Here is a 57,671-nt window from a genome sequence, read left to right on the forward strand (position 1 = left end):
TTGTGCTTCGCTCCTCGCAATGACGACTCAGTATCCACGCAACAATGCCACGTGGGAATGACATAGAGCATTAGGCGTAAACTAATGATATTTTATTGCCAGCGTGACGTATTGCTTTGCCGGCGAGTTCTAATTCTAATATTACCGTATATATAATAGGAAGCGGTAATTCCGTTTCTTTTTGTAAATATTCAAAATCTATAGGTACTGCCGATAATAATTCCAATATAGTAGTACGCTCCTTTTGTGACGGTTCTTTAACATATCTAGTATTTACTGTTCCTAGCTCAACAAAATCCTTAAATAATCCATCATCTTTTTTCATAAATTCTTCATATTGCGGTAAATTAGCTACAATATCGTCCACTGATTCCACTAAATATGCTCCCTCTCTAATCAATTTATTTGTACCTTGACATCTTGGATCTAAAGGAAAGCCGGGAACGGCAAATATTTCCCTATTTTGTTCAAGTGCAAATTTTGCAGTTATTAATGAACCGGATTTTAAGCTTGCTTCTACTATCACTACTCCTAAGGCTAGCCCCGATATTATCCTATTACGCTGTGGAAAATGTTTTCCAAGCGGGGTAGAGCCGATAGGTAACTCAGCTAATATTAAACCTTCTTCTGCTAAATTTTCAAATAGTTTTTTATTTTCCGGTGGATATATATGATCAATACCGCCTGCAATAACTCCGATAGTTTGAGAAATTGCAGCTTGATGTACGCTGCTATCTATCCCCCTTGCTAATCCTGAAATAGTTATATACCCTTCTTTTACTAAATCATTTGCAATTTTATGAGCAAAGCTTCTTCCGTTTGCAGAAGCGTTTCTTGCACCTACTATTGCAACGCATTTATTATGATTTAATAACTCTATATTACCTTTATAGCTTAATATTGGAGGTGGATCATAAATTTCAAGTAATAATTTTGAATATTCCGGAGATTTATATGTGATAATCTTAGCATTGTCTTTTTCAAGAAGCTCTAACTCTTTTTCAGCATCGCTTTTACTGAAAATTTTAATTGGTTTTGACTTTCCGCCTCGCAATGAAAAATCCGGAGCGTTATCTATGGCAGTTGCTGCATCACCGAATAATTTAATTAAACTAAAGAAAGTTTTAGGACCGATATTTTCACTCCTAATAAGACGTAAAATATTAATTGTTTCAATATCATAAGATATTTTAGGAGCAGAAAATAATTCTTTTAGCATTATTTAGGGTTATTTGATATGGGTTTTGGTTTAATTGTTAACGTCATTGCGAGGAAAATTACGAAGTAATTGACGAAGCAATCTCAGGAGTATTATTTACATGAGATTGCCACGCAGCCTATGGCTGCTCGCAATGACGATTAGGTCGACGCCAATTTTTCAAATTAAACGAGTACTACAGCTTCTCGGCATGTGAGCTTAAATAATGTGCTATACCTTCATGTGACGGGGTAATTGCTTCCTCACCTTTATGCCAGCCGGCAGGACAAACTTCGCCATGTTTTTGATGATGAGTTAAAGCATCGATTACTTTTAATGTATAATTAATATCACGACCGATAGGTAAGTCGTTAACTAGCATATGACGTACTATGAAATCCTTATCAATTAAAAAAGTTCCACGCAAAGCAACACCGTCTTCATTAAGTACGTTATATTTTGAAGAAATATCCTTTTTTATATCGGAAACCATTGGAAATTGTACTTGTCCAAGCCCGCCTTTATTATGCGGAGTATTTTTCCAAGCTAAATGGCTAAAATGAGAATCAACGCTAACAGCTACTACTTTAGTACGTCTTTCGGTAAATTCACCAAGCTTATTGTGAAATGCTATAATTTCCGATGGACAAACAAAAGTAAAATCTAGGGGATAAAAAAATAACACTATATTATCCCCTGCAGCATAATCGCTAAGTTTAAACTTTTCGTCTATATTATTATTAGGCATAATAGCTTTAGCTGTAAAATCCGGAGCAGTTTTGCCGACAAATACTGACATATTCATAACCTTTTATTAATTAATAATTTGATATGATATATAAAACTAATTATTATTACAATAATAAATCTTTATAAATTGCTACTTATCTATTTTCTTTTCTGAAGAAGCTTTTAGTTGGTTAAATATAGTTAACGCTCCGGTTACAAAACTACTAGGTTCTGAAAGGTTTGCGGGTAAAATTACGGTGTTGGTATCTTTAGCCAAATTACCGAATGCACTAATATACTGCTCAGCTATTTTAAGAGCTACTGCATCGCTTCCTCCTGTTTTTTGTACGGCAGCTGCGACAATCTCAATACTATTTGCCGTAGCGGTAGCGACTAAGCCTATTGCTTCAGCTTCACCTTTTGCTCTGTTAACTTGATCTGTATAAGAAGCTTCTGAATTCAGTACGATTTGTGCTTTTTCACCTTCTGCATGGTTAATTTTTGCTTGTCTATTACCTTCCGACTCTAGAATTTGAGCTCTTTTTTGACGCTCTGCAGCTACCTGCAATTCCATAGCTTTAAGTATAGTTTGCGGAGGTTGAATATCTTTAATTTCATAACGCATACATTGTATGCCCCAATTTATAGCAGCCTGATTAATAGCTGCTACAATTGCTACGTTTAAAGTTTCGCGCTCTTCAAAAGTTCTATCTAAAGGGAGTTTACCGATTTCCGAACGCATAGTAGTTTGAGCAAGCTGCGTTATAGCATAGTAAGGATTATTAACACCGTAAGATGCTGCCATCGGATCAATGATTTTAACATATAAAACACCGTCGATAGATAATGTTACGTTATCGTTTGAAATAGCTGTTTGAGCGGTAACGTCTATAGCTTCTTCTTTTAAAGTATGTTTGTATGCTACTCTCTGAATGACAGGGATTAGTAAATTTAAACCAGGTTGTAGTACTTTGTCAAACTTCCCCAATTTCTCTACTACCCATGCTTGTTGTTGAGGTACAACTTTAACCATTTGTATTATAACTAAAATCGCTATAATGCTGAAAATTAATAATGCATATTCCATAATTCAATACCTTTTTTTATTTCCACTCTATATTATTTTTAATTATAAAAAAAGGATTTAAATTAAACGGTACTTAATTATATATTTTTTTATCTATGAAATAAGTTTTAATTAATTTGAGTAAGGGAAGAATATTTGAATATTCTTCAAGTTGTTCATTTATATTTTTTATCTCATTTAAAGCACTATTAAAATCTTTCTGTAACAAATAAGTTTCAGCGGCTTTATTTTGTTCTAGTGTTTTAAGTAAAATACTTTGTAAAATCTATAATAATAGTCGTCTAGTTTAGGTATATCAGACATAATAATAAATCATATAATTATTGAGATTTTAATTTATATATAAATTTTTTAATAATTCAATAATTTTTAACTAGATTTACATATACTTAAGTCTTTATCTATCATGTCGGAATCTATATTTAAACAGTCAAGGATTGAATGAAATACATAATCATGGCTAATTTCGGTATTAGCATAATTTTTAATTGAGTCTACCGATTCAGGATATTTTTCTCTAAAATCATCTGATACCCAAACTATAAGTGGCACTGTTATTTGTTCTGTAAGTAGTGGACCACCGTGACCGTAATAACCATTTTCTCCTAACGATTCGCCATGATCGGATACATATAGTAAAAAGGCATTTTTATCTTTAAGCAAATCTATTAAATTAGATAAAAAAAAATCGGTGTATAAAATTGAATTATCATAACTGTTAACTAACTCAAGCTTATCGCAATCACTCGCATCTCCTTTAACTTTAATAGGGCAGGTAGGAGTGAAATGTTCAAATTCTTTAGGATACCTTGCGTTATAGTTCCAGTGACTTCCTGAGGTATGAACTACTAAAAATTGTTTCTCTGAATTTGTTATTATTTCTTTTATAAAAGGTAACATTTTTTCATCATGAGCATTTAGAGAGAATAGAGCAGAGCCGCCCGGTACTATAGTAAAATTAATGTCATTATATATATTACTGAGGTCAAAATTTAGCAAAACTCCTCATTAAAGTTTGGGTACCAATCCAAGTAGTATGAAAGCCAAGATTTGTTAAAATTGATAAAAAGCTGCTTTCTTGTCTAGCATTTTCAATTTGACTTGCGGGGTAACGTGAAAGTAAAGACGGTACGGAAATATAGGTAAGATTGGAAGAAGATTTGGCTTTGAAAGAAGTGAGATTTGGGATGGTTTTTAAGTAAGGGTTGTATCTCTTTCATAACCGTTAATACCGAAATGATCAAATCTTGCCGATTCTCCTATAACTAAAACCCCAATAATATCTTTATCTGACTTATCTATAAAATTATACTGCTTGCTAATATCTGCATAATTTTTATCACCGAAATTTCCAGCAAAATTAAGATAGCTATTATGTAAATACTGAATGGGAAAATAATTTTTTAGTATCTTAAATGAAGGAGTAATAATATTATATACAAAAATAAGTAAGCAAGCGGCAGATAATAATTTTGTTACGAATGATTTAGAATTTTCGGCGGCAAAAGATTTGAGAGTATAAAAACAGCTAAAAAGGCAAAAAATTATCCATATTATTAATTTAATGCTGACTAATTCATAAACTTCGTTTAAATCCGTTGAGAAAAAACTACCTATTACTTGTTTAGTAGGATTGATTTTGAAGAAATAAATGTAATAGCTAGCAATAAGCGGATGTTATAAATAAAAACCCTACGCCGATTTTTAACACTAATTTATGTACGCTAAGACCAAAAAATGCTATAAAAGAAAATATATAAATATAACAAAAATCTTTTGATAATTCTAATATCCCTCTAAAAATCGTTGCTTTATAATAATCAAATTTATAAATCATTATTGCGGTATTAAATAACAAACAATAAATAAAGGCTAAAATCGCTGATAATTTAATTAATTTCGTATCTAAATGTTTTTGAATAGTTTTTAGCATATATAATAATTAATAAAGTAATTTTTATAACTACCATGATCATAAAAAATCTTCAAGAATTTTATCCGCTTTTTAATACCAAATGCTCCACTTATTGCTATTGATTACGGAAGCAAAAAATTAGGAATCGCATTATCTAATCAAGAACGTAATATTGCTATGCCCTTAAACACTATAATTGAGATAAATAAAAAAATCGTTATTACTTCCTTACTTAATATTATAGAAAAATATAAAGTTTGCGGTGTTGTAGTAGGTCTACCGATTGATATGAATGGAGCAGTAACGGAGCAAACAAATATAGTAATAAAATTTGCAGAAGAATTAACAAAATCTATAAACTTGCCTATATATTTACAAGATGAAAGACTAACTACAAAAGCTGCGAATAATTTCCTTAAATCATTCGGTGTTAAAAGAAAAAGACCGTAATAACAATGATGATGCAGTAGCTGCTAGTATGATTCTTGAAACCGTGCTTGATTCGATTAAGAGGTTTTAGATTTAAAATCAAAAAATTATTAATTAATCAATTTATTAAATTGATTAATTTCATCAAAAAGAATAAAATATAAAAAAGTTCAAAAAATTAATTTAATTGTTTTTTATGATAGTACAAAAAAGTTATATTGATAATAACGGTAGACTTGCTATTCCTATAAAAGTAAGACAGAAATTAAAACTTAAAATAGGAGACGAGGTAACAATTAAGTATAACGATTCGGAATTAATAATATCGAGTTTTCATTCAAATATAGAAAAAGCAAGAAACATATTGGATAAGTATAAAGATGTTGATTTATATAAAGAATTAAAGCTTATGAGAAAAGAAGATGCTGCAAAAGAATAAAGTATCGGTAAAATCTAAGCAGGCTATATTAGATACTTCTGCAGTTATTGCACTTTTAAAGAGAATCAGGTTATAAACTATTAGAAGATATTATAGCAAGTAGTAGTATATCAAGTGTTAATTTAAGTGAATTTGTTAGTGTACTTACAAGAGCAAATATTCCTGCACATGAAATAGATGAAATAATAACTGATATTATACCGGAAATTATTCCATTTTCTGAAGATATTGCAATTCTAGCAGGAAAATTAATTAGTTATACTAAAGAATATGGCTTATCGCTTGGCGATAGAGCCTGTATTGCTACCGGTATATATTATGATATAACTATATATACTAGTGATAAAATATGGGCAGGACTCAAAATAAAAAACGCTAATATTAAATTAATTCGTTGATAATTATATAATTTCTAGCTTTTCAAAAACCTTATTGTAAAGATATATTATTTATGATAGAAGCTATGCAAAATAAATAAAATATATCATGAAAATATTAATTCTGGGTGTTACCGGTATGCTGGGTAACAGTATGTTTAGATTTTTAAGTCAGGATAGTAAGTTTGACGTTTATGCGACAGCTCGAAATAATTCCGCTCGTTCTTATTTTTCTAAAGATTTATCCGATAAATTAATTACAAATGTAGATGTTGAGAATCATGATTCGTTAGTTGAAGTATTTAATAAAGCAAAACCCGAAATCGTCATAAATTGTATAGGGCTTGTAAAACAACTAGCGGATGCAAACGACCCGTTAAAAGCATTGCCAATAAATAGTTTGTTACCGCATAGGCTAGCTAATTTATGTAAATTAGCTAATTCAAGGTTAATCCATATTAGTACGGATTGCGTGTTTTCAGGAAAAAAAGGTAATTATAAGGAAAGCGATTTTCCGGATTGCTATGATCTTTACGGTCGTTCTAAGTTTCTTGGCGAAGTAGATTATCCTCATGCTATCACACTCCGTACTTCAATTATAGGTCATGAGCTGGCAGGCAATAGAAGCTTAATCAACTGGTTTTTAAGTTCAAAAGAATCGGTAAAAGGTTTTGAAAAAGCTATTTATTCAGGATTTCCGACAGTAGAACTTGCAAGAATAATAAGGGATTTTGTATTACCGAATAAAGAACTGCATGGGCTTTATCATGTTGCATCAAAACCGATTAATAAGCTAGAATTGTTAAAATTAGTAGCGGAAATATATGATAAAAAAATCGATATTATTCCGTCAGATGAGCTTGTGATAGATCGCTCACTAGATTCTACTCGTTTTAACGAGGTAACGGGGTATACTCCGCCTGATTGGCGTGAGCTTGTAAAGCGTATGTGTGAATTTGGGTAAATCGTCATTGCGAGCAGTCGTAGACTGCGTGAATACCGAGTCGTCATTGCGAGAAGAATTACGTAGTAATTCGACGAAGCAATCTCAGGATGTTTTACGAGATTGCCACGTCGCTTCGCTCCTCGCAATGACGATTATGCAACAATTTTTCCTCGCAATGACGGATAAATAATAACAAAAATAGGTACTAAATAAATAATGTTTGTAGATAAAACTTTAATGATTACAGGAGGCACCGGTTCGTTTGGTAATGCGGTGCTTTCTCATTTTCTTAAATCCGATATTATCAATGATATTAAAGAAATTAGAATTTTTAGTAGAGATGAAAAAAAGCAAGAGGATATGCGTATTGCTTTAAATAACTCAAAACTTAAATTCTATATCGGGGATGTACGTAATTATAAAAGTATTGATGAGGCGATGCACGGCGTTGATTATGTATTTCATGCCGCCGCTTTAAAGCAAGTTCCGACTTGTGAGTTTTATCCTATGGAAGCAATCAATACTAATGTCTTAGGTGCTGAAAATGTTTTAAGTGCTGCTATTAATAACAAAGTTACAAAAGTTATTGTACTGAGTACCGATAAGGCTGTATATCCAATTAATGCAATGGGATTATCTAAAGCATTAATGGAAAAGTTAGCAATAGCAAAAGCACGTATGCGTTCTCCAGGTGAGACTGTGCTTTGCGTCACTAGATACGGCAACGTTATGGCATCTCGTGGTTCGGTAATTCCTCTTTTTATCAATCAAATAAAACAAGGTAAGGAATTAACCATTACAGAACCGTCAATGACACGTTTTTTAATGTCGCTTGTAGATTCCGTAGATTTAGTTTTATATGCGTTTGAGCATGGGCGTCAAGGAGATATTTTCGTACAAAAATCTCCGGCAAGTACAATTGAAGTACTTGCAAAAGCGTTACAAGATATATTCGATAGCAAAAATGAAATACGTTTTATCGGTACACGTCACGGCGAAAAACATTACGAATCGCTAGTATCATCTGAAGAAATGGCAAAAGCTGATGATTTAAGGGATTATTATCGTATTCCTATGGACGGGCGTGATCTTAATTATGCAAAATATTTTGTTGAAGGTGAAAAGAAAGTAGCTCTTTTAGAGGATTACACTTCCCATAATACAAAACGTTTAAATTTAGAAGAAGTAAAAGAGTTATTATTGACGCTTGATTACGTACAAGAGGAGCTAAAAAATGCTTAAAGTAATGACGATTGTCGGTACTCGTCCTGAACTTATTAAACTATGCTGCGTGATTTCCGAGTTTGATAAATATACTAATCACCTCCTAGTTCATACCGGTCAAAATTATGCCTATGAGTTAAATCAGGTTTTTTTTGATGATATGGGAATTAGAAAACCTGATTATTTCTTAGAAGTAGCGGCAGATAATACGGCAAAATCTATCGGGCTTATTATCGAAAAAGTAGACGAGGTACTTGAGAAAGAAAAACCCGACGCCGTTTTATTTTACGGCGATACTAATTCATGTCTATCGGCGATTGCCGCTAAACGCCGTAAAATCCCGATTTTTCATATGGAAGCAGGAAATCGTTGTTTTGATCAGCGTGTACCTGAAGAAATAAACCGTAAAATAATCGATCATATCAGTGACGTTAACATTACGTTAACCGAACATGCTAGACGTTATTTAATTGCTGAAGGTTTACCGCCTGAGCTTATCTTTAAATCAGGCTCGCATATGCCTGAAGTTCTTGACCGTTTTATGCCTAAAATATTAAACTCGGATATTTTAGATAAATTATCGTTAAAAGCAAAGGAGTATTTCTTAATTAGCTCACATCGTGAAGAAAATGTCGACGTCAAAAATAATCTGAAAGAGTTATTAAGTAGTTTACAAACGCTTATTAAAGAGTATAATTTCCCCGTAATTTTCTCAACACATCCAAGGACTAAAAAAAGGCTTGAGGATTTAGAAGGGTTTAAAGATTTAGGAGATAAAATAAGGTTTTTGCCCGCTTTTGGTTTTACGGATTACATCAAGCTTCAAATGAATGCGTTTTGTATTTTGTCCGACAGCGGTACTATTACTGAAGAAGCATCAATACTTAATTTACCTGCTTTAAATATTCGAGAAGCACATGAACGTCCTGAAGGTATGGATGCCGGAACGCTTATTATGTCGGGCTTTAAAGCTGAGCGGGTACTACAATCGGTGAAAGCTATTACGGAAGAACACGAGAATAATAAACGCTTGCAAGATATCGTGCCGGATTATGCCGAAGCGGGTCTTGTATCAAAGAAAATATTGCGTATAGTTTTAAGTTATGTGGATTATGTTAATCGTACGGTTTGGTTTAAATGACAGAAAAAGATAAAATAGTTGAAGAATGGTATTCGGCAGATATATTTCATACTAAAATAAAAGAATTTATAAATCCTGTTTCTAGTATTATGGATATTGGATGCGGGATTCATCCGCAACAATATATAGTTCCTGATTTACTTATTTGTGTAGAACCATATCAAGAATATGCTGAAATATTAAAAAAGAATTTATCAGGAACTAATTCAATAATAATTCCTTTAGACGCAAAAGCTACTCTTACTACATTTTCCGATAAATCTATTGACTCAATATTTTTAATTGATGTTATAGAGCATATGCCTAAAGAAATCGGAAAAGAAGTATTAATTGAATGCGAACGGGTAGCTCGCAAACAAATTATAATATTTACCCCTTTGGGTTTTATGCCGCAAGAAGTACATGATACTGACGGCTGGAATTTACATGGAGGAGAATGGCAAGAGCATAAATCCGGATGGCATCCTGAAGATTTTTCCGGATGGAGTATTATAGGATGTAAAGAATTACATACTCATAATGCTAAGAGTGAGCTTCTTACTACTCCTTATGGAGGGTTTTATGCAATAAAAAATATAGTATATACCGAAAATTATTTTAATGACGTATATGGAGAAAAGGTTTTATTTGATGCTACAAATCATTTAGAAAATTTAAAAGCTATATTTCCTGATTTTAAAGAAAAAGTTATAAACAATGAAATTGTAAAAAATAGTTTAAAATGCGGTTTATGGATGTGTCAACGCACAACAGAACTATTAATTGAGAAAGGAGCGACAACCTCTTTAAAAGAAATTCTAGAAATAGTAGAGAGAGAAAAAATAAATTTTGCTATTAATACAGCTCAAGAATATTTATCTAAGATAAATAAATTTGCTTCACAATTTAAAGATATCAATAAGTTATACGAGCAAATAAATAATTTACAAGAATTATTAAAATCTACTACAGACCAACTAACAGAGCAGTTAATCATTAATACTGAAGAATTAGAAATACTTAAGGAACAGTTAGAAGCCAAGGAACAAGAACTAAAAATCAGTAATGAAAACCGCTCTATTTTTATAAAGATTTACGCTAAAATAATAAGAATACTAAATAAGTTGAAAGCGATATGAGTGGGATAATATTATTATTTACAATTTTTTTAGGATATAGCTTCTTTTTTAGAAAACTATTTAAAATAGAATTTTCTCATGCATTAGTATTTTCAACTTCTGGAATTTTATCAATATATTTTATAGCTTCTATATTTTATATATTGGATCCGGTGATTTATGCCTCTTTTGTCTTAGGAGTAGGATTCTTTCTTTATTGTATTTTTGATTCTTTTAGACAAAGTAAAGATATTAGAAATATAGGAGAATTATTTGGAGTTGACGTAATCATATTTATTTTAGGTATGATTGCTTATTATATATTCGTAAAAGACTATCCTAGTTATTATTTTGGGGATGAATATTCTCATTGGGGGCTTACTTTAAAAGAAACAAATATTTATCATGGTTTTAGGCTACCTAACGATCCTACATCAGTTATAAATAAGTTTAACGGTTATGTAAAACTCGCTAGTATTTTTCAATATAGTATAAATAAAATTATTGGTTTTAAAGAAAGTTTAAATGTATTTGCTAATGGCTTTCTTTATTTTATTTTTTGTTCAGTAGCATTAGTAGAAAAAAGATTGCTTTTAGGTATATTTTTATACTTAATGCTAATCTTATTTTCTATGTATGATATAATAGTAAGTATTAATTCGTTACATGTTGATGCAACTGTAGGATGTATATTTGGTGCGACTATAGCTATTTATCTTCAATCTAAAAAATATAATAACATATTATTAAGTTTAGTTCTAATATCGCCTTTATTATTTATTTTACCGAATATTAAAGAGGTAGGATATTGGTTATCATATATAGCAATTTTTATAATTACCGTTGACTTGATTTTCAATAAAAAATATTCCAATTTATGGGTAATAATAATTTTATTATTATTACCTATTTTGAGTAAATGGTGTAATTATGTCAATAGCTTATGTATAGAAACTGTATGTGATTTTGAGTGTTCTTCTTTTAAACAAGTGCCGTTTGCTTCTATTTATAATCTTTTATTAATTAATTCTGAGCAAGTAGCTATTGTAAAATTAATAATAAGTTATATGGTTAATTATGCTTCTTTTCCAGAGGTATGCTATATTTATGGTATAACGGCTATAGCAATAAGTTTTATTAAGAATTCATTTGATAATTCTAACTTAAATTTTAGAAGTTTAATTTGGTTTTATATTATTGCCATAATTTTAAGTGTAATGTCTTTAAAAAATATTGTACATAAATTAAAGGATGTCTCTATACTTAGTAACGTAGCCTCTGACCCAATAGAGCGTCAAAATAAAATAAAAGCTTTAATTAAATGGAATAAAAGATGGTTCAGAATTTAAGGAGAATAATTTTAAACTATTAGATTGTTATATTTATAATTATCTAGAAGCTCCAAATACTGATAATAACATATTATTAAAATGCTTAGAAGATAGACAAGGTATATTTTAAAATTTAAATGAAAATATTGCAAATAAATGGCTATGAATCTCCAGGGCGTAGGTTTCATGGTTTGTCTATAACGCCGATTTTAAAAAAATACAGTATTGAATCTAAGCATTTAGTATGGGCTAAAGATACTCAAGATCCTGAGGTACTAACATTTGAAGGTATAATACCTAGAAAGATAAACCGAATCCTACAATTAATAGAAAAGCAGACGTCTCTACAGTCTATATTATATCGTAATGTTCCAAAAATAATAAAAATGCCGGCTTTTCAAGAGGCAGATTTAATACATCTTCATATCATACATTCGGGTTACTTTAGTATTAGTGATTTATCAATGATCACAGATTTAAAGCCAACTATATGGACTTTGCACGATCCTTGGGCAATGACTGGTCACTGTATTCATCCATTTGAATGTAAACGTTGGATGATAGGATGTGGAGAGTGTCCTGATCTTACAATTCCTTTTCCCTTAAAAAAAGATAACACAAAATTACTATTTGATTACAAACGTCAAGCTTATAAAAATGCTAAGTTTGAATTAGTCGTTGCTTCCAAATGGATGTATGACATGGTTAAATTATCTCCTTTATTTGAAGAGATATCAGTTCATCAAATTCCTTTTGGTTTAGATTTAAAATACTTCTCACCAGATGCTGCACCTAAAGCACGCAAGCAATTTGGAATATCTGAAGATATGCTGGTAATATGTTTTAGGTCAGACGATAATCCTTTTAAAGGATTACAGCATATAATTCAGGCTTTAGAAAAAATTGAAACTAAACAACCGGTGTGTCTTCTGACGTTAGGTAGTAATTATAATTTATTAAAAAAGTTTGAAAATCGCTTTAAAATTATTAATCTTGGATGGATTAATAATGAAGAAACTATAAGAAACGCATTAGTAGCATCCGACATTTTTTTAATGCCATCTATTGCAGAATCATTTGGAATGATGGCAGTAGAAGCATTAGCATGCAGTAAGCCGGTAATAGTTTTTGATAAAACTGCTTTACCTGAGGTAGTTTATGCACCTGAGGTAGGTATATCTGTACCGTTAAATGATAGTGAAGCTCTATATCAAGCATTACAAAATCTTATTGATAATCCTAATGAAAGAGCTGAACGCGGTAAGAAAGGTCGTGAAATAGCTGAATTATATTATAATGAAGAAACACAAGCAAAACATTTAGCTGAATTATATAAAAATATTGTCAATAAATGAAAGTTTTACTTTTAACTGATATGCCACCTTGTCAAAATTTTACTGCCGGTTTAGTACTAAATCGTTTAGTAAAGTTTTTACCTGTTGAACAGATTGCTATTTGTTCAATTCTTAATCCAGCTTTAAATCCAATAATACCAGAGGATTTACAAGAAATTCCTCATTTAATATTACAAAAGCCTAGAGAAAGTGCATTGCGTATATTAAAGGGACCCTTGAGCGATATATCGTCTTTTACTTTTGAGTTGTTTAATGCTGCACAGGTAAAATACAGTCTATTACCTAAAATTATTGAATTTGCAAAACAACAAGAAATTACTGCATTATGGGTAGTATTAGAAGGTCAAACAATTATTCGTTTGACAAAAATACTTGCATTTAAATTAGGTTTACCTTTATTTACTCAAATATGGGATCCTTTTGAATGGTGGCTTCGGGATAATAAAATTGATGAGTTTACTCAAAAAAGGCTTTTAAAAGAATTTGATAAAGTAATTAAATATAGCACTTGTTGTGCTACTGCTTCATGGGCAATGTCTGAAAGTTATGAAGCTAAATATAATATATCTACCATACCGGTCATTGCAGGGTTACCAAAAGAATTAGCACGCATGCCAGCTGCATCGCCTCATAATAGAAATGAATTTATAATTAGTATGGCAGGGCAGTTTTATGCTCAAGCTGAATGGTTAAGTCTTATTAATGCTCTTAATCAAGCTAACTGGATTATTGCAGGCAGAAAGATTAAAGTTCGAGTAATGGGTGGAGGTTTTCAAACATTTACACAATTACCTGCTAATTTTGAGTATTTAGGATGGTGTTCTCAGGAAGAAACTATTAATTTACTTAATGAGTCAGATCTTCTTTATATGCCTTACTGGTTTTCTGAAAAATTTCGCAAAGAGTCTAGTACGAGTTTTCCTTCAAAATTAGTTACATATTTTGCTTCTGGTAGACCGGTTTTTTGTCATGCTCCTGATTATTCTTCACCAAGCAAATATATAGTAGAAAATAATGCGGGATATTTATGTAGTTCTCTTGCTGCCGATAAAATAATATATGAGCTTGAAAAGGTAATAACAGATGAGGATTCTTATAAAAAATTTGCTACAAACGGTTCAAAATGTTTTTTACGAGATTTTACGTTAGAGCATATGAAAGAAACATTTCTTAAATTTTTAAATATAAACGATAATGAAAATAAATAATAGCCGTATAGTTTGGGTAGATTTAACCAAGTCTTTAGCTATTTTCATGGTAATTATAATTCATTCGATATCTTCATTATTCTATGAATATTCCTCTTCGCCTTTTTCTAAAAATTTTATACTGTCTAATTTTATAAATTCTTTTTGTAGAGTGACTGTTCCTTTATTTATATTATTGTCAGGTGTTTTAGCACTTCAAAATACTATGCCGATAGAAAAATTATGGCATAAAGTAAAAAGGTTATTAATTCCATTAATATTTTGGAGCATTTTATATAAATATTGGGTTTTATATAACATTGGAGAAACATCTAATATTGTTGTTGTACTAAATAGTATCTTTCGTGAACCTGCAATGTATCATCTAGAATTTGTTTATTATATGCTTGGGGTTTGGTTACTATTTCCAATTCTTGCTTTAATTGTTAATGAAATGATTAAAGATACAAAATTTGCTTGTTATTTTTTAATATTATGGTTTGTAATTAATGCGTTTAATTCTTACCATTATTTATCGATAACAAAGTGGATGGCAATTAGTAATTTTCTCAATTATTCCGGTTATGCAATTTTAGGAGCATATCTAGCAAGGAAAAACATTAGTTCAAAGTTTCCTAGCTATTATTGGTTAATTTTATATTTAATAGGAAGTATGCTTACTTTTACTATTACTTGGAAATTAAATATAAATTCTTCTGTACCTGATGAAACTGCATATGTATATTTAACCCCAAATGTTATAATCGCATCTATAGGAATATTCGTAGTATTACAAAAAGTTAATGTGCCAGTCTATTATAATAACCTATTAAAATGTATTTCTAACAATTGTTTTTTCATATATTTTATTCATGTTTTAGTTATAGAAAAATTAAAAGTGCAAATGTTAGTAATTCTTATACTAAATCCTATAGATTCTCCAATAATCGGAAGTTTAATTCTGGGCATCGCTACTTTTATAATTAGCTTGCTAATTAGCATATTAATTAGATTAATTCCTCATTCTCAAAAGTTAGTTGGATGAAACAAAATACATATTCCCCCCTAGTTTCGATTATTATTCCCGTATATAACGGTGCTAATTATATGCGTGAAGCTATAGATAGTGCCTTAGCTCAAACTTACAAAAATATTGAAATTATTGTTGTTAATGACGGTTCTAAAGACAATGGAAAAACAGAAGAAATTGCATTATCGTATGGTGATAAAATACATTATTTTTCTAAGGAGAACGGAGGTTGTGCCTCGGCTTTAAATATTGGCATAAAAAATATGCAAGGTGAGTATTTTTCATGGCTTAGTCATGATGATGTATATTATCCTAATAAAATTGAATATCAAATTAATATATTAAGTAAATTAGATAATAAAAATACTGTTGTTTATTGTGGTTATGAGTTAATTGATGAAAAGTCTCGTTTACTAGGCTTTATAAGACTTGATGATAAATATCCAAAAGAAAAATTAAATATATCATTATTTCCGGTTTTACGAGGATTAGTATACGGCTGTGCTTTATTGATACCTGCAAAATATTTTAAGAAGATAGGGGTATTTGACGAATCGCTAAAATATACTCAAGATTATAATTTATGGTTTAAACTTTTTCGTATAGCACATATTTATTTTGATTCTGAAGTTCTTGTAAAGTGTCGTCAGCATTTAGCACAAACTAGTCGTACTGAGATTAATCAATTAGAAGAATGCGAAGAATTATGGTCAGGTTTTTTAAAAGAGTTAACAGAAGAAGAAATGCTAATAATGGGAAAAGGTTCCATAGCTGCGTTTTTATTTGATACCGTAGCCTTTTTAAAAAATCATACACAATATAAAAAATCAGAAAAACTAGCTCTAGAAATGGCGAATAAGTATTTGAAAGAAACTAAAGTTAGCGTGATTATTCCTGTATATAACAGGATAAATTGGACTATAGAAGCTATAGAAAGCGTACTTGCTCAAACTCATGAAAATTTTGAAGTACTTGTAATAGATGACGGATCAACTGAGGATATATCAGAATTAACTAAAATATGTAAAAAAGATAAGAGGATAAAATATTTCTGTAAAGAAAATGAAGGACCTGCAGCCGCTCGTAATTTAGGAATTAAAAAGGCTTCTGGAGAATATATTGCCTTTCTTGATTCAGATGATTTATTTATGCCAAATAAAATAGAAACTCAATTAGGATTTATGATGGAAAATAATTTTGTATTTTCTCATACTTCATATCAAAGAATAGATGAAGAAGGAAAGGATATATGTTTTGTGGATTCCGGTAATGTTAGTGGTAAAGTTTTTCCACAAATTATCCAAACCTGTACAATAACAACAACAACAGTGATGGGTAGGACTTGGTTATTTAGGCAAAACTTATTTCCTGAAAATATTAAAATTGGCGAAGATTGTTGTATTTGGATTTCTATTGCAAGTAAGAATTTAGTAGGAGGTATTAATAAGGCGTTATCTAAATTCCGCGTTAACGGTAATAATGCATTTATAAACCCTACTAAATATTCTCAAGGGTTAATAAATATTGCTGCGTACGTTGTTAATGATAATTATTTAAGTAAATATAGCTCACTAACGGCTAACTTATTATCCAAAGCCATAATTCAATTAAAGTTAATAAAAGCGAATTCTGACATTACAGAAAATGATTCTAATGGTATAATAAAAAAAATACGATTAGGCTTTTCTATTGCCCCAAGTTTGATTAGGTTAGCTATTTACTCTATAAAATATAATGGAGTAAAAGCAACGATCTCTAGAATACAGAGATGGATTAAAAATATGTATACTCGATGAACTTCAAAAATTGGCTACGTCATCCTACAAGTACTGCGGTACTCACGTATTAAGTATACGCTCCGCTCCTCGTCTTGTGGATTCCTTGCTCTTTTTGAAGTTGATCTTCGTATACCAACTTTTCATTTACTCGAAGTATATAGATAACTATTCCTCAATTATTTTAACTTTTGAGCCGTCGCCGATTTTAGTCATACCTTCGGTAACGACTAAGTCCCCTTCTTTAACATCCTTAGAGGTAATTTCAATTAAACCTTCTGTACGTGTGCCGATTTTTACATATAATTGTTTTACCGTATCACCGTCTATTTTATAAATAAAGTTACCTTGATTATTTCGTTGAATACAACTTTCAGGAACGGTTAGATTTTTGTGAGGATTAATTATAAGCGTAACATCTACGAAGCTATTATGCAGGATTTTTGTCCCCATAGGTAAAATAATTTTAGCTGTTAAAGTACCGTTATCTGATAAGTAATGTGATACTGCCCCGATTGTACTTTTAATTTTTCCTGCAATTAAAACTTCAGTATCGACTCCAACTTTTCCGCTTAAAGATTCCGGCAATTCAATAAAAATACTTTGTGAGTTTTCTGTTCCGGTAATGCTAAAAAGATAGTCGCCTATTTTTACTTCATCACCGACCATAGACTTAATTACGCCTATTTTACCGGAGTAGGGTGCAGTAATTATCATGTCGTTATATGTTTTTAGAGCTTTGGAATAATTAAATTTAGCATCTTCAAGTTCGCTTTTTGACCTTTTATATTCCTCGTTGCTTACAAATTTTTTAGCAAATAAAGCTTCTTTTCTATTATAATCTTCTTGTTTTGTATTTAATAAAGCTGCTGCTCTAGATTTAGTGGTTTCTGCTATGTTTTTATCTATAACTAGCAATATATCTCCTTTCTTTACTATTTCTCCTTGATGTGCTGAGACTTTTTCAACTACTCCAATGGCATTAGCATAATAATCACGGCTATTATCATTCTGACATTGCCCTACAATATTAAATATGTCGTAAAGTTCGGCAATTTGTACTTTAGTTGCTTTTACTCCTATAATTTTTTCTTCTTCCTTTTTACTTGCCATAGTAGAAAGTGAGATAAGTAAGGTAAAAAGAACAATGAGTTTTGTAGGCATAATATTATACTCTAAAGTGAATAGGTGTCATCTAGTTAGTTTGTCTGCGTTAGGTATTGCCCGCGTGGATGTATTTCACCTCTGTCATCCCGTGGCTTGACCTATAGTACCAGACAATTTTCACTTTATGTCATTCCTGCGGAAGCAGGAATCCAAAATAAAGCGAGATAAATCGAGCTTTAAAAAAGCTTTATTTGAAAAAAATTATCTAATAAAAAAATCTTTGAAATCAAGATTTTTTTAGCATAGATCCCTGCTTTCGCAGGGATGACATAGAGAACTTTTTAAAAACTGTCCGGTACTATAGGTCAAGCCACGGGGTGACATATTGGATTTACCGCTCCACGCAACAATACCTCCAAGTTATGACAAAGTATGCTTTTTAAGTTCCTCGTCCGTTAACCATTTATATTCTTTTTCTAGAATTTCAAATCTGATTTTTTCTAATTGTTCATCAAGATCAGGTTCAGGAACGATAGCAGAACCCATAAATTCAAATCCTTGATAGTTAATTTTTAGTTTCTTACAAATTTCTTGTAATGATAGTAAATTTTCTTCTATATCATCAATAAATATTATTGATTGCGGATAATAATCTGTTTTGCGTAATACATATTCAAGTACGCTTCCTTTATCATATTCCGCAGTATAAATTATGCCATCTTTTAATGTAGGTTTACCGTAACCGATATTAAAATCCTCGATTGTTATTTCATCTTCTAAAGGTGAAAATTCTTGAAAATTTACCTTTAATTCAGTGAGTTCACGAATTCTCCATTCGATCATATCTTCAATTACGCCGAATTTACCGGTAGGAAGTTTAGTAAGCCCCATTGCCGGAATATTTTTTTCTTTAAGTAGAGCAAATATTTTTAAAATGTCTGAATTAACGAATCTCGCTTTTTTTTCTTTAAGAATAACGCTAAGTAATAATTCACATTCTTTTCTAGTAAGTCTTTTTTCAATGTTATTCATTAATTCTTTTCTATAATCATGTGTTAACCTAGATTCATCACTATCCATTACAATTACTTCATCTACATCAAAAAGCACCAAGCTAGTATTATCGGCTTGTTTTACCGCTTCTATAACTTCTTTAAAATCATGAACTTTATTTATTTTACTATACATATTTGTTTTTTATTTAATATTACTTATCATTTCTTCTAAGGAATTTGTCATTACCTTTAAATCTTCTTCTCTAGATAAATTATGGTGACCGTCTTTAATTAGCTTCATTACTATTTGTTTACTTGTTATTTTTTCTAATAATTTTACTGAAACATTATAAGGCACGTCTTCATCTAACATTCCATGAATTAGATGTACCGGTATATTTATATCAATCTGTTTCTTTGTCAATAATAAATGTTTTTTTGCATCTTCTATCAGTTTATAGCTTATAGGATATTTATGCTCACAATTTTTACCTCTTACTTCTAATATTCCCTCTTTTTGCATCTTATTTTGATCGTCTAGAGATATATTTTGCCAAATATCTTCAGTAAAATCGGAAGCAGGAGCTAAACACACAAGTCCTTTTATTTTATCAGGGAATTTTAAAGCTGCAAGAGGTGCTAACCATCCTCCCATGCTCGAACCTACTAATATTGCCTTCGTATCAATTAATTTGTCTAAAATTAGTGATACTCCTTCTAACCAATCACTAATTGTTTGCTCCTCAAATTGTCCTGATGCGTTTCCATGGCCGAAATTATCAAAAACAATAAAATTATAATTGTTTTTTTTACAATAATCTATTAAATAGATAGCCTTAGTTGATTGCATACTAGACATCAAGCCGTGTAAAAAAATTACAGTTGGAATATTTGTATTAATTATTCTATAATTATCATAGACAATAAATTTGTCTTGTGTTTTATTATAAAGCTTGTGCATTTTAAATAATTATTTTAATAGATTGAGATTTAATGCCTTCATTAAAGTCAAGTAAACGATACAATAAATATACTATTTTGCAAGTAGTTCCTGCTCTAGTCTCGGGAGGGGTTGAAAGAGGTACTATAGAAGTTGCAAAATATCTTAAAATTCTCGGTCATACTCCTATCATAATTTCAGCAGGTGGTACTCTAGTTAAAGAGTTAGATAAGGAAGATATATTGCATATTGAAATGAATAGTAGCAGTAAAAACCCTTTTGTAATTCTGAATAATGCAAAATTGATAGCAGAAATAATCAAAAAATATAATGTTGATATAGTTCATACAAGATCAAGGGCACCGGCATGGAGTTCATATCTAGCAACAAAATGGACGAACGCTAAATTTCTTACTACTTTTCATGGGGTTTATAATATTCCGAATAGTTTTAAAAAATATTATAATAGCATAATGCTAAAAGGCGAGAAAGTTATTGCTGTATCCAATTTTGTAAAACAACATTTGCTTGAAAACTATAAAATTGATGAAGACAAAATAGTAGTAATTGAGCGTGGAGTAAATTGTGATTATTTTGATCCGGCAAATTTAACGCCTGAAAAACTTAAAAAATGTCGTGATAAATATGATGCACCAAGCAACGTGCCGATAATATTAATGCCTTCTAGAATGACAAGCTGGAAAGGACATCTTGTTCTAGTAGAAGCATTAAGTAAGTTAAAACATAGAGATTTTTATTGTTTAATGGTTGGCGATATATCTAGACATCCCAATTTTACTAATAGAGTCAAAGAGCTTATAGCTACTCTAAAGCTTCAAAATAAAATTCAAATTTTCGGTAATGATTCGGATATAATAAACCTATATGGGATTTCCGATATTATCGTTTCTGCCTCAATCGAGCCTGAAGCTTTCGGACGTACTATTATAGAAGGGCAAGCGATGGAGAAGCTTGTTATTGCAACTAATATCGGCGGGGCAGTAGAAACGATAAATAATAATATAACCGGTTTCCACGTAGAACCGAATAATGCTGAAGCGTTAGCAGAGAAAATCGATTATTGTTTCTCGATTTTAGGTACTGATACTGCTAAGAAAATCCAAGAAGCAGCAAGACATACGGTAATTAATAATTTCTCTCTTGATCTGATGCTAAGAAAAAACCTTGAAGTCTATAAAGAAATCTTAAAAAACTCCCATAATTGAACACCTAGATTTAGTATATACAGTATATAGGGTTGAATAGAATAGCTATTCTCCTAATAAGTTTATTTCAGCGTACAAATCTTCAAGATTTATATACTGATCATAAAAATTATTATAATCATGAGATTTACCGTCATGATGTACTACAAGCATTAAAGTTTCCGGTAAAAATTCTTTTAAAGCTTGTTGTGCATTTTCTATAGATATTTTATCAAGATTGGCAAACACCTCGTCTAAAATTAATATTTTAGGGTTTGAAATTATAGCTTTAATGATTCCAATTTTTTTCTTTTGACCGCCGCTTGGTGCATTTATTACATCATAATTTTTATCACTTAAGTGAGTAATTAATGTAGCTAGATCCAATTTTATGAATAATGTGTTAATTTTTTCTTCTAATGATTGTTTATTACTTTTAATGATTGATTGATCAAGACCAGAGGTTATTACTTCAAATAAAGTAGATTGAGCCGGTATGTAACTATTCTGATCAATAAATATTATTTTTGGATTTTGATAATGGGTAGGTATGGAAATTTCACCAACACTATGGCATGGATCAGCAATACAATTTACTAAACTCTTTAAAAAAGTAGTTTTACCTTTTCCTGAGGAAGCTGAAAGAAGATAATGTGCTCCTAGTTTTAATACTAATTTTTCAAAACTCAAAATAGTTCTTTCTTCTATAATTAGGTTATAATCAGAAATTACAAATTCATCATTTGTATCATTAGTAGACCATGTTATTCCTTTTTTATCCTCAGAAGAAATTGCCTCTATTAATTTTGTAATTCTTGCTTGTGATATAGCTGCTCCACTAAAGATTATTTTTAATGAAGAACTTGTTAAGAATGATTTTAAAGTTTCAAGCCAAGGATTAAGTAGTAGAGCTTGCTCAAGTGTAATCTCTCCATTTTTTACTTTATAAATATAGTAAAGTGATTTTATGAATTTATCTGAGATATCTAATATAGCAGTTATAGTATTTTTTGTGCTATCTAAAAACAACATTTTCTTTGATATTTCTTTTTTAGCTTTAAGTTGCTTAGCATATTGATTTTGCACAAATTGAGCAGAATCAGTTAACAAGATATTTGAAGTGTTAGAGGATATATTTCTTACTATAGAAGCTTTATTTTCGTTAATTTTCTCTGCTTCTTTCCTGTAAGAAATATCCAGTTGATATAATATATTTAAAAATCCTTGCTTAATATTTTCAAACTCATTAAATATAATAGCTCCTGGAACTAAATTCATTATATCTTGCAATGCAATAAGCTGTATAATTTTTCGAGTGGTTAAATTCCCTAATTGTAAAATTCCAATAGTAAAAGTATTATGAAGATCAATAAATAAATTATTAGTAATAGCTTCTATATCCTTTAATCCTAAGATTTTACTTTTATATTCCTCGTTTAGTAACAGTTCTAAAGCCTTTTGTTCGATTAAATCTTGAGTATTTTGTATTAAAGAAGTTTTATATGATTGGAATAGTGTGCTTATTATATTTTGTCCACACCATAAAATACTGATTTTTGCTCCTTGAGAAACAAGAGGTCCTATAGCAGCAGTAGGGTCCTGTATGAGTAAAGTCAATGCAATTAATGTATTGCCATCATTTCCGGTGTAGTTAATAAAACTACTATTTATACATGCTTCAATTAAATCTAAAACATTTGTTATAACCATATTTCTAATAATTGGATTATTAGAAATGTGATAAAATCCTTGAGTTATATCTTTAATTTCATTTTTTGAATCATTTTTAAAATTGTTAGAAAGTATATTAGGGTCAATTACCCTAATATTAGGAGTTAAGTTTGTCTGAATTTCTTTTAAATTTTCCTGATAATTTAAGAAATCAGTCCCATAATATGTTAAGCTTAATATTGCAGCTGTAGAAGTTAAATAAATTGGTACTGAATAATTAGGAAAAGTCGTGATGAGATTTGTAGTAATAGGGTAGATTAAACTTCCTTTAAATGTGGCAGAAGTAAGATAATGTTTCTAAAAATACCCTTCGGTTATTAAGATTTCATCAGCAAGCGTTGCCGAAACAAAAATACTGCTTCCTTTTGTCCCATTTACAATAAAACCAGTTATACCGCTAATTATTAAATGCGTTCCATATGCTAACTTCTTGGAAAAGGTAGAAGCAGCATTATTTTTATTAAAATTTACCTTATTAGATGAGATTGTAGATATTATATCATCTATATCATAGCCTAAGTTAGAAAAAGATTTTATTACCGGATTTTTACGAAATAAAAAAGAGAATACCATGATTATTAATTTTTATTAAAATAATGGCATTATATGTTCTTAAAAATAATACGCAAGTAGAAACAATTATTATATATGGAGCATTGTTTATTAAAAATAGATATCATCATTGCAAACAGGCGTTGTTGCGTGGATGCCGATGTCATTCCTGCGAAAGCAGGAATCCACTATAAAGCGAGATAAATCGAGCTTTTAATTTCAAAAATTTTCTGTATGTATACTTTTTTTTCTGGATTCCCGCCTATGCGGGAATGACATCGTACGTTTTTTTCGAGCCGTGCAACAACTCCAGTCAAGCCACGGGATGATAGAGGTGAAATTGATCCACGCAACAATACATTTCGAGCGACTGAAAGAAGCGTGGCAATTCATTCTTGCTACGTCAAAATTTACAGTTTTTTCTTAGCTCAGACGTTAAATTCTTAACTAATCTATCTTTAATAAACGCTGCCGAATTAGCTGATAAGTTGTGTTATAGTATAAAGGAAAAATGTAGGTGTAGGGAAGAAAATAAAAAGGCAGATAAATAAAACCTGCCTTTTTGTAATTATTAACGAGAATATAGCTCGATTACTAAATGAACTTCTGCTTCAAAAGGATATGGAACATCAGAAAGAGCAGGAACTCTTAAATATTTACCGGTTAATGAAGGTACATCAAATGATAAATAGCCTGGTGTTGTTTGACCTTGTTTTGAAACAGATTCTTGGATAAGCGGTATTTGTTTTACGGATTTTTTGACTTCTATAACATCACCTTCCTTTAGTCGTATGCTTGCTATATCGGCTTTCTTACCGTTTAATTTAATATGTCCGTGTGAAACTAATTGTCTTGCAGCAAAAATAGTTGGAGCTATATTCATTCTATAAACAACTGTATCAAGTCTGCTTTCAAGTAACCCAATGAAGTTTTCACCAGTATTACCTTTCATTTTTTGAGCAAGTGCAAAAATATTTCTAAATTGTTTTTCAGTGACACGACCGTAATGGCATTTTAATCTTTGCTTAGCTTTTAAGTGTAAACCATAATCTGAAGTTTTAATCATGGTATTCTGCCCATGTTGTCCGGGACGATAATTTCGTGTATTGAAAGCATCCTTGCTATCACCCCATAGACTTACTCCAAGTCTTCTACTAGCTTTATATTTAGAACGAACAATTTTTGTCACTGATAATATCCTTAACTTTATATTTGAATTACAAGAAAATATATACATTTCTTATATCAAAGTCAATCATTGATTTTTACCCTAAAACTTTTTATATTTAATTAAAAAATATTTCATATGAGTTCTTTAGTAACGCCAATCAATTTAGATAAAATCAATCATTCACAGAGTACTGTTAAAGACTATATTTTACTTATGAAACCGCGTGTGATGTCACTTGTGATTTTTACGGGTTTTGTAGGTATGTGGCTTGCTCCTTATTCCGTGCATCCTTTTATTGCCGGTATTGCAGTTGTTTGCATAGCTCTTGGGGCGGGTAGTGCAGGAGCAATTAATATGTGGTACGATAGAGATATCGATAGCTTAATGAAACGTACTCAAAAAAGACCTATCGTCAGAGGTGCTATAGAACCTGATGAGGCTTTATCTTTTGGTTTGATAACAGGATTTTTTGCAGTATTTTTTATGGCTTTATGTGTTAATCTACTTGCATCCTTTTTACTGCTATCCACTATTTTTTATTATATCTGTATTTATACTATTTGGTTAAAGCGTCGTTCTATACAAAATATCGTTATTGGCGGAGTATCGGGAGCATTACCTCCTGTGATAGGTTATGCAGCGGTAAGCAATACTATATCTCTAGAGTCGATTATATTATTTTTGATTATTTTTATTTGGACGCCGCCGCATTCATGGGCTCTTGCTTTATTCTGTAACGATGATTATAAAAACTGTAAAGTACCGATGATGCCTGCAGTAAAAGGGAATTTATATACTAAGAAACAAATTCTAATTTACAGCATTCTTTTATTTATTGTTTCGTTAATGCCTTTTTTTATCGGAATGAATAATTTTATATATTTAATGACTTCCAGTATTCTTGGGTTAGTATTTCTATATTATTCCGGTTCTTTATTCTATGACACCCCTGATAACAAACAGGCTAAACGATTTTTTGCCTATTCGATATTTTACTTGTTTTTTATATTTTTACTTTTGTCCTCAACTAGCACTATATCCACTATTAGCTGAGGGATAATAGTGTTGGGTTATTTTTATGGGAGATAAAATTGAAACTCAACGTGAAGAAACATATCATAGGTTTATTTTTATGCAAGTGATTTTTTATTTATAACTGTAATTTTTAAATAAGAAGAGTTAGAAGATATATCGGATTTGATTCCAAGGGAGTAACCTGTCATGCAACACACTCCATCGTTTGATAAAATTACTCTTAATACCGGCTTTATAACGTACAGCCTTGCCTCCATATTCGCTTACTTTATTTTCCTGTATATTATTTGGTTGCCAAATTAAAGCTTCACTCTCTAATCTATTTGAGGCAATATTTCTTTCATGCTGCTTTTCGTTATGTGTTAAAAATATACATTCCGCTTTTATAAACGGTTTATATTGGTTATTTATGTATTGATCTAAATCTTCAAATAACTTTGCATATTCGGTAAGCCAGCCTTCATAAGCAATAATAGGAGAAAAGTTTAGATGAACTTCGTAACCTGCTTCAATAAAAATATTTACCGCTTTTATTCTCTCGATAATTGGACTCGTTTTTGGCTCTAATATCTCGCTTATCCTTGCCGGCATCAAACTAAATCTAATCCTTATTTTGCCTTCAGGATTAAAATTAAGTAGTTTAGGATTAACATATTTAGTAGCAAAAGTTGCTTTAGCATGCGGATGTTCTTTAAAGAAATTAAATATCTTTAACCAATTAGTGTGTTTCCAATGCAGACTTACATCGGTAGAACAACCTATATCATATGTCCAATATTTAGAATCTGTTTGATTGGAAATTTTAGTCGGTAAACTTGCTACATGTTTATCTAATACGTCAAGTATTTGATCTATATTTTCATTTATATATAATGTTTCATAGTTGTGACGCATTACATAACAATAACTATTTCTACAACCTCCTGCACAGCCATATATAAAGTTAGGAGTTATGTAATCCGCTGATCTTCCATTAGGACGTACATGCAAAGTTTTCGTATTTTGTACTATTTTCTTAATCATACGATTTTAAATTAAAGTTTATTTAAAATACTTACTTAGCTTTACAAGCTTCAAATTTATTTACTTATATTGAAATTGTAGTTATAAATTATTAATTACAAATATATCATAAGTTATGGAAAAACCAAGCTATCTAAATTTTGATAATAAAAATTATAAATGGAAAAATGATATTGATTATCGTAAATACCCGAAAAGCTATAGAGTAGGTAAAGGTGAACAAGGAGTATTAATTTGTCAACCATATAAAAATGAGATTTTACCTTATTGGAAGTTTAAAACTCCTGAAATTGCTAAAGAAAGTAGTGAAAAAATATATGAAATATTTTTAAAATACTTAGAGGATAATGATTTTGTTGGAGCAGATATGGCTCGTAAATATTTGCAAATGGGTTTTACTAGAAGTAGACGTTATGCTAATTATAAAGGTGGGAAAAAATATGACAAAGAACATGATTATAAGAAATTAGAAAGAGGAGGGGTGACCCAAAAAAAGTAAAAAGTGCCGATATATTTTTCAAAAAATGGCAAGAGGCGGAAGATAATAAGAAATATAAAAAGATGAAAATAGAATGGAAAAAACAATATGGGTAAATATTAGGGCGTGTCATCAATTAATTTTTTGAAGCGAAAATGTGGATAATTGAGAAGCATTTTGTATTTGAATGAGGCGAATAGCGAGTCCTATTTAACGAATTCAAGTGCAAAATGATGCCAATTAGCCGCATTTGCAGCCAAAAAACTTAATTGATGACACGCCCTAGCTTTACCGGTTTAGTTTTTTATATTATAGTAGATTAATGGAGGATAGATTATGACTAAAGATGAAATTGCAGAGCTGTTTAAAAAATGTCTTGCTCTTCATAACAGATATCAATATCAAGAAGAAAAAGCCAATCTACGAAAATTCGTTGAAACTGATCCTGAAGAACTTTCAAATTTTATTGAAACTTATAATAAAACTGAAAAATATAACAATAGGGAAGCTGAAGTTTTTCATAGTTTAAGTTCTATTTTAATGGAAAAACAACAAGATAATGCAATTAAATCATTAAAGAAAGCTATTGAACTAGATCCAAGTAAAGCATACTACCACGAAGAGTTTTTTAATAAGTTACATAAAATAAATCCGGAGGAAGCACTCGCTTCTATCAAAAGAGCTATAGGGTTAAATCCAAATAAAAAATCATTATATGAAGATTTTATTATTTTGTTGAAAAAGGCAAATTATGATGAAGAAGCAGCAAAGATTACTAAAGCAATTCAAGATTTTCCTAAAAACATACCTAATTTGGTATTAGATACTGAAGAAATAATAGAAGTTTATCAATTGGGGGATGCACTTAAATGCGAATAGTTAGTATTCCTAATTAAATATATATGTCGTTATTGTAAGAAGGCGTTGTTGTATGGCACAGAAAAAGCGTACAATGTCATTTTTAGTAACGGCAGGAATCCAGTTTTCTGTCATCCCGTAATTTATTCACGGAATCCAGGAAAAAATAAAAACCTGGGCCCCGTGGTCAAGCCTATAGTACCGGACAATTTTCACTTTATGTCATTCCTGCGGAAGCAGGAATCCAAAATAAAGTGAGATAAATCGAGCTTTAAAAAAGCTTTATTTGAAAAAAAATTATCTAATAAAAAAATCTTTGAAATCAAGGTTTTTTTAGCATGGATCCCTGCTTTCGCAGGGATGACATCGAGAGCTTTTTAAAAATTGTCCGGTACTATAGGTCAAGCCACGGGATGACATTAAGGATTACTGGATTCCTTCCTAAGTGGGAATGACATTGAGCCACGCAACAAAGCCGAATAAATCACGGGATGACACAGAGAGAAATAATAAGTCATACAACGCCCGTGACGGTCACATCAAAACAGTTTCTTTAATCCTTTTTGTAGCAGTTTATTCACAGGATCTGCTTGTTGGTTTTCCGGTGGAGGGCTGCTTTGTTCCTCTGTATTTGTATCTTTTTTCTTTCTAAGACCTAAAGCATCTTTAATAATATTTTCAGGTTTCTTTTCTCCGCTTTTTAGGTCTTTAATAACGCTATTAAATACGTTTTTAACTAAATATGTCTGAAAAGCTTGAATATCTAATTTATGCTGCGGGTTATTTATGAATCCGTATAATTTAACGGCTATAGGCGGTAACTCCCCAATAGTAACGCTTGCACTAATATCCATCATATATTGTGGTAAGTTAATTTGACCGCTTGCATTTGCCTTGGCTGGCGTAGCATCTAAACTACATTCGCTTAAATTAAGCTTGCCACTAGCTATATTCCCGCTTGCAATTAAATTTTTGAAAGATGTTGATCCGCCGCTAAAAGAGCTGTTAATAAGCCGTAATACTCCTTCGGTATTTTTAGCATTATGTACTGCATCTGCAATTCGGTTTAAGTCAAACCCGCTTATTTTTCCGTTATCGCTATTTACATTAAATTGTCCATTTAGATTATTAACATATGTATAAACGCTATTGCCGCGAGAAGTAAGATCGGCTTTAAAACTTAGTCGTCCATCGGTTATTTTTATTTTACCCGATTGCGGAGTTAAACTTTTTAAGTAGGCATTTTTTAAATCAATTTTAATTGCAGCATTTTGATCTTTTCCTGAACTCACATAACCGGTGCTACTTAGTTCACCACCGTAAATGTTCGCATTAACTGAAGTAATATTCAGCGAGCCACCGGTGATATTTAATTTTGCTTTTAAATTATTTATGATTAATGAGTCGTTAGTTAGTTTATCAATATTTGCTGATAATTGTCCTTCAATTTCATTTAAAAATCCTAGGTTAATAGGATTGTTTGACCTAGGAGAATTATTTTTAGCTGTAGGTATGTTTTGAGTGGCAGGACTACTAGTTTTACTTGGAACAGTAGTAGGGCTATTACTTGCAAGAATTTTATCCAAATTAACTAAAGGACTGTATAAGTTAAGATTAAAATTTGGCTTCTGAGCTGCTAAATTAATATCGCCTTTAATAGATATGTTAGTATTAAAAGCAGATATTTTATTATTAATATGGTAAGTATTTTTAATTTTTTGTACTTCCCCATTTAACTGTAATACCCCAATCTTACTTAAATTACTTACTCCCATAAGAGACATAAATGACTCGAAATTATTAATTTTTAGATTATGAGAAATAGTGATATCTTGTGCTAAGTTTTTAAGCTCAATATCTCCGGTTAGATTACTATTGGCCGCCGATAAATTAATATTTTGTAATTTTATTGTTTGAGAATTACAAATTACATTAGAAGTAACATTCAGTTTCTGGTTAATAATAGGCGGTAATTTATCGGTCTTTAGCTTTAGAGCATCAAGTATAGGTTTTAAACTATCAGCTTGTAGCATAATATTTGTCTTATCTAAATTAGAGCTAATTTCGGTTATAATGTTACCTGGATTTACAATGATATTTGATTTTAGGTTATTACGTTCTATATCATAATTTGCATTTGCTAGTAATTCTATATTTGGATAATTAAGTCTAGCATCTTTGATAGTTATATTTTTATTATCGGTAGTAATTGTCGTAGTTAGCTCATAGTCATTTTGTAAGTCAGCCGGCATACCTAAAGTTTTAGTATTGCCTTTAATATTTGCGTTACCTATAAAAGAATTATTTTCGCTATCAAATTTCCCTTCGATTTTAATTTTGTCACTTTTAATTTTGTCACTGGCAAGATTAATATTAGCACTTAACGGAATTATTTTTCCGATTTCTTGAATATTTCCCTCTATATTAATCTGTTGTTCCAAGGCCTTTAAAGCTAAAGTAAAGTCTATAGGACCTTTAAGGCTTTTTATTTTAGTATCTAAATTAATATCGTTAAATATTTTCTCACTATTTTTTTCTATATATATTACTTTCCCGTCTATAATTTTAAAATGACTAATCAAAATAGGAAGTTCTAATCCAGCCTTATTGTTAGATTCTACAGGATCAATATTATTTGTTTGAGATTTAGCATTATTAGATGTAGCAAATTGCCAATTTTTCTGTCCGTTATTCAAAACTTCTAGATTTATAATCGGTTTTTGCAGTTCTATAGAAGCTACTTCAATTGCTCCTCTAAAAAGAGGAAAAAGCTTTAATGACGCTTTAGCATTTTCAACGGAAATTAGATGAGGTTCTTTCGCGCCGTCTACTGATGATAATTTAATTTCTGATAGTGATACTGCCGGATTTGGTAATAAAGATAATTTTATATCGCCGTTAATAGTTAAATCTCTATTTGTAGCCTCTTTAACTTTATCTATTATTACTCCTTTATAATTATTTAAAGGAATAAAGAAAGGAATAATAATTAATAACAATATTATACTTATAAATATAATAAGTGAGTATTTTAAAGTTTTAGGCATAGAGTTTAACCTTCTATTTATATACATTTATTGATTATAGTATTTAAGGTTTAATTGTCAAATCTATATAATTTACTCAATTAAAAATTGAAATAATTATATTATTGATGTATTTATAGTGCTACAATCAATAACATTTATGTCTAAAAAACTTAAACATGATAAAATTATTCGGAGTGCATTTAAAAATCCTTTCGTTGCTAGGGAGTTTTTTGAGATGCATTTACCGTCTCATATTAAAGGTTCTCTAGTATTTGAGACTCTTAAGATGGAAAAAGATAGTTTTATAGAGCCAAGTCTTAAAGAATCTATATTGGATATTCTATTTTCTGCTAAATTTAACGGTGAAGACGGTTACTTATTTTTATTGCTAGAGCATCAAAGTAAGCCTGATTATTATATGGCTTTTAGGTTATTCAGGTATATTTAAATATTGCGGAATATCATAGGAAATCTGCAGGTAACAAGAAATTTCCTTTCATATATCCTTTAGTGTTTTATAATGGTATACAACAATATAATGCTCCTTTAAATTTATGGGAATTATTTGAAAATAGTGAATTAGTAAAAGCTACTTGGACTAATGATTATCAATTAATTAATGTTCATCAAATTCCTGATGAACAATTGAAAGAACATGCTTGGTTCGGAATTTTGCAATTTTTTATGAAGCATATTCATGAACGAGATTTGTTAAAGAGATGGCAAGAAATAGCTAGTCTTCTGCCTAAGTTTGCTGAGGTTAATATTGGTATTAATTATATAGAATTAATTTTATGCTATACTTTGACCAAAATTAGTCAAAATGATATAATAGGAATAGAAAAAATACTTAAATCACATTTAAACCCTGAAGTAGAAGAGGAAATTATGGTAAGCATAGCACGTAGTTGGGAGCTAAAAGGCAGAGAAGAAGGTAGGCAAGAAGGAATAAATATCGGTGAAATGAAATTAGCAGAGATGGTAAAAAAATGTTAAGAAAGAACAAGCCTTTAGACGAAATTATTGAATTTACCGGTTTTACAAAAAAGAAAATTGAAGAACTGCAAAAACAGCTCCAAAAATAAGAGATTGAAAAATTAAAGTACTCAAATTTCTCTTTGATAATTTAAAACGACATGATCTTTAGTTATGAGAGGAAAAAACTCTTTATTGAAAGGTAATAATTCGGTTGTTTGATCTAAAAATTCTATTTCAATTATGTCACCAGCACCAAAATTAAGAATATTTTTAATTTTGCCTATTTCTTTATGATTTTGGTCTAATACCGGTAAATGATTTAAATCCGCTATATAAAATTCATCTTCTTCTATTTTCGGTAAACTTGCTCTCAAGCAAAATATTTTATAGCCTTTTAAGTTTTCTGCTTCATTTCTAGTAGTTATATCATTAAATCTACAAATTAATTCTCCTTTAGTATTTTGGCTAATTAGCTTAATATGTATATCTTCTCCTGACTCATTTACTAAATTTCTTTCAAGTATTTTTGTAGCAGGTTCGGTAAAAGATTTTAAAATTACATAACCTTTAATTCCGTGACATGATTTTATTACACCGACTAAAATTAAATTTTCTAAAGAATTCATTAATTTACCTTTAAATTTTGATAGTTATATATAATAATATATTTAAAAACTTTTTTACAGACATGATAAAAAAAATAGCTGCCGGCATTATAATTTGTTTCTCATTATTGTTATTTATAATCTTTGGTGCATTATCTTTTGTTAACTACAATTCGGTTACCAATAATCTTACCAGTCATTTAGGAATTGCAAAAGAAAATATTGGCAAAATAAAGATGAATAAATTTCCTTTGCCTTATTTAATTATTGAGACGATAAAGGAAGGAGGAGAGTTAGATTTAGAGCAGATTAAAATTCATTTTTCGTTGTGGTCGCTTATAAAATTTAATCCTAAAATTAATAAAATAGACATATTAGATGCTAAATTTTATTCTAATTCTAATGTATTAAATATTTATAATCATGAAGAGTTAATAAAGAATTTCTTTAAATATAAATTACAAAATATAAATCTAAATGTTACTAATCTAAGTATTATTAATAAACAAGATTATTCTATTTTAAATTTTAATAATTGTATATTAAAAAAAGAAAATGCTTTATCATCTAATTACATATTTAAAACTACAAGTAACTATATAGGTAAAATTTCAGGTTCAATTAATAAACGTGACGATATAGTAGATTTTAGTCTTGATATTGATAATAATGATTATGGTTTTAAGCTATCGCAAATTTACAAAGATTTTAAGCTTACTAGCGGTAACGGTGAATATCAGATTAAAAATTTAGCATCGGTAATGTATAATATATTACCGGATTTAAACCATCTTTTTAATAAATTTAATCAAAATGAGGCAGTAAACGTTAAATTTAATATTTCAAATAATGAAGATGAAATAGAGCTAAAAGACATAGTAATAGCATCCTCTTTTATTACAGGTAATGGATTTGTTAACATTGCTAAAAATGATAATATTACTACTAATGTGAAATTAGATTTTCCTAAAATAGATCTAAGTTCGTTAATTTCTCCAAATGCAGAGGTAACATTTAATACTTCTTCTTCAAATATTAGATTTATTTTTGCTGATAAATTACTTAAAGCAGACATAGCAATTAACGAAATAATTTTAAGTAGGAATGAAGCACTAGAAAAAATAGTCTTTTCTTCTAACTTATCAAAGGGTACTTTAAAGATAAATGAACTTTCAGGTAATATTAAGTCAGGTGGAGAATTTAAGCTTACAGGTAATGTAACACAGAATGCTGTTAGAAGTATGTTCGATGGACAGCTATATTTAAAGCATAATGATATAAATTCGTTACTGAATATTTTAGGATTTAACGATGTTACTATTAAAGAAGCTATTCCTTTTAGCTTGTCGTCGGATTTAAAACTCACTTTAATAGATTTATTTTTTAAAAATTTATTACTTAAAACGGACAATTTAAATTTATCGGGAAATTTTTCTAGTAAATTTATTGCTCAAACACCTCGTTTAGATGCTACGCTTAATATATCTTCACTTGACTTAAGCGGTAGGACGTATCCGATAATTTCGCCTCTTATCGAATTTACAAAAAATTTAACCAAAGATATGAAAACTTTAGATTATCCAAGTAAATTTATTCCTATTAGAACAATAGGATATTTAGCTAATTTAGATATTTTGATAGATAGCGTTAAGTATAATGATCATGTATTTGACAAAATGAATTTGCTTGCTAAAATCGTACCGGCTAATATAAAAATTAGTAATTTAGATTTTAAAACCGCGGGCAGCTATTTATCAACTAGCTGGAACTTGGATGCTTCGAGTGTATTACCGTCTTTGACCGTAGAAATTAAGGACGGTAATCTTACTACTGATTTATTATCACCGGCAGGAATGCTTAATTTAAGAAATAAATTAATAAATGATTATAGTTTAGATAAAGCTATATTGCAATTTTACGGGACATTATCAATATTATCACAGAATAATTTAATATTGAAAAATGTTAAATTTTATGTAGCAAATAATAATAATCTATTACAATTTAATAATATTGAAGCAGAATTATTAGGCGGCAAGCTTCAAGGTAGCGGCAATATTTTATTAGAACCTTATTCTATAAATTTCGTATATGCTTTAAATACAATAGATTTAGATAAAGTTTCGGCTCTTATGCCTAAAATATTTACTGCAAGTAGCGGAAAAGTAAGTATAAGCGGTAGTTTAGGGACTAACGGTAATAGCCTTCAAAGCCAGCTATATAACCTTACTACAAAATCACAATTTGCTATAAACAATATAGATGTTAATAATTTTGGAATTGATTCTTTTATAGAAAAAATTAATACAGCTGATTATAAGGTACAAAATTTAGATAAAGATATAAATAGTGCTATAACCACAGGACAAGAAAATATTAGAGGTATAAGCGGTGATATTGAACTACAAAAAGGTATTGCCCTTTTAAAGAAAGTAAAATTTGCAACACAATATAGTAGCGGTGCGGCTTCTTTTGCAGTTAATATATATAATTTTGATATGGATGCATCTAGTATTTTATCATTTTACGTACCGGCAAGGCTTGTTAAGTTAAATCCCTTAAATACAAGTTCCGATAAAGATAGTTTGGCACATCTTAATATAAAAATGCAAGGGAGTATTTTTGCTCCTAAGAAAACTTTTGATAGTAGTGAGCTAAAAAAATTACTTATACCACAAACAACTGAAAACAAAACTACTACAGATAACCATTAAAAAATAAAAATAAATGACTAATACTAAAACTTTAGAAGAAAATATTAGCTTTGAAGAAGCTTTAAAAGAGCTTGAGGAAATTGTTAAAAAAATAGATAACGGACAAGAGAGTCTAGAGACGGCAGTTAATAGCTTTGAAAGAGGTATTTTACTTAAGAATCATTGTGAGAAAAAACTAAAAGAAGCTCGGTTAAAAATTGAAAAAATTACTAAACTTGCTGATTCTACAGTGGTCTTAGAAGAGACTGAAGTGTAGCTCGCAAGGCATTGCCTGTCTGAATAGCTAGTCGTCATTGCGAGGAGCGAAGCGACGTGGCAATCTTGTCAAGCATCCTGAGATTGCTTTGTCGAATTACTACGTAATTCTTCTCGCAATGACGACTAGGTATCCATACAACAAGACTAATGCCCTGTGGGAATGACATAACGTAAAAATTACAATGCTTATGGTTAATCATATAATTGACTTTATCTATACCGTTCCTAATATTGTTTTATTCATCATAATAAATATTGTTTTGATGAGTTTTTGTGCGGGATGTTTATATTTAACAAAATACATTATTCCTAATAATTTTCAAAAAGAAGAGCTTGGAAGTCTTGGCGGGTTTTTATCGGGTGTAGTCGGTAGTATGTATGCGGTATCAACCGGTTTTGTATTAATTTATTTACTCGGTAATTTTAATAAAGCACAAGAAGGGGTGGCAGCAGAATCTATAGTATTGATGAGGCTTGCAGATAGTGTAGGTTGGCTTCCTCATGAAATGAGACCTGCAATTTATCTAGATATTAAAAATTATACCAAAGATGTAATGCAGCGTGAATGGCAATTAATGAAAGACGGCAAGAAAATCGGTCATGAAGCTCTTATTTTTCTCCAAGATATTAATAAGCGACTACAAGCTTATAAAGCAAGCGAGCAAATGCAGCTATTTACTAAGCAGGAAATCATTGAGGAGATAAAAGAGCTTTATACCGTAAGGTATAACAGGATTAAAATGTCCTATTTTTCCTTAAATATTCAATATTGGATAGTTGTATGTATAATGACCGCTATTAATTTAATTTTTGTCTGTATGCTTGGCACCAAGCTTTATTTACATAAGATTTCGGTTGGTTTAGTTTGTATCACTTCATCATCAATGCTTTTTTTATTATTTATCCTTGATAAACCTTTCCGTGGTCCTTTTGCCGTTAATCAATATGACCTTATTAAGGCTGTACATTATATTGAGAGATTAAATTAAGACTTTCTGCATAAATCACTTCGGTCATGCCTCCATATTGCAGTTACGCCTATTAAAAAGCTATACGTTCAATAAGAGTACCAATAACCTTATCATGAATATCCAATGACTTGGAAAAGCAGATTGTCTTACGTGCAAGCCTCTTGCATCTCGTTCTAAGGTTCAAGTTACTTCGTTCTATCCGTTGAGTGTATTTTTTACTGATAATATGCTTTTTAGGGTCTAATAACCTAGCATAACTCCCCCATCCATCTGTATAGTAAAAAGTCACCTTGAAATTCTCTAGTTTTTTCAGTAATGATTCTAATGTGCTATCACATCTTGTACCAAACGTATAAGCAACTACTTTTAACGAAATCTTATCCAAGGCATACCAAAGCCATCGTTGTCTGGATTTATTCTGTACATAAGACCATTGTTCATCTATCTCAGGAGCAATAATTACTTTTGTTGTACTGATAGAATGATTTATTGTTTTTAATACTAGATTTTTTTAAAACACGGATAACTGTATTGATACCCGCTTTTAATACTCTTACTGTATCTCTAACTCCAGAGCCGTTGATTGACATTTCTACTATTTGCTCCTTAACTCCAGGCTTAGATGCATTATTAATATACTCCAATTGAAAATATCGATTACACCGCTTGCATTGATATCTCTGTTGTTTTGAAATTGAATATCCTGACTTTATTACTTCTTCTGTGTTGTTACAATATCTACACTTAACATCTATTTTTGCCATAACTCCTTAACTATAATTCTCTCTTATTACTGTTTGAGGATTATAGACTATTTACTCTAAACTGCAATACGGAGGCACGACCATCACTTCTAAAGGTAATTTGTACGTCGATCCGGTACTCGAATCCTCACGTATGTCTATATACGCTGCGGTTCGAGGTGAAGTGTCTCCTTCAAATTCCTCTTTATAAGATGACTTATGCAGGAAGTCTAATGATATCAGTAACAACATAACGCCATAATTTATCCGTGCCTTTGGTAATACCGATGCGGGTAGTAGTAGAGTAGGGGAGCTTTAAGCCGATATCGCCGACAAAAAATTCGTTGTTATTTATAAGATCGCATTTATTATGAGAGATATTAATTCCTAAATATTTACATAATTTACCCGGACCATTTAGATATAGATTTTCAGGTGAAATAACATGTACGCCTCGAATTAAGGTTGCAGCCGGAAAGCCTTCAGTTTCAGTTACGAAATTTAAACAATAATACATTCCGTAAATTAAATAGACATAGCTAAATCCGGCTGGACCAAACATTATATCCGTTCTTTTGGTACGCCCTCTTGCTGCATGGCAAGCAGGATCATCCATCCCTATATAGCTTTCAGTTTCAGTAATGATAGCTGTTTTACCTTGGAAATATAAGACTTTACCGATTAACTCAGTGCTTACTAAGTTAGTATCTCTTGCAAAAAATTCACGAGGTAAAGGGATTAATTTATTCATATTTTTTTAAAAAGATATTTAAATTTTTGTGCCATTTTGTAGGAGTGAATTCAGTAATTTCATATTCCGCTATATCATTAATGTAAAAGGGGTCTTCTTTTAATATATCTTTAAGTTGACTTAGTTTTTCTATATTAGCTAAAATAATACCACCAATTCTCGGATGTATAGGACCTGATAAAATAAAATATCCCTTATCATAATATTTATCTAAAAATTTTCTATGTTCTGTAATAAATTTTTCAATGGAAGAAAGGTCTAAGCCTAAGGTATATTTAAGATTTACAATAAACATAATTTATATTTTCTTATTAAATGATTTGGAATTTTTTATAGAGAGTGGAACAGCATCATAACCACCATTATAAAACGGTTGGCATTTGATGATTCTTTTAAAGGTAAGCCATAAGCCTTTAAGTGTGCCATGTATTGTTATAGCTTCTTTGGCGTATTCAGAACAGGTAGGGTGAAATCGGCAATTATTGCCAAGTAGCGGGGAAATGAAATATTGATAAAATCTAAGTAATAATAATAAGATTCTAGTCATTTTGAAGCTTGTCTATTAGTTTTTCCATTTTTTCTTCAGTTAGATCTTCATAATAATCATCATTGATTTGTACGACCGGAGCGTTAACGCATGCTCCTAAACATTCTATCTCACTTAAAGTAAATTTTTGATCTTCAGTGGTTTCTTTGAGTTTTATACCTAATTTCTTTTCACAAATTTTCATGATATCGTCACTACCACGCAGCCAGCAAGGAGTAGTAGTACATACTTGGATATGATATTTACCGACGGGTTTTAAGTTAAACATAGTATAAAAAGTTGCAACCTCATAAGCCCGCATATAAGGCATTTCTAGCATATTTGCAACATATTCGATAGCAGGAACAGGTAGCCAACCGCCGTTTTGACGTTGTGCTAAATCAAGCAGCGGTAATATAGCACTTCTTTTACCCTCCGGCGGATATTTTTTTATAATATCTTCTGCTAGATTTAAATTTTTCTTGTCAAATGTAAAATTTGTAATTTTTGTATTCATATACTCCTAATATTATGAATAGTGTAGTAGACGAAGTTTAATTTGGAAAAGAGCAAGGCGTTTCATATTTTTTGACCGCAGCGTACATACTAGTATGTGAGGATCAAAAAATATTAAACAACGAAGCCAATTTTTCAAATTAAACGAGTCTACCTGTCAATCTCACCGAATACTATATCAAGCGTAGCAATAATAGTAATAACATCTGCCATTAAATGACCTTTAGACATAAAATCTAGTCCTTGCAAATGAGCAAAGCCTGGTGCTTTAATACGGCATCTGTAAGGTCTATTACCTCCTTGCGAGTATAAATATACACCAAACTCGCCTTTAGGAGCTTCTACTGCTTTGTAGGTCTCGCCGGCTGGTACGTCATATCCTTCCGTATAGAGCTTAAAATGATGAATCATTGCTTCCATAGATTCTTTCATTTTGGCTCTTGTTGGTGGTGTTAATTTAGGATCATCGGTTTTAACTGCACCTTTCGGCATTTTCTCTATACATTGCTTGATTATCTTAACAGATTCATACATTTCAAGCATACGAACAAAATATCTGTCGTAACAATCACCGTTTTTGCCGATTGGTACTTTAAAGTCCATTTCATCGTAAACGTCATAAGGGTTTGACTTGCGTAAATCCCAAGCTATGCCTGAACCTCTAAGCATCGGTCCTGAAAACCCCCAATCCATTGCCTCTTTTTGAGACACAACGCCGATATCTACTAGCCGCTGTTTCCATAATCTATTTTCATTTAATAGACTTTCAATATCATGAAGTTTAGGAGGAAACTGCTCTATAAACTTATCTATATCTTCAAGTAAACCGTCAGGTAAATCTTCTGCAACGCCCCCAGGTCTGAAGTAGTTTGAATGCATACGAGAGCCGGAAACACGCTCGTAAAATTCCATGATTTTTTCTCGTTCTTCAAAAAGCCATAATAAAGGAGTAGTAGCACCGATATCTAAAGCTTGGCTGCCAATATTCAAAGTATGGTTCAAAATTCTTGTTAGTTCTGAGAATAATACTCTGATAAACTGAGCTCTTCGTGGGACTTCGCATTCTAATAACGACTCGACTGCCAAAGCAAACGCATGTTCTTGGCACATTGGCGAAACATAATCAAGGCGATCAAAATATGGTATAGCCTGCAAATATGTTTTATGCTCAATAAGCTTTTCCGTACCACGATGCAGTAACCCAATATGAGGATCGGCGTTATTTACTACTTCCCCGTCCATTTCAAGAATTAACCTTAAAACTCCGTGAGTTGCCGGATGTTGCGGACCAAGATTCAGAGTTATAGTTTTGGTGTTGTTAGTCATGGTTAGTAATTATATATTGATCAAACGTCATTGCGAGAAGAATTACGTAGTAATTCGACGAAGCAATCTCAGGAGTATTATTTCATGAGATTGCCACGCAGCCTAAGGCTGCTCGCAATGACGGTTTTGATGTAATTCTATTTCTGGATTCCCGCTTTCGCGGGAATGACATCAGTTGCCTTTTCATCCCCGGGTAATACATAACTCGGGCTATGCCAGTGAGAGCTAAAATCAAACTCACGATATTCTATATCTAAATCGACCGGCTCATAAGCTACTTTCTTTAGTTTCTCATCATATTTAACCTGCGTATAACCAGTTAACGGAAAATCTTTACGCAAGGGATGCCCCTCAAATTCATAATCGGTAAGTATCCGTCTTTTATCGTCATTGCCGTCAAAATTTACACCGTACATATCGTAAACTTCACGCTCATACCAACAAGCTGCACTAAATATATTCATTGCCGAAGGTATAGTTTCTTTTTCTGATGTTTGTACTTTTATTATAAGACGCTTATTTAATTTTAGGCTTAGTAAGTTGTAAATTACTTCAAATCTTTTATCTCTTTCAGGAAAATCAGTTCCAAATAAATCAGTAAGTACAGTAAAGCGTAATTCTTCCGATTCTTTTAAAGCTTTTAAAAACGGTAATAAAAAATTCGGCTCGATTTTATAAGCTAAGTAATCCTTAACTATAATAGGTGTTATTAAAATGCTAGATTTAGCTGCAAGTTTTTCAATGAGTTTGTCTAGCGTCATACTTAAAACCTGTAGTGCGTTTAATTTTTTTCTGTAACTGCATAAGCCCGTAAATTAATGCTTCGGCGGTAGGAGGACAGCCAGGGACATATACGTCAACCGGTACGATTCTATCACAGCCACGCACTACCGAATAAGAGAAATGATAATAGCCGCCGCCATTAGCACAGCTACCCATTGAAAGCACCCATTTAGGCTCAGCCATCTGATCATATACTTTACGTAGAGCCGGTGCCATTTTGTTAGTAAGCGTTCCTGCAACTATCATAAGGTCGGACTGTCTTGGACTTGGTCTAAATAACATACCGAAGCGATCCATATCATATCTACTTGCTGCTGCCTGCATCATCTCAACAGCACAACAAGCAAGCCCAAAAGTCATAGGCCATAAGGAATTAGCTCTCGCCCAGCCTATAACGTCGTCAACTTTAGTGAGTAAGAATCCTCTATTAGAAAGCTCATTATTTAATAATTCGTCTTCTTGATAAAAACTGTGTTTCATATAATTACCAGTCTAAAGCTCCCTTCTTCCATTCATATATGAACCCGATAGTAAGTACGAATAAGAAAAATATCATTGAGAAAAAGCCTATTTTACCTATCATATTAAGGCTAATAGCCCAAGGCACTAAAAATGCGATTTCAAGGTCAAAGATAATAAATAAAATAGCAACTAAGTAAAAACGTATGTCAAATTTTGACCTTGCATCGCTAAAAGGCTCAAAACCACACTCATAAGGCTCTAGCTTATCTTTATTATATTTTTTTGTCGATAATAGGTTAGGTAAAATCATTATTAAGCCGGAAACCAATACCGCAATACCGAAAAATATAGCAATCGGTAGATATTCTTGTAAAAGCTCTGAGTTTTGTAGCATATATTTTTATTGTATGAGTATAGTATGATTTTAATGTCATTCCCGCGTAGGCGGGAATCCAATACTTAAAAGCTTTATTTGAAAAGCTCGATTTATCTCGCTTTATGATGGATTCCCGCCTTCGCGGGAATGACATAAAACACTTACTTCTATATTTACCTCAAATAGCATCAATTATCAACGACAATATCAGGTTTAACTAGCAACTTCATTAAAATTAGTACCCAAATGCCGCTTGATATCCACCATATTTGCCAAATATTATACGAAATCATGCCTATAATGTAGTAATTTATAAAGCATGAATAAGAAGCTGCTCTAAAATTAGAACTCTTTATATTATCAATTTGTTTTAAGTATTTATAAACTAAGCATAAAAATAATATTAGCCCTATTATACCGAGTTCAAGAGTAATTTGTAATATATTATTATGAGGGTGTAGCGGCAATGGATGCCATTTTTCACCTTTATAATCGATCATTTCACTATCACCAACTTCGATATATTTAGAAGAAGCAAAGCCATAGCCTAAAATCGGCTTTAGGATGATTTTGTTTGCAACGAAATGCCAAATAAATAGACGATGAGCTGCAGATGGCTCGGTAGCTAAATATTTTTCAGATAAATCTCGTGGTTCTATTTGTTTAGCTATAACTGGAAATAGTAACGAGCCGGTAATTAAACTTATTGCAATTAATTTGAAAAATATCGGCTTTATAAACCTTGCTAAAATAAATATTACTCCGCCTATACTAAAGCCTAAAAAACTTGCTAAACTATCGGAAATACTTAATAAATAAAGCACTAATATATATAGCATTAAGGCATGCCTTCTTCTGCCGCTAGAGAGCAAAATTATAATCGCTACCCAAGTAGTAATTGAAAGTAAAGCACAGCCCCGATCTAGCATATATAAGCCAAAACTAGTTTTGAACATTCTTGTTAAAAAACCGTGAGAAGAATATTCAATGAAGAATAATAATATTGCCGTGAGGATTCCTAAAATCAGAGAATTCTTAAGCTGTACGCGATTCACGAAAGGAGCGGAATTACTAACTGTAAAGCCAAGAAATAAAAATATGAAAACTTGAATAAAAGTAGCTAAACTATTAATAGGACGAATTGCGAATAAACAAGATATAAAGCACCAAGCGGTGAATAATAGTTCGGTTTTTATCGTCATTGCGAGGAAAAACTGTAAGTTTTGACGAAGCAATCTCAGGAAACCTACTTTATGAGATTGCCACGCTCCTTTTAGTCGCTCGCAATGACGATTAATACCTCGCAGAAATAACATTAGCGAAAAAATTGTTACAGTAGCTGCAACCGATAAGCCCGCTACCATCCCAAGGCTTGGAATTAAAAATATTAAACTTGAAATTAAATATTGCATCTAAAAACAATCTTTAGCAAAAATTTCGTAGATTGGGTGTTCAAACGTTGAAAGTGAAATGCTTGAAGAAATCATCCATCCTTGAAAGAGTAAATTAGGATCTTCGTCTATTTTATATTCCGTTATGGTCATCAACAAATAATTATCTTCATTATACGGATCAAGGTTTTTTATACATTTATGCAATTTGATTTTTATATTACCGAAATATTTTTCCTCTCCAACTTTAAAATTAATTTCTTCAGAAGTGGCAGTAATTTTATTTAGAGCAATAATTTTACCGTTTGTATAGCTCTTAAACTCGGAACTATCATTAATATTATCGTTTGAGTTTAAAACAGGATGATTTTCATCAAGAGGGATAAATATATTGTTTTCAATATCTTCGGTTGTAGTAACCGACTCTAAATTCTCTGCAAATATAGAAGAGTAAGCACATATGATCGTGATAAAAACAATTCGTAGTAACTTCATAAATAAACATATTATTTTTCAAAATTATATACTATAGGGGATTAATGGCAATGATAATTTGTGATAAGGTTTTAACGTCATTGCGAGAAGAATTACATAGTAATTCGACGAAGCAATCTTAGGATATTTGACGAGATTGCCACGCTCCTTTCAGTCGCTCGCAATGACGGGGCGAGGCAATGCCCGCTCGCAATGACGATGTAGGTACAATGCTCCATTCTAAAGAACTCTTAAATTCTATTTTACGACAGGATTTTCATAGCTTTATCATTAAGGTATTTAATACTATTAACCCGGGAGCGGAGTATTACCCAAGTAAACATATAAGAATAATTACCGATTATTTAAATGCCGTGCAAAGCGGTGATATTAATCGTTTAATAATCAATATACCGCCAAGGAGTTTAAAATCTATTTGTGTTAGTGTTGCTTGGCCTGCTTATTTACTTGGGACAAGTCCCACCAAAAGAATTATGGCTGCCAGCTATTCTCAAATACTTAGCATTAAACACTCACTAGATTGTCGGTTTATTTTAAATTCCGATTGGTATAAGGAACTTTTTCCAAATACCATTCTTAGTAAAACCCATAATCAAAAAAGTAAGTTTTTAACGACTGCTAACGGCTTTAGATTTGCAACATCGGTTGGAGGAACGGCAACAGGTGAGGGTGGTGATATCTTAATTATCGATGATCCTCATAATCCTACGCAAATTCATTCTTATAAAATACGTAAGAAAGTTATAGATTGGTTTGAGCAAACTTTTGTCAGCAGACTGAATAATCGTAATAAGGGAGGGTCGTGCCTAACGATGGCTTTGGTATGCCTTGGATAAGATTTCGTTAAAAGTAGTTGCTTATACGTTTGGTACAAGATGTGATAGCACATTAGAATCATTACTGAAAAAACTAGAGAATTTCAAGGTGACTTTTTACTATACAGATGGATGGGGGAGTTATGCTAGGTTATTAGACCCTAAAAAGCATATTATCAGTAAAAAATACACTCAACGGATAGAACGAAGTAACTTGAACCTTAGAACGAGATGCAAGAGGCTTGCACGTAAGACAATCTGCTTTTCCAAGTCATTGGATATTCATGATAAGGTTATTGGTACTCTTATTGAACGTATAGCTTTTTAATAGGCGTAACTGCAATATGGAGGCATGACCAAACATATAACCTACTTATAGGTATATTACTTAAACCTTCTTCATATTTTTTAACTTGGAGAGCACTAATATCTAAAGCTTGCCCTAATTCTTTTTGGCTAATACCTACAGCAAGACGTCGTTCTTTTAAACGTTCACTTGCGAGTTTGTCCGGATGTTTTATTGAATCATTTATTTTAACAATAAGCTTTAATTATTAAAAATTAATTATTAATAAAGTCTATTCAACTTTAAATGTAGTATATATTACTTTATATTTAATCAAGCAACTTTATTAAAAATTTAATATAATAATGCTAAAACCCTTTGGTTATCAAGAATTAAGGCTAATAAATAATTAATTAAAAGTATAAAAACGATGAGTAATAGAATAGTAAAATTACCAAATTGCGAGAATATAGTAGGAGAGGTTAGTTTTTTAGGAATTAAACCTTGGGTATAATTTATTTCATTTAGATTTAGTTTTTTTATTGTTCTGCCACAAGGATCTACTATAGCTGAAATACCGTTATTTGCTACTCTAATCATAGGTAAACCGTTCTCTACGGCTCTACTTCTACTAATATGAAAATGCTGATATGGACCGCTTGATTTACCATACCATGAATCATTTGTAATATTAATTATTACATCGGCTATTTCATTATTCGTCCGTACAAAATCAGGAAAAATAGATTCATAACAAATTAAAGGTTTAATTTTAAGATTATATTTTTCAAGATAAACAAGCCCTCCGTCTCCTTCTTTATAATCAATTAAACCGTGAGTTAATTTTTTAAACGGTAGTATCTTTTTAAGAGGCATATACTCACCGAAAGGTACTAAATGTGATTTATGATATTCAAATAATTTATGATCATTTTTATCAAGAGCATACATAGCTGAGTAAAGTTCAAATTCATCACCTTGTTTTTTATTATCCGAGATCCCTCCTGTTATCAAAATAGCATTTGTAGAATTTAGCATTTGTAATAATTCTGATTTAACTTGCGGTATATCATCAGGTACTACTAATGCTGCTTCAGACCAAATAATTAAATCAGTAGGTTCCAAATTTTCCGATAAATTAATATGCAGCATTAAATTATGCCAAAATTCTTCTTCATTCCATTTCTCGGTTTGAGGAATTGAAGGCTGCACTAATCGTACTTTTATATCAGTGAAATTTGTAGGGTTATTACTTAGCCTTATGCTGCCATAAATAACAATTGCGGTTAATATTAAGACTGAACTAGCTAGTAATATTTTTAACTGAGTAAATTGCTTGCTAAATAAAGGATAAGCTGATGTAGAAATATATATAACTATAAAACTAAGTCCATATATCCCTATTATATTTAAAGGCTGTATTAAAATATCTGAAAACGAGAAAGCATAACCGATCAAATTCCAAGGAAGACCGGTAAAAATCCACGAACGTACCCACTCGAATAATACCCAACATATGCAAAATATAAATTGATAATATTTATTATTCTTAGCAAAAAAGCTAAGCGTGCAGCTTGCCGATATAAAGAAAGCTAAAACTATAGGTAGCCCAAATAACGCAAAAGGAATTGCCCACCAAAAATCAGCAATATAAACACTAACGCCTATACTTATCCAATATATTCCACTTAAAAAATGTCCAAAACCGAATAAATAACCAAATTTTGCGGCTTCTTGCCAATTTGCGGATTTTTGAACTATATAACATAAGTAAGATAACGTTAATAATGCCGGTATAAAAAAAGTCGGAGCAAAAACTAAACCGCTTAACATACCTAGCAGTAAACATATGATTTTAGGTTTATACATTTTTATCGATTATTTGTTTACAAAATAATACATCATGCTATCATTTCAGCAAGTTTTAATATAATGAGTAAATAAATGACTACAGGATTACTACAAGGAAAAAAAGGCTTAATTACAGGTATTGCAAATAATATGTCAATATCATGGGCGATTGCACAGCTTGCTAAAAAACACGGAGCAGAGCTATGGTTTACTTATCAATCGGAAGTACTAGAAAAACGAGTTAAACCACTCGCTGAGGAAATAGGTTGTAATTTTGTTAGCGAACTTGATGTTACGAATCCAAAATCAATTAGTAATTTATTTGATGATATAAAAGAGAAATGGGGTAGCTTCGATTTCTTACTTCACGGTATGGCTTTTGCTGATAAAAATGAATTAAAAGGACGTTATGTTGATACTAGCTTAGAAAATTTTCATAATTCTTTACATATATCATGTTACTCTCTTTTAGAACTCTCAAGGTCCGCAGAAGCCTTAATGCATGACGGGGGAAGCATTGTGACGTTAACTTACTACGGTGCTGAAAAAGTTATACCTAATTATAATGTAATGGGGATTTCTAAAGCTGCACTTGAGGCTAGTGTAAAATATCTAGCAAACGATTTGGGAGAAAATAATATTAGAGTAAATGCTATTTCGGCGGGACCTATCAAAACTCTAGCATCTAGTGCAATAGGTGATTTCAGTACTATGCTTAAATCTCACGCTGCAACCACACCGCTAAAACGTAATACTACCCAAGAAGATGTAGGAGGAGCAGCAGTATATTTATTTAGTAATTTATCTAAAGGTGTTACCGGTGAAATTCATTATGTAGATTGCGGTTACAATATTATGGGAAGTAATAAATTATTGTAGGAGTTGATGTCATTCTTGCGAAAGGTTTGTTTGTGTGGACACCGAATCGTCATTGCGAGCGACTGGAAAGGAGCGTGGCAATCTCAGGACTTTGGCACGAGATTGCTTCGTCAAAATTTACAATTTTTCCTCGCAATGACGAAAAATCAAATACAACAAAATTACCCCTTACTATGATTTCTTTTTTTGAGGTGTTCGGGTTTTGGAGGAACAGGCGGTTTTTTGGATTTTGCCTGAACCTTTTTAGCTTCTGACGGCAATGCGGGATTATTTAATCTATTTAACTCTTTTGAGATTTGTTTTAACTGTTCTTGTACTTCTACCTTTAAAGGAGTATGAGAATTTTTAATTTCACTATTTACTATTTTTCCTATTTTCTCAAGATTTTCTTTAGAAATAGAATATGATTTTATACTTATATAATTAACAATCTTTGACCACCAAGTTTGTCTTTTATCTAATTCTTGATGTATTATATCTACTAAATCATTTTTTTTGAATGTTAATATATAATCAGAAGCTCCTTCTAAGGATTTAGATAAATGCCTTTTTATTTCTTCTCGTCTCTTATCTTCAATACTTACCTTTTTGTCTTTCTCGAGTGTTGTTATTGCTTTTTCAATTATTGAAGATATCTTAGTCTCTTTTCCTTCACTTGCTTTATTTTCTAAATTTTCTTTGGTATTAAAATGTATATTGGTTCCTATTTTAGCATCTACTAATTGTTTAACATACTTACCGTTAGGAGCAGCTATTCCTCCTTCTATTTTCAATGCTTCTTCCGGTGATTTTTTATATATTTTCTCATATATTTCTGATTCTCGAAAAAGGAGCATATAATAAAAAATTAATACTTTGAGCTATTCTACTATCTACTAAATCTTTAGAATTTCTTTTAGGATAAAATTTTTCTTGTAAAATACGATAGTGATCTAATATTTCCTGGGTTATATCTTTTACATCAAGAGATTGTAATTCTCCTTTATCATTAAATTTTGCTTTCATACCTGAGCGTTTTGCTTCCAACAATAATATTCCTTGAAAAATTTTATTATTAGGAGTACGACAAACAAAATTAGGATCATTATCCGGCATTAATTCATTTGCATTTTCCATTATTGCTTGATTGAGCTTATGTAACTGCTCCTTATTAAGCTTTTTTTAAAAAACTTATAAAAGCTTCCCTTTGTTTTTGCTTACTTGCAGTACTAAAAGCCTGCTGCATCTTTTGCAAAACATCAAAATCAAAATTTTCGTTACCTATTTCTTTGATAACTAAATTTGCTAAATTTTTTGTTTCAGTATTCACTGTTTCTTTTTTATTTTTTGTAGCCATATTTAATATTAATCTAACTTATAATTATTTAAATATTAATGATAGATTAAATTAATTTCTAGAGGTTTTTACTATATTTATAATCAAAACTTTAAGACAGTATCTAGAAAGTCATACTGGACTTTCGCTATTTCCTAGAATTTCTATTGATACTATCTCACCATCTGGTTGACTATGATTTACTAGCTCTAATATATTTGAAGATGCTAAATTGCTAATATAAACACCTTTTACATCATTTAATATAGAATTAAATACATAACTATCTACTTCATCGCCCTTATTAATATCATAGTATGGTTTAAATTTTTCTAATTCACTTACTTTTTTAAACCTCTCTGACTTAAATAATTCTCTTGCTACATCATGTTCTTCGATATATTTACTTACAAGTAAAAACATTATGCTTTGTGCTAAGCTATTTTTAATATTAAATTCTTTTAAGCATTCAATAAAATTTTCAAAAAAACTTACTTCTTCAATTAATTCTTCAAAAGGAATTTGACAATCATGGAACAATTCTTGATACAATTTTTTCTGCAATTCCTCTTTTTCAATTAGTTCTTCAAAAGGAATTTGACAATCATGGAATAATTCCTGATATAATTTTTTCTGTAATTCCTCTTTTTCAAAGTTTTTCAAATAAAAGTTATCTACTAATAACTTGTAAAGTTCAAGTATCTTGCTAGGAAAGTTAATTTTAAAGTTCCTTTTTTATCAACTTCTACAGCAAAATTGTTTCTTTCTGCTTGCAATAATAATATTTCTTGAAAAACTTTATTATTAGTAGTACGACAAACGAAATTAGGATCATCATCCGGCATTAATTTATCTGCATTTTTCATTATTGCTTGACTGAGTTTATGTAATTGCTCTTTATTAAGCTCTTTATCTAAAAAACTTATAAAAGCTTTTCTTTGTTTTTGCTTACTTGCAATGCTAAAAGCCTGCTGTATCTTTTGTAAAATCCCAAAATCAAAATTTTCGTTATCTATTTCTTGGATAACTAAATTTGCTAAATTATGTGATGCTTCATCACATAATTCTTCTCTTTCTAAGTTTCTTTGACCTAACCCGGAATAAACATTGAATCCTGATTCTTTCTTTTGAGCTAATCTAGGATATTTTTCTTCAATTTCTCTAGGTTTACTAATACAAGAGAGCATAATTTCTTTTAGCTTCATATAATTTATTCCTTAAATTAAAAAGGCGTATTATATTTAGTTAAAAAATATTAACAAGCACTTTATAAAAGATTAAGATAAATTAATCTTTGTTAAGGGGATGATGCAATAATGCTTTTTTTAAATGATTAGTTTGAAGATGAGTATATATTTGGGTAGTTGATATATCAGCATGACCGAGTAACTCTTGAATTACCCTTAAGTCTGCTCCGCCCTCAAGTAAATGACTTGCAAAGCTGTGGCGTAATATATGAGGAGAAATATGGTCAGGGTTAAGATTGGCATAAAGAGCAGCAGATTTTAACAGAATTGCAAAATTTTGCCTAGTCATATAACCTGCTAAAGCTGATGAGGGAAATAAATAAATGAGATTTTTTGGTTTAGCTTTATTCACAAAAACATCTCTAATTGCAAGATATTTAGCAATAGAGATAACTGCCTGTTCATTTATTACTATGACTCTTTCTTTATTGCCTTTACCAAGTACCGAAAATATTTTTCTTACTTCTCCTTTAGAAGTTTTATTAGTCAGAATATCCGTAAGCTTAAGGCTAACAAGCTCCGAGACTCTAAGGCCGCTAGCATAAAGCAAATGAATCATAGCATTAAGACGTATACCTTCAGGAGAATTATCTTGCGAGCAATATTCAAGTAACGATTTAATTTGATCTATAGACAATATTTCGGGAAGTTTATTTTGATATTTCGGTAAATCTACGTTAAGAACCGGATTAAAGGCAGTATGATTTTCGCTAATTAAAAATTCATAATAGCTTTTTATAGTCGATATTTTTCGGTTAATTGAACGTGCTTGTAAATCATTACTTGCTAGATATTCAATCCAATCTCTAACATTCTCTGTGGTAATATTTAATTCGGATAATCTTTGTTTAGCAAGATAATTTTGAAAATCGAATAGGTCACGCTTATAGCTAAGTATGGAGTTTTTTGATAATGCTCGCTCAGCTAAGAGCATTTCTAGGAATTGCGAAATAAATTCCATAAGATTTTATGATTTTTATATGGAGGCCAGGGTCGGAATCGAACCGACGAATAGAGGATTTGCAGTCCACGGCATTACCACTTTGCTACCCAGCCTTGGTTGTTTTTATTATGTCTATCGTCATTGCGAGCGACTAAAAGGAGCGTGGCAATCCCATGAAGCAGCACAAAATTCCTGAGATTGCCGCGTCAAGGCTTCGCCTTTCCTCGCAATGACGTTTTTAAAGCCACTACTAAACCGCTGTAATACTACCAACATCCATACAAAAAAGCAACTATTTTTATATTAAACTCCTAATCCTTGCAGGATATTTAAACGATTTATCTTTCATAAAATTCAAAAACTGGCTAACGGAATCCACTATATCGTCATTTTTAATATGGGGAAAATTCAGTAATTCCTTTAAAACTATGCTTGATTGTTTTGGTATTAAAACACTAGCTGATTGAAATAAAGGAACTACCGAGGCGAATCTTGTAATTTTATCGAACCTTGGCTTAATCCCGATCACTCTAATATTATCGCCTAAAAACCCTATATCTTGAATCAATTGTTGACCGCTTGCTTTATCTTCAATTAATATAAACCTCGGCTGATATTCTCTAGCTAATTTTTCCGTTATATTTTTAAGCTCGGGATAATTAATCTTTTTCCGTACTAATGATACTAGATAATATCTCTGATCTAAAATTCCCCATATAGTACAAACACTATAATCGGAATCTTCGAAAATCTTAATTGCCGTATCCCAGCTTTGAATAAAATAATCAAACTTCTCAGGCAGATTTTCATAAAAGCTAATATCCTCGGTCGTGCAATGCATCTAAGCCTGGAGTTAAGGAGCAAATAGTAGAAATGTCAATCAACGGCTCTGGAGTTAGAGATACAGTAAGAGTATTAAAAGTGGGTATCAATACAGTTATCCGTGTTTTAAAAAATCTAGTATTAAAAACAATAAATCATTCTATCAGTACAACAGAAGTAATTATTGCTCCTGAGATAGATGAACAATGGTCTTATGTACAGAATAAATCCAGACAACGATGGCTTTGGTATGCCTTGGATAAGATTTCGTTAAAAGTAGTTGCTTATACGTTTGGTACAAGATGTGATAGCACATTAGAATCATTACTGAAAAAACTAGAGAATTTCAAGGTGACTTTTTACTATACAGATGGATGGGGGAGTTATGCTAGGTTATTAGACCCTAAAAAGCATATTATCAGTAAAAAATACACTCAACGGATAGAACGAAGTAACTTGAACCTTAGAACGAGATGCAAGAGGCTTGCACGTAAGACAATCTGCTTTTCCAAGTCATTGGATATTCATGATAAGGTTATTGGTACTCTTATTGAACGTATAGCTTTTTAATAGGCGTAACTGCAATATGGAGGCATGACCCGGGAATGACATAAAACAAGCCATACAACAAGATCGGCTTGACCACTAAATCGATCCACGTAATAGTTGCTCAAACTACTGTATTTTGAGCATCCTCTCCTATTAATCCTTGATCAAGTAAATCAAAAGCCTCATCCAAGCACTTATATAATGCATTTTCTTGAGCTACTTCCGAATAATCTTCGATTAACCCTAGATTTTGACAAGTAGTAACAAGTTTAGCTTTTAAACTATCATTCTCTTGATTTTCAATATAATCTAATATTATTTTTGAAATATCTTGGTTTGCTTCTTCATATTTATTTTTTAAGTTCTGCAATCTATCAACATATACTCTTAACGTTTCTACTTCTTTACTTTGATATATTAAGCCCTTTATTTTTTCAATTCGTTTTATTAACCGCTCTGCCTCTTCATGTGGTTCTTTACATTGTCTTACCAAGTTTGCTTTTGTAAAGTTGGTATTAGCATTATTATACATTAATAGTGAAAGAATAATTTTGTTTTCTACTGAGTTACGACCACAGTAATATAATACTTTACCCATCTGTTTATAGTCATTCACCGTAGCACCATATTCAAGTAACATTTTGGCTTTTTCAAAATTACCTGTAACTTCTAAAGCAGTATAACCATTCTCATCTTGTATATTAGGATCAATATTTTTTTGAAGTAACTCTTTAAGTTCTACTAGGTCAGTTACATGATGTAGGGTACTTTTGTTTTCTGGGCTATCTACCGTATCAAAGCTTACATCTTTACTATTAAGACTATTGTTAATACTAATGCGTAAATCATGAAACACATCTGGAACGGTTTTACATTCTTTGCATTACTCCCTTTCCTATACAAGATTTAAAAATATTGATTAACTTAGAAATTTTAGGCATATTTATCTTCTTTTTTTAGTTATTTTATTAAAATTCCATGTTTCATGGTATTTTCGATTCGGCATTATATTAATCTATTTTAATAAAGTCAATGTGAATGGTTAATTTTTATGAATTAACCAATTAATAATATAATTTAAAAATTCTTTTTTCTTGAATCTATTTGTAATATAGTAATAGGCATATTTAATATTTGTAGAGGGAATAATGAAAAAAATCCAAAAATCTCATTAATAGGTAGCGGTAACATAGGTGGTACGCTTGCTCACTTAATTAGCCTTAAAGAACTCGGTGATATCGTGTTATTTGATGTGGCTGAAGGAGTACCGCAAGGAAAAGCATTGGATCTCATGCAAGCCGGTACAATAGCCGGATCTGATATCAAAATAAAAGGCACAAACGACTATAAAGATATTGAAGGGTCTGATGCAATAATTATTACTGCCGGTTTACCAAGAAAACCAGGAATGAGTAGAGACGATTTAATTAGCGTTAATACCAAAATTATGAAAGACGTAGCACAAAATATAAAAAAATATGCTCCGAATGCTTTTGTAATAGTAATTACCAATCCGCTTGATGTTATGGTATATGTCATGCTTAAAGAAAGCGGACTACCTCATAATAAAGTAATAGGTATGGCAGGCGTACTTGACTCATCAAGATTTAATCTTTTTCTTGCCCAAGAGTTTAAAGTATCGGTGAGCAATGTTAATAGCACGGTTCTCGGCGGTCATGGTGATGCAATGGTACCTCTTGCAAGATATTCTACAATATCGGGCGTACCGATACCCGACCTAATAAAAATGGGCTTATCAAGTAATGAGAATATTGAAAAAATAATCGATCGTACTAGAAACGGCGGCGGTGAGATTGTTGCATTACTTAAAACAGGTTCTGCTTATTATGCCCCTGCAGCCTCAGCAATAGAAATGCTTGAAGCGTATTTAAAAGATAAACGTCAAATTCTAACTTGTGCCGCTTATCTACAAGGTGAATATGGGGTTAATGATTTATATGTCGGAGTACCTATTATTATAGGTAAAGAAGGCGTCATAAAAGTAGTAGAACTACAGCTAACTAAAGAAGAAAAAGCATTATTCGACAAATCAGTTGAGGGAGTAAAAAACTTATTGAGACGATAAAATAAATGATAAAATTATATTATTGAAGCACAAATGCAACAAGATTTAAAATATTGAATTAATACTAATTATTAGTATTGTTAATTTAACATAAATGGTATTACATTTTGGTTTATTTTTATTAATAAATTATGAAACATAAGAATGAATTAGACCGGCTAATAAGAAATCTTTATTTAATAAAAAATACTAATTTAAATAATATTTTAGAAGCAGATAAACTAGCTATAACACGTACAACTAATTTTATAGAAGCTCTAATAAACAAAATAGACCCTAGAAAGCCTGGACCGTATGTTTCTCAGCAACAAGCTAACTTCAAAGTAGCAAACAAAGTGGCAACTGATAAAAATATTCAGATTTTTCAGAATTATTAAGACTAAGTAATTCATTACCGATCACTAATGAGCAAGGATTAGAAATAAAGAGCAACATTAATCTATTGCAATTGATGGAAGAAGTTGTTCAGAAAGTAGGGAAAAGTAACTTAAATATACAGCAAGATAAAAAAATACTTACCTCACAAAAAAACGCACAAGCTATAACACACAGTCAACAAAAAGTAGAGCTTAGCCTTAAAGAAGAGATAATAAAATTAAGGGAAGCAGTTCAAGAAACAATCAAAAATCCAACTAATAATGAAGAATTTAATAAGACATCAAAAGAAATTTTAGATTTGATTAATAATATCAACTCTCATCAATCATCTAGATTACAGGCAGCTAGAAATAAAATCCTGAGTAGCGGAGGAAGCCCTAATGCTAAAAATACAAAAATAGAGGAATTTTTCTTGAACAACATGAATGGGATAAATTTCAAGAATTAAGAGAAAGATTACAAAAAATAAAAGAACCTAGAGAAAAATTAGATGAAATGAAAAATTTTTATGATGTGATTAATTCATTAGATAAAAATATCATTCTAAGAGCAATGCAAGAGAAACAAAAAGTTCAACAAGCTTCTAATCAAAAAGCACAAGAGATTATAAAAGTAAATTTTTATACCTTGATAATGCCGGAGATTTTTCAGACGGTTTACAAAATTTATTTGAAGAGTTAAAAAATAAAGAAGAGAAAGGGCAAAAAGAACTTATAGAAGCTTCTAAAAATATACTCAGCAAAAGTATATCAGTAAATAAAAATTACTTCCGTAATACTAATAATTCAAGCGAATTAGATTTACAATATAAGATGTTATTAATAGATCATGCAGATAATATCTCGCAAAATATAAAGGAGGCTCTTATGCCGGAAGTAATAACGGTCGTGCCTCCGTATTGCAGTTTAGAGTAAATAGTCTATAATCCTCAAACAGTAATAAGAGAGAATTATAGTTAAGGAGTTATGGCAAAAATAGATGTTAAGTGTAGATATTGTAACAACACAGAAGAAGTAATAAAGTCAGGATATTCAATTTCAAAACAACAGAGATATCAATGCAAGCGGTGTAATCGATATTTTCAATTGGAGTATATTAATAATGCATCTAAGCCTGGAGTTAAGGAGCAAATAGTAGAAATGTCAATCAACGGCTCTGGAGTTAGAGATACAGTAAGAGTATTAAAAGTGGGTATCAATACAGTTATCCGTGTTTTAAAAAAATCTAGTATTAAAAACAATAAATCATTCTATCAGTACAACAGAAGTAATTATTGCTCCTGAGATAGATGAACAATGGTCTTATGTACAGAATAAATCCAGACAACGATGGCTTTGGTATGCCTTGGATAAGATTTCGTTAAAAGTTGCTTATACGTTTGGTACAAGATGTGATAGCACATTAGAATCATTACTGAAAAAACTAGAGAATTTCAAGGTGACTTTTTACTATACAGATGGATGGGGGAGTTATGCTAGGTTATTAGACCCTAAAAAAGCATATTATCAGTAAAAAATACACTCAACGGATAGAACGAAGTAACTTGAACCTTAGAACGAGATGCAAGAGGCTTGCACGTAAGACAATCTGCTTTTCCAAGTCATTGGATATTCATGATAAGGTTATTGGTACTCTTATTGAACGTATAGCTTTTTAATAGGCGTAACTGCAATATGGAGGCATGACCAGATTTAGAACAAGATAACCTAGAAGACCAGCTTTTAGCAGGTAGAGATATAGATCTATTACGTCCTTTAGAGGAGTTAATACAAGAAATAGAATCAGCTAAGATATAGTACATCTTCTCAAGAGAAGATAACTCTAGACTAGATAATATATGTGATAAAATACACCCAGTTATGGGATGTATGATTGATTCTTTGTGGTATCATGGTATTTATGTATACCTATATTCTCACTTGGTAACCCAAGTGGATAAAATAATTGCATTTTATGCTCCTTTTATGGAGCTAAGTACCTAAAAACCTTGACTTTTTGATAAAAAAGTGGTACACATATAGATGTAGATAGCAAAATGTTGGACGCATTTTATTTAAAATATCTTCATCCTTGTGGGCGTTGGGTTTCTATAGTATTTAGAAACTTAACTCCTATAGTTTATTCCTTATGCTTCTGTAATTTTATAGACGCTAATTTTTCCATTATAGCACTAGTAATCCAAATAGACCGGTCCTGATTTTCCTGAGTCCTATAATTATCT

Annotated in this window: 55 protein-coding genes, 1 tRNA gene and 10 pseudogenes (1 of these 66 running past the window's edge); 30 read left to right on the forward strand and 36 right to left on the reverse strand. The window is 31.0% G+C overall.

The features are described from left to right. Positions 1-70: 70 nt before the first annotated feature. The 5 genes and pseudogenes from dprA to ACNFN7_RS07065 form a co-directional block, all read right to left on the reverse strand. On the reverse strand, positions 71-1,219 hold the full coding sequence (dprA, locus tag ACNFN7_RS07045; protein WP_485441398.1) for a DNA-processing protein DprA: 1,149 nt from the start codon (positions 1,217-1,219) through the stop codon (positions 71-73). Positions 1,220-1,394: 175 nt separating this feature from the next. Then, entirely contained in the window at positions 1,395-1,997 is a 603-nt protein-coding gene (locus ACNFN7_RS07050; protein WP_040257484.1) for a peroxiredoxin, read from the reverse strand. Between the two features lie 81 nt (positions 1,998-2,078). After that, a complete protein-coding gene (locus tag ACNFN7_RS07055; protein ID WP_010423399.1) occupies positions 2,079-3,014 on the reverse strand; it encodes an SPFH domain-containing protein in 936 nt (311 codons plus the stop codon). Positions 3,015-3,087: 73 nt separating this feature from the next. After that, a pseudogene (locus ACNFN7_RS07060) lies at positions 3,088-3,317 on the reverse strand (hypothetical protein). 66 nt (positions 3,318-3,383) lie between these two features. Beyond that, positions 3,384-4,947 (reverse strand): annotated as a pseudogene (locus ACNFN7_RS07065) (phosphoethanolamine transferase). 35 nt (positions 4,948-4,982) lie between these two features. Here ACNFN7_RS07065 and ruvX point away from each other — a divergent pair. The 12 genes and pseudogenes from ruvX (at position 4,983) to ACNFN7_RS07125 (ending at position 17,281) form a co-directional block, all read left to right on the forward strand. Further along, positions 4,983-5,449: pseudogene (gene ruvX, locus ACNFN7_RS07070) on the forward strand (Holliday junction resolvase RuvX). Positions 5,450-5,554: 105 nt separating this feature from the next. After that, positions 5,555-5,797 (forward strand): AbrB/MazE/SpoVT family DNA-binding domain-containing protein, encoded by a 243-nt coding sequence (locus tag ACNFN7_RS07075; RefSeq protein ID WP_410527219.1) that lies wholly within the window; start codon positions 5,555-5,557, stop codon positions 5,795-5,797. Positions 5,798-5,883: 86 nt separating this feature from the next. Beyond that, positions 5,884-6,195, forward strand: a pseudogene (locus tag ACNFN7_RS07080) (PIN domain-containing protein); the annotation flags it as partial. Between the two features lie 88 nt (positions 6,196-6,283). Then, the gene (locus ACNFN7_RS07085; RefSeq protein ID WP_485441399.1) at positions 6,284-7,138 is read left to right on the forward strand and encodes a dTDP-4-dehydrorhamnose reductase family protein; all 855 of its coding nucleotides are present in this window, start codon (positions 6,284-6,286) and stop codon (positions 7,136-7,138) included. A gap of 198 nt (positions 7,139-7,336) precedes the next feature. Further along, a complete protein-coding gene (capD, locus tag ACNFN7_RS07090; protein WP_485441400.1) occupies positions 7,337-8,362 on the forward strand; it encodes a UDP-glucose 4-epimerase in 1,026 nt (341 codons plus the stop codon). Then, a complete protein-coding gene (gene wecB, locus ACNFN7_RS07095; protein WP_485441401.1) occupies positions 8,355-9,485 on the forward strand; it encodes a non-hydrolyzing UDP-N-acetylglucosamine 2-epimerase in 1,131 nt (376 codons plus the stop codon). The genes capD and wecB overlap by 8 nt, the downstream gene beginning before the upstream one ends. Beyond that, complete coding sequence (locus tag ACNFN7_RS07100) at positions 9,482-10,603, forward strand: methyltransferase domain-containing protein (protein ID WP_485441402.1); 1,122 nt, start codon at positions 9,482-9,484, stop codon at positions 10,601-10,603. The genes wecB and ACNFN7_RS07100 overlap by 4 nt, the downstream gene beginning before the upstream one ends. Then, positions 10,600-11,931 (forward strand): hypothetical protein, encoded by a 1,332-nt coding sequence (locus ACNFN7_RS07105; protein ID WP_485441403.1) that lies wholly within the window; start codon positions 10,600-10,602, stop codon positions 11,929-11,931. Before ACNFN7_RS07100 ends, ACNFN7_RS07105 begins: the two co-directional genes overlap by 4 nt. 119 nt (positions 11,932-12,050) lie before the next feature. Then, positions 12,051-13,268, forward strand: a complete 1,218-nt coding sequence (locus tag ACNFN7_RS07110; protein ID WP_485441404.1) for a glycosyltransferase family 4 protein — start codon at positions 12,051-12,053, stop codon at positions 13,266-13,268. Further along, positions 13,265-14,476 (forward strand): glycosyltransferase, encoded by a 1,212-nt coding sequence (locus tag ACNFN7_RS07115; protein WP_485441405.1) that lies wholly within the window; start codon positions 13,265-13,267, stop codon positions 14,474-14,476. Before ACNFN7_RS07110 ends, ACNFN7_RS07115 begins: the two co-directional genes overlap by 4 nt. Further along, positions 14,463-15,500: an acyltransferase gene (locus tag ACNFN7_RS07120; RefSeq protein ID WP_485441406.1), complete on the forward strand. Its 1,038-nt coding sequence runs from the start codon at positions 14,463-14,465 to the stop codon at positions 15,498-15,500. The genes ACNFN7_RS07115 and ACNFN7_RS07120 overlap by 14 nt, the downstream gene beginning before the upstream one ends. Further along, complete coding sequence (locus ACNFN7_RS07125; protein ID WP_485441407.1) at positions 15,497-17,281, forward strand: glycosyltransferase family 2 protein; 1,785 nt, start codon at positions 15,497-15,499, stop codon at positions 17,279-17,281. Before ACNFN7_RS07120 ends, ACNFN7_RS07125 begins: the two co-directional genes overlap by 4 nt. 147 nt (positions 17,282-17,428) lie before the next feature. Here ACNFN7_RS07125 and ACNFN7_RS07130 read toward each other — a convergent pair whose 3' ends face one another. The 3 genes from ACNFN7_RS07130 to ACNFN7_RS07140 form a co-directional block, all read right to left on the reverse strand. Next, positions 17,429-18,427: an efflux RND transporter periplasmic adaptor subunit gene (locus ACNFN7_RS07130; RefSeq protein ID WP_485441439.1), complete on the reverse strand. Its 999-nt coding sequence runs from the start codon at positions 18,425-18,427 to the stop codon at positions 17,429-17,431. A 360-nt stretch (positions 18,428-18,787) separates the two neighbouring features. After that, positions 18,788-19,555 carry a DUF2608 domain-containing protein gene (locus ACNFN7_RS07135; RefSeq protein ID WP_485441408.1) on the reverse strand — a complete coding sequence of 256 codons (768 nt, stop codon included), beginning with the start codon at positions 19,553-19,555 and terminating at the stop codon, positions 18,788-18,790. Positions 19,556-19,564: 9 nt separating this feature from the next. Next, entirely contained in the window at positions 19,565-20,323 is a 759-nt protein-coding gene (locus ACNFN7_RS07140; RefSeq protein ID WP_485441409.1) for an alpha/beta hydrolase, read from the reverse strand. 32 nt (positions 20,324-20,355) lie between these two features. Here ACNFN7_RS07140 and ACNFN7_RS07145 point away from each other — a divergent pair, with 32 nt between their 5' ends. Then, positions 20,356-21,528: a glycosyltransferase family 4 protein gene (locus tag ACNFN7_RS07145; protein ID WP_011270879.1), complete on the forward strand. Its 1,173-nt coding sequence runs from the start codon at positions 20,356-20,358 to the stop codon at positions 21,526-21,528. A 45-nt stretch (positions 21,529-21,573) separates the two neighbouring features. On the opposite strand, the gene ACNFN7_RS07150 is transcribed toward ACNFN7_RS07145, so the two are convergent. The 3 genes from ACNFN7_RS07150 to rpsD all read right to left on the reverse strand — a co-directional run bounded on the left by ACNFN7_RS07150 (position 21,574) and on the right by rpsD (position 24,979). Further along, positions 21,574-23,217 carry an ATP-binding cassette domain-containing protein gene (locus ACNFN7_RS07150; protein ID WP_485441410.1) on the reverse strand — a complete coding sequence of 548 codons (1,644 nt, stop codon included), beginning with the start codon at positions 23,215-23,217 and terminating at the stop codon, positions 21,574-21,576. Between the two features lie 318 nt (positions 23,218-23,535). Next, entirely contained in the window at positions 23,536-23,811 is a 276-nt protein-coding gene (locus tag ACNFN7_RS07155) for a hypothetical protein (RefSeq protein ID WP_485441411.1), read from the reverse strand. 550 nt (positions 23,812-24,361) lie between these two features. Continuing rightward, on the reverse strand, positions 24,362-24,979 hold the full coding sequence (rpsD, locus tag ACNFN7_RS07160; protein ID WP_485441412.1) for a 30S ribosomal protein S4: 618 nt from the start codon (positions 24,977-24,979) through the stop codon (positions 24,362-24,364). 117 nt (positions 24,980-25,096) lie between these two features. Here rpsD and cyoE point away from each other — a divergent pair, with 117 nt between their 5' ends. Further along, positions 25,097-26,014, forward strand: a complete 918-nt coding sequence (cyoE, locus tag ACNFN7_RS07165) for a heme o synthase (RefSeq protein WP_485441413.1) — start codon at positions 25,097-25,099, stop codon at positions 26,012-26,014. A 126-nt stretch (positions 26,015-26,140) separates the two neighbouring features. Here the strand turns inward: cyoE and ACNFN7_RS07170 are convergent, their stop codons facing one another. Next, a complete protein-coding gene (locus ACNFN7_RS07170; protein ID WP_485441414.1) occupies positions 26,141-27,019 on the reverse strand; it encodes a spore photoproduct lyase family protein in 879 nt (292 codons plus the stop codon). Between the two features lie 115 nt (positions 27,020-27,134). Here ACNFN7_RS07170 and ACNFN7_RS07175 point away from each other — a divergent pair. Both ACNFN7_RS07175 and ACNFN7_RS07180 read left to right on the forward strand, forming a co-directional pair. Next, positions 27,135-27,613 (forward strand): annotated as a pseudogene (locus ACNFN7_RS07175) (DUF4385 domain-containing protein). 424 nt (positions 27,614-28,037) lie between these two features. Continuing rightward, on the forward strand, positions 28,038-28,376 hold the full coding sequence (locus tag ACNFN7_RS07180; protein ID WP_485441440.1) for a hypothetical protein: 339 nt from the start codon (positions 28,038-28,040) through the stop codon (positions 28,374-28,376). A gap of 518 nt (positions 28,377-28,894) precedes the next feature. Here ACNFN7_RS07180 and ACNFN7_RS07185 read toward each other — a convergent pair. Beyond that, positions 28,895-31,402 carry an AsmA family protein gene (locus tag ACNFN7_RS07185; protein ID WP_485441415.1) on the reverse strand — a complete coding sequence of 836 codons (2,508 nt, stop codon included), beginning with the start codon at positions 31,400-31,402 and terminating at the stop codon, positions 28,895-28,897. A gap of 139 nt (positions 31,403-31,541) precedes the next feature. Between ACNFN7_RS07185 and ACNFN7_RS07190 the strand changes: the two genes are divergently transcribed. Further along, a complete protein-coding gene (locus ACNFN7_RS07190; protein ID WP_485441416.1) occupies positions 31,542-31,832 on the forward strand; it encodes an Rpn family recombination-promoting nuclease/putative transposase in 291 nt (96 codons plus the stop codon). Positions 31,833-31,882: 50 nt separating this feature from the next. Continuing rightward, positions 31,883-32,380, forward strand: coding sequence for an Rpn family recombination-promoting nuclease/putative transposase (locus ACNFN7_RS07195; RefSeq protein WP_485441441.1), 498 nt, complete (start codon positions 31,883-31,885; stop codon positions 32,378-32,380). Positions 32,381-32,490: 110 nt separating this feature from the next. On the opposite strand, the gene rimM is transcribed toward ACNFN7_RS07195, so the two are convergent. Further along, positions 32,491-32,988 (reverse strand): ribosome maturation factor RimM, encoded by a 498-nt coding sequence (gene rimM, locus ACNFN7_RS07200; RefSeq protein WP_485441417.1) that lies wholly within the window; start codon positions 32,986-32,988, stop codon positions 32,491-32,493. 62 nt (positions 32,989-33,050) lie between these two features. On the opposite strand from rimM, the gene ACNFN7_RS07205 reads away from it, so the two are divergent. The 3 genes from ACNFN7_RS07205 to ACNFN7_RS07215 all read left to right on the forward strand — a co-directional run bounded on the left by ACNFN7_RS07205 (position 33,051) and on the right by ACNFN7_RS07215 (position 36,928). Next, on the forward strand, positions 33,051-35,681 hold the full coding sequence (locus tag ACNFN7_RS07205) for an exodeoxyribonuclease 7 small subunit (protein ID WP_485441418.1): 2,631 nt from the start codon (positions 33,051-33,053) through the stop codon (positions 35,679-35,681). A gap of 13 nt (positions 35,682-35,694) precedes the next feature. Continuing rightward, entirely contained in the window at positions 35,695-35,937 is a 243-nt protein-coding gene (locus tag ACNFN7_RS07210; protein WP_008580037.1) for an exodeoxyribonuclease VII small subunit, read from the forward strand. Positions 35,938-36,202: 265 nt separating this feature from the next. Next, positions 36,203-36,928 (forward strand): bestrophin-like domain, encoded by a 726-nt coding sequence (locus tag ACNFN7_RS07215; RefSeq protein ID WP_485441442.1) that lies wholly within the window; start codon positions 36,203-36,205, stop codon positions 36,926-36,928. A gap of 52 nt (positions 36,929-36,980) precedes the next feature. Here the strand turns inward: ACNFN7_RS07215 and ACNFN7_RS07220 are convergent. The 12 genes and pseudogenes from ACNFN7_RS07220 to ACNFN7_RS07275 form a co-directional block, all read right to left on the reverse strand. Continuing rightward, positions 36,981-37,674 (reverse strand): IS1 family transposase gene (locus ACNFN7_RS07220; protein ID WP_485440658.1). Its coding sequence is split into 2 segments (ribosomal slippage): positions 36,981-37,389 and positions 37,388-37,674, totalling 696 coding nucleotides; the frame shifts between segments, so codons are not numbered across the junction. An 87-nt stretch (positions 37,675-37,761) separates the two neighbouring features. Continuing rightward, positions 37,762-37,887, reverse strand: a pseudogene (locus ACNFN7_RS07225) (palindromic element RPE1 domain-containing protein); the annotation flags it as partial. Beyond that, the gene (locus ACNFN7_RS07230; RefSeq protein ID WP_485441419.1) at positions 37,871-38,404 is read right to left on the reverse strand and encodes a DNA-3-methyladenine glycosylase; all 534 of its coding nucleotides are present in this window, start codon (positions 38,402-38,404) and stop codon (positions 37,871-37,873) included. The gene ACNFN7_RS07230 and the pseudogene ACNFN7_RS07225, both read right to left, overlap by 17 nt. Then, positions 38,397-38,699 carry a YciI family protein gene (locus tag ACNFN7_RS07235; RefSeq protein ID WP_485441420.1) on the reverse strand — a complete coding sequence of 101 codons (303 nt, stop codon included), beginning with the start codon at positions 38,697-38,699 and terminating at the stop codon, positions 38,397-38,399. The genes ACNFN7_RS07230 and ACNFN7_RS07235 overlap by 8 nt, the downstream gene beginning before the upstream one ends. Positions 38,700-38,702: 3 nt before the next feature. Next, positions 38,703-38,951, reverse strand: coding sequence for a membrane protein insertion efficiency factor YidD (yidD, locus tag ACNFN7_RS07240; protein ID WP_485441421.1), 249 nt, complete (start codon positions 38,949-38,951; stop codon positions 38,703-38,705). Next, complete coding sequence (gene nuoE / locus ACNFN7_RS07245; RefSeq protein ID WP_485441422.1) at positions 38,944-39,447, reverse strand: NADH-quinone oxidoreductase subunit NuoE; 504 nt, start codon at positions 39,445-39,447, stop codon at positions 38,944-38,946. Before nuoE ends, yidD begins: the two co-directional genes overlap by 8 nt. 149 nt (positions 39,448-39,596) lie before the next feature. Continuing rightward, positions 39,597-40,772 carry an NADH dehydrogenase (quinone) subunit D gene (nuoD, locus tag ACNFN7_RS07250; RefSeq protein WP_485441423.1) on the reverse strand — a complete coding sequence of 392 codons (1,176 nt, stop codon included), beginning with the start codon at positions 40,770-40,772 and terminating at the stop codon, positions 39,597-39,599. 137 nt (positions 40,773-40,909) lie between these two features. After that, complete coding sequence (locus tag ACNFN7_RS07255) at positions 40,910-41,533, reverse strand: NADH-quinone oxidoreductase subunit C (protein ID WP_485441424.1); 624 nt, start codon at positions 41,531-41,533, stop codon at positions 40,910-40,912. Further along, positions 41,511-42,035, reverse strand: a complete 525-nt coding sequence (locus ACNFN7_RS07260) for a NuoB/complex I 20 kDa subunit family protein (protein ID WP_011270898.1) — start codon at positions 42,033-42,035, stop codon at positions 41,511-41,513. The genes ACNFN7_RS07255 and ACNFN7_RS07260 overlap by 23 nt, the downstream gene beginning before the upstream one ends. Before the next feature lie 4 nt (positions 42,036-42,039). Further along, entirely contained in the window at positions 42,040-42,411 is a 372-nt protein-coding gene (locus ACNFN7_RS07265; protein WP_045812498.1) for an NADH-quinone oxidoreductase subunit A, read from the reverse strand. A 170-nt stretch (positions 42,412-42,581) separates the two neighbouring features. Next, a complete protein-coding gene (locus tag ACNFN7_RS07270) occupies positions 42,582-43,805 on the reverse strand; it encodes an O-antigen ligase family protein (RefSeq protein WP_485441425.1) in 1,224 nt (407 codons plus the stop codon). Continuing rightward, positions 43,806-44,279 (reverse strand): DUF2155 domain-containing protein, encoded by a 474-nt coding sequence (locus ACNFN7_RS07275; protein ID WP_485441426.1) that lies wholly within the window; start codon positions 44,277-44,279, stop codon positions 43,806-43,808. A 179-nt stretch (positions 44,280-44,458) separates the two neighbouring features. On the opposite strand from ACNFN7_RS07275, the gene ACNFN7_RS07280 reads away from it, so the two are divergent. Beyond that, positions 44,459-45,115, forward strand: a complete 657-nt coding sequence (locus ACNFN7_RS07280; protein ID WP_485441427.1) for a hypothetical protein — start codon at positions 44,459-44,461, stop codon at positions 45,113-45,115. Continuing rightward, the gene (locus ACNFN7_RS07285) at positions 45,108-45,422 is read left to right on the forward strand and encodes an IS1 family transposase (protein ID WP_485440515.1); all 315 of its coding nucleotides are present in this window, start codon (positions 45,108-45,110) and stop codon (positions 45,420-45,422) included. Before ACNFN7_RS07280 ends, ACNFN7_RS07285 begins: the two co-directional genes overlap by 8 nt. Here ACNFN7_RS07285 and ACNFN7_RS07290 read toward each other — a convergent pair. Continuing rightward, positions 45,400-45,636, reverse strand: coding sequence for a helix-turn-helix domain-containing protein (locus ACNFN7_RS07290; RefSeq protein WP_485441443.1), 237 nt, complete (start codon positions 45,634-45,636; stop codon positions 45,400-45,402). The two genes, ACNFN7_RS07285 and ACNFN7_RS07290, sit on opposite strands and share 23 nt — an antisense overlap. Before the next feature lie 98 nt (positions 45,637-45,734). Further along, positions 45,735-47,249, reverse strand: coding sequence for an apolipoprotein N-acyltransferase (gene lnt / locus ACNFN7_RS07295; RefSeq protein WP_485441428.1), 1,515 nt, complete (start codon positions 47,247-47,249; stop codon positions 45,735-45,737). A gap of 75 nt (positions 47,250-47,324) precedes the next feature. On the opposite strand from lnt, the gene fabI reads away from it, so the two are divergent. Next, entirely contained in the window at positions 47,325-48,110 is a 786-nt protein-coding gene (gene fabI, locus ACNFN7_RS07300; protein WP_485441429.1) for an enoyl-ACP reductase FabI, read from the forward strand. A gap of 161 nt (positions 48,111-48,271) precedes the next feature. On the opposite strand, the pseudogene ACNFN7_RS07305 reads toward fabI, so the two are convergent. The 5 genes and pseudogenes from ACNFN7_RS07305 to terL all read right to left on the reverse strand — a co-directional run bounded on the left by ACNFN7_RS07305 (position 48,272) and on the right by terL (position 52,456). Continuing rightward, positions 48,272-49,446 (reverse strand): annotated as a pseudogene (locus ACNFN7_RS07305) (DUF5410 family protein). 111 nt (positions 49,447-49,557) lie between these two features. Then, a pseudogene (locus tag ACNFN7_RS07310) lies at positions 49,558-50,630 on the reverse strand (DUF5410 family protein). Positions 50,631-50,712: 82 nt separating this feature from the next. Then, on the reverse strand, positions 50,713-51,633 hold the full coding sequence (gene xerD, locus ACNFN7_RS07315; protein ID WP_485441430.1) for a site-specific tyrosine recombinase XerD: 921 nt from the start codon (positions 51,631-51,633) through the stop codon (positions 50,713-50,715). A gap of 20 nt (positions 51,634-51,653) precedes the next feature. Continuing rightward, positions 51,654-51,728, reverse strand: a tRNA-Cys gene (locus tag ACNFN7_RS07320). 185 nt (positions 51,729-51,913) lie between these two features. Next, positions 51,914-52,456, reverse strand: a complete 543-nt coding sequence (gene terL, locus ACNFN7_RS07325) for a phage terminase large subunit (RefSeq protein WP_485441431.1) — start codon at positions 52,454-52,456, stop codon at positions 51,914-51,916. A 32-nt stretch (positions 52,457-52,488) separates the two neighbouring features. On the opposite strand from terL, the gene ACNFN7_RS07330 reads away from it, so the two are divergent. Further along, complete coding sequence (locus ACNFN7_RS07330) at positions 52,489-53,007, forward strand: IS1 family transposase (protein ID WP_485441432.1); 519 nt, start codon at positions 52,489-52,491, stop codon at positions 53,005-53,007. 100 nt (positions 53,008-53,107) lie between these two features. Here the strand turns inward: ACNFN7_RS07330 and ACNFN7_RS07335 are convergent, their stop codons facing one another. Continuing rightward, positions 53,108-53,842: a hypothetical protein gene (locus ACNFN7_RS07335; protein WP_485441433.1), complete on the reverse strand. Its 735-nt coding sequence runs from the start codon at positions 53,840-53,842 to the stop codon at positions 53,108-53,110. Between the two features lie 276 nt (positions 53,843-54,118). On the opposite strand from ACNFN7_RS07335, the gene mdh reads away from it, so the two are divergent. The 5 genes and pseudogenes from mdh to ACNFN7_RS07360 all read left to right on the forward strand — a co-directional run bounded on the left by mdh (position 54,119) and on the right by ACNFN7_RS07360 (position 57,107). Beyond that, on the forward strand, positions 54,119-55,072 hold the full coding sequence (gene mdh, locus ACNFN7_RS07340; RefSeq protein ID WP_485441444.1) for a malate dehydrogenase: 954 nt from the start codon (positions 54,119-54,121) through the stop codon (positions 55,070-55,072). Positions 55,073-55,203: 131 nt separating this feature from the next. After that, positions 55,204-55,449 carry a hypothetical protein gene (locus ACNFN7_RS07345; RefSeq protein ID WP_485441434.1) on the forward strand — a complete coding sequence of 82 codons (246 nt, stop codon included), beginning with the start codon at positions 55,204-55,206 and terminating at the stop codon, positions 55,447-55,449. Between the two features lie 74 nt (positions 55,450-55,523). Then, positions 55,524-55,898 carry a hypothetical protein gene (locus ACNFN7_RS07350; protein WP_485441445.1) on the forward strand — a complete coding sequence of 125 codons (375 nt, stop codon included), beginning with the start codon at positions 55,524-55,526 and terminating at the stop codon, positions 55,896-55,898. A 47-nt stretch (positions 55,899-55,945) separates the two neighbouring features. Further along, entirely contained in the window at positions 55,946-56,131 is a 186-nt protein-coding gene (locus ACNFN7_RS07355; protein ID WP_485441435.1) for a hypothetical protein, read from the forward strand. 284 nt (positions 56,132-56,415) lie between these two features. Next, positions 56,416-57,107 (forward strand): annotated as a pseudogene (locus ACNFN7_RS07360) (IS1 family transposase). 30 nt (positions 57,108-57,137) lie between these two features. Here ACNFN7_RS07360 and ACNFN7_RS07365 read toward each other — a convergent pair. Beyond that, positions 57,138-57,400, reverse strand: a pseudogene (locus tag ACNFN7_RS07365) (chromosomal replication initiator DnaA); the annotation flags it as partial. 168 nt (positions 57,401-57,568) lie between these two features. Further along, positions 57,569-57,671: the 3' portion of a hypothetical protein gene (locus ACNFN7_RS07370; protein WP_485441436.1), read on the reverse strand. 74 nt of this gene lie beyond the right edge of the window; the window shows 103 of its 177 coding nt (coding positions 75-177); the start codon falls outside the window, past its right edge; its stop codon occupies positions 57,569-57,571.

The organism is Rickettsia sp. MAE-05, assembly GCF_057319745.1.

Excerpts from the sequence above, each read along its gene's own strand:
- ACNFN7_RS07210 (WP_008580037.1), top strand. The coding sequence starts at position 35,695 with ATGACTAATACTAAAACTTTAGAAGAAAATATTAGCTTTGAAGAAGCT.
- ACNFN7_RS07185 (WP_485441415.1), bottom strand. The coding sequence starts at position 31,402 with ATGCCTAAAACTTTAAAATACTCACTTATTATATTTATAAGTATAATA.
- ACNFN7_RS07145 (WP_011270879.1), top strand. The coding sequence starts at position 20,356 with ATGCCTTCATTAAAGTCAAGTAAACGATACAATAAATATACTATTTTG.
- ACNFN7_RS07270 (WP_485441425.1), bottom strand. The coding sequence starts at position 43,805 with ATGCAATATTTAATTTCAAGTTTAATATTTTTAATTCCAAGCCTTGGG.
- ACNFN7_RS07055 (WP_010423399.1), bottom strand. The coding sequence starts at position 3,014 with ATGGAATATGCATTATTAATTTTCAGCATTATAGCGATTTTAGTTATA.
- nuoE (WP_485441422.1), bottom strand. The coding sequence starts at position 39,447 with ATGAATACAAAAATTACAAATTTTACATTTGACAAGAAAAATTTAAAT.
- capD (WP_485441400.1), top strand. The coding sequence starts at position 7,337 with ATGTTTGTAGATAAAACTTTAATGATTACAGGAGGCACCGGTTCGTTT.
- rimM (WP_485441417.1), bottom strand. The coding sequence starts at position 32,988 with ATGAATTCTTTAGAAAATTTAATTTTAGTCGGTGTAATAAAATCATGT.
- fabI (WP_485441429.1), top strand. The coding sequence starts at position 47,325 with ATGACTACAGGATTACTACAAGGAAAAAAAGGCTTAATTACAGGTATT.
- nuoD (WP_485441423.1), bottom strand. The coding sequence starts at position 40,772 with ATGACTAACAACACCAAAACTATAACTCTGAATCTTGGTCCGCAACAT.
- ACNFN7_RS07280 (WP_485441427.1), top strand. The coding sequence starts at position 44,459 with ATGCCCGCTCGCAATGACGATGTAGGTACAATGCTCCATTCTAAAGAA.
- ACNFN7_RS07205 (WP_485441418.1), top strand. The coding sequence starts at position 33,051 with ATGATAAAAAAAATAGCTGCCGGCATTATAATTTGTTTCTCATTATTG.
- wecB (WP_485441401.1), top strand. The coding sequence starts at position 8,355 with ATGCTTAAAGTAATGACGATTGTCGGTACTCGTCCTGAACTTATTAAA.
- ACNFN7_RS07355 (WP_485441435.1), top strand. The coding sequence starts at position 55,946 with ATGAAAAATTTTTATGATGTGATTAATTCATTAGATAAAAATATCATT.
- cyoE (WP_485441413.1), top strand. The coding sequence starts at position 25,097 with ATGAGTTCTTTAGTAACGCCAATCAATTTAGATAAAATCAATCATTCA.
- ACNFN7_RS07135 (WP_485441408.1), bottom strand. The coding sequence starts at position 19,555 with ATGTATAGTAAAATAAATAAAGTTCATGATTTTAAAGAAGTTATAGAA.
- ACNFN7_RS07100 (WP_485441402.1), top strand. The coding sequence starts at position 9,482 with ATGACAGAAAAAGATAAAATAGTTGAAGAATGGTATTCGGCAGATATA.
- dprA (WP_485441398.1), bottom strand. The coding sequence starts at position 1,219 with ATGCTAAAAGAATTATTTTCTGCTCCTAAAATATCTTATGATATTGAA.
- ACNFN7_RS07230 (WP_485441419.1), bottom strand. The coding sequence starts at position 38,404 with ATGAATAAATTAATCCCTTTACCTCGTGAATTTTTTGCAAGAGATACT.
- ACNFN7_RS07260 (WP_011270898.1), bottom strand. The coding sequence starts at position 42,035 with ATGAAACACAGTTTTTATCAAGAAGACGAATTATTAAATAATGAGCTT.
- ACNFN7_RS07170 (WP_485441414.1), bottom strand. The coding sequence starts at position 27,019 with ATGATTAAGAAAATAGTACAAAATACGAAAACTTTGCATGTACGTCCT.
- ACNFN7_RS07110 (WP_485441404.1), top strand. The coding sequence starts at position 12,051 with ATGAAAATATTGCAAATAAATGGCTATGAATCTCCAGGGCGTAGGTTT.
- ACNFN7_RS07085 (WP_485441399.1), top strand. The coding sequence starts at position 6,284 with ATGAAAATATTAATTCTGGGTGTTACCGGTATGCTGGGTAACAGTATG.
- ACNFN7_RS07180 (WP_485441440.1), top strand. The coding sequence starts at position 28,038 with ATGGAAAAACAACAAGATAATGCAATTAAATCATTAAAGAAAGCTATT.
- ACNFN7_RS07190 (WP_485441416.1), top strand. The coding sequence starts at position 31,542 with ATGTCTAAAAAACTTAAACATGATAAAATTATTCGGAGTGCATTTAAA.
- ACNFN7_RS07275 (WP_485441426.1), bottom strand. The coding sequence starts at position 44,279 with ATGAAGTTACTACGAATTGTTTTTATCACGATCATATGTGCTTACTCT.
- ACNFN7_RS07235 (WP_485441420.1), bottom strand. The coding sequence starts at position 38,699 with ATGTTTATTGTAAATCTTAAATATACCTTAGGCTTAGACCTTTCTTCC.
- ACNFN7_RS07255 (WP_485441424.1), bottom strand. The coding sequence starts at position 41,533 with ATGACGCTAGACAAACTCATTGAAAAACTTGCAGCTAAATCTAGCATT.
- ACNFN7_RS07050 (WP_040257484.1), bottom strand. The coding sequence starts at position 1,997 with ATGTCAGTATTTGTCGGCAAAACTGCTCCGGATTTTACAGCTAAAGCT.
- ACNFN7_RS07155 (WP_485441411.1), bottom strand. The coding sequence starts at position 23,811 with ATGGTATTCTCTTTTTTATTTCGTAAAAATCCGGTAATAAAATCTTTT.
- ACNFN7_RS07075 (WP_410527219.1), top strand. The coding sequence starts at position 5,555 with ATGATAGTACAAAAAAGTTATATTGATAATAACGGTAGACTTGCTATT.
- yidD (WP_485441421.1), bottom strand. The coding sequence starts at position 38,951 with ATGACTAGAATCTTATTATTATTACTTAGATTTTATCAATATTTCATT.
- ACNFN7_RS07330 (WP_485441432.1), top strand. The coding sequence starts at position 52,489 with ATGTCAATCAACGGCTCTGGAGTTAGAGATACAGTAAGAGTATTAAAA.
- ACNFN7_RS07215 (WP_485441442.1), top strand. The coding sequence starts at position 36,203 with ATGAGTTTTTGTGCGGGATGTTTATATTTAACAAAATACATTATTCCT.
- xerD (WP_485441430.1), bottom strand. The coding sequence starts at position 51,633 with ATGGAATTTATTTCGCAATTCCTAGAAATGCTCTTAGCTGAGCGAGCA.
- lnt (WP_485441428.1), bottom strand. The coding sequence starts at position 47,249 with ATGTATAAACCTAAAATCATATGTTTACTGCTAGGTATGTTAAGCGGT.
- ACNFN7_RS07345 (WP_485441434.1), top strand. The coding sequence starts at position 55,204 with ATGAAACATAAGAATGAATTAGACCGGCTAATAAGAAATCTTTATTTA.
- ACNFN7_RS07150 (WP_485441410.1), bottom strand. The coding sequence starts at position 23,217 with ATGGTTATAACAAATGTTTTAGATTTAATTGAAGCATGTATAAATAGT.
- ACNFN7_RS07105 (WP_485441403.1), top strand. The coding sequence starts at position 10,600 with ATGAGTGGGATAATATTATTATTTACAATTTTTTTAGGATATAGCTTC.
- ACNFN7_RS07350 (WP_485441445.1), top strand. The coding sequence starts at position 55,524 with ATGGAAGAAGTTGTTCAGAAAGTAGGGAAAAGTAACTTAAATATACAG.
- ACNFN7_RS07265 (WP_045812498.1), bottom strand. The coding sequence starts at position 42,411 with ATGCTACAAAACTCAGAGCTTTTACAAGAATATCTACCGATTGCTATA.
- ACNFN7_RS07140 (WP_485441409.1), bottom strand. The coding sequence starts at position 20,323 with ATGCACAAGCTTTATAATAAAACACAAGACAAATTTATTGTCTATGAT.
- ACNFN7_RS07125 (WP_485441407.1), top strand. The coding sequence starts at position 15,497 with ATGAAACAAAATACATATTCCCCCCTAGTTTCGATTATTATTCCCGTA.
- ACNFN7_RS07115 (WP_485441405.1), top strand. The coding sequence starts at position 13,265 with ATGAAAGTTTTACTTTTAACTGATATGCCACCTTGTCAAAATTTTACT.
- ACNFN7_RS07120 (WP_485441406.1), top strand. The coding sequence starts at position 14,463 with ATGAAAATAAATAATAGCCGTATAGTTTGGGTAGATTTAACCAAGTCT.
- terL (WP_485441431.1), bottom strand. The coding sequence starts at position 52,456 with ATGCATTGCACGACCGAGGATATTAGCTTTTATGAAAATCTGCCTGAG.